This is a genomic window from Actinopolymorpha sp. B11F2, from assembly GCF_040195635.1.
In the GTDB taxonomy this organism is placed as follows: Bacteria; Actinomycetota; Actinomycetes; order Propionibacteriales; family Actinopolymorphaceae; genus Thermasporomyces.
The window spans coordinates 1-57,671 of sequence record NZ_JBEFTX010000019.1 but is presented as its reverse complement, the minus strand read 5'-3'; the positions used below and the strand labels follow the sequence as shown (position 1 = coordinate 57,671).

The 57,671-nt window shown below is 67.4% G+C and carries 49 protein-coding genes and 1 pseudogene; 24 read left to right on the top strand and 26 right to left on the bottom strand.

Features of this window, described 5'->3' with window-relative positions:
* The first annotated feature begins 116 nt into the window (after positions 1–116).
* The 6 genes from ABN034_RS27760 (at position 117) to ABN034_RS27735 (ending at position 5,946) form a co-directional block, all read left to right on the top strand.
* Positions 117–914: a GntR family transcriptional regulator gene (locus ABN034_RS27760; protein WP_349693930.1), complete on the top strand. Its 798-nt coding sequence runs from the start codon at positions 117–119 to the stop codon at positions 912–914.
* Positions 915–1,049: 135 nt separating this feature from the next.
* Complete coding sequence (locus tag ABN034_RS27755) at positions 1,050–2,438, top strand: ABC transporter substrate-binding protein (protein ID WP_349693929.1); 1,389 nt, start codon at positions 1,050–1,052, stop codon at positions 2,436–2,438.
* Positions 2,435–3,562 (top strand): Gfo/Idh/MocA family protein, encoded by a 1,128-nt coding sequence (locus ABN034_RS27750; protein WP_349693928.1) that lies wholly within the window; start codon positions 2,435–2,437, stop codon positions 3,560–3,562. The genes ABN034_RS27755 and ABN034_RS27750 overlap by 4 nt, the downstream gene beginning before the upstream one ends.
* A gap of 5 nt (positions 3,563–3,567) precedes the next feature.
* The gene (locus ABN034_RS27745; protein ID WP_349693927.1) at positions 3,568–4,344 is read left to right on the top strand and encodes an SDR family NAD(P)-dependent oxidoreductase; all 777 of its coding nucleotides are present in this window, start codon (positions 3,568–3,570) and stop codon (positions 4,342–4,344) included.
* 76 nt (positions 4,345–4,420) lie between these two features.
* A complete protein-coding gene (locus tag ABN034_RS27740) occupies positions 4,421–5,200 on the top strand; it encodes a phytanoyl-CoA dioxygenase family protein (RefSeq protein ID WP_349693926.1) in 780 nt (259 codons plus the stop codon).
* Between the two features lie 74 nt (positions 5,201–5,274).
* A complete protein-coding gene (locus ABN034_RS27735; protein ID WP_349693925.1) occupies positions 5,275–5,946 on the top strand; it encodes a nucleotidyltransferase domain-containing protein in 672 nt (223 codons plus the stop codon).
* Between the two features lie 101 nt (positions 5,947–6,047).
* On the opposite strand, the gene ABN034_RS27730 is transcribed toward ABN034_RS27735, so the two are convergent.
* The 4 genes from ABN034_RS27730 to ABN034_RS27715 all read right to left on the bottom strand — a co-directional run bounded on the left by ABN034_RS27730 (position 6,048) and on the right by ABN034_RS27715 (position 12,524).
* Positions 6,048–6,431: an SHOCT domain-containing protein gene (locus ABN034_RS27730; protein ID WP_349693924.1), complete on the bottom strand. Its 384-nt coding sequence runs from the start codon at positions 6,429–6,431 to the stop codon at positions 6,048–6,050.
* Between the two features lie 144 nt (positions 6,432–6,575).
* Entirely contained in the window at positions 6,576–7,751 is a 1,176-nt protein-coding gene (locus ABN034_RS27725; RefSeq protein ID WP_349693923.1) for a hypothetical protein, read from the bottom strand.
* 549 nt (positions 7,752–8,300) lie between these two features.
* Positions 8,301–9,227: a phosphotransferase family protein gene (locus tag ABN034_RS27720; protein WP_349693922.1), complete on the bottom strand. Its 927-nt coding sequence runs from the start codon at positions 9,225–9,227 to the stop codon at positions 8,301–8,303.
* Positions 9,228–9,329: 102 nt separating this feature from the next.
* A complete protein-coding gene (locus ABN034_RS27715; RefSeq protein ID WP_349693921.1) occupies positions 9,330–12,524 on the bottom strand; it encodes a family 78 glycoside hydrolase catalytic domain in 3,195 nt (1,064 codons plus the stop codon).
* Positions 12,525–12,795: 271 nt separating this feature from the next.
* Here ABN034_RS27715 and ABN034_RS27710 point away from each other — a divergent pair, with 271 nt between their 5' ends.
* Entirely contained in the window at positions 12,796–14,424 is a 1,629-nt protein-coding gene (locus tag ABN034_RS27710; RefSeq protein ID WP_349693920.1) for an MFS transporter, read from the top strand.
* Here the strand turns inward: ABN034_RS27710 and ABN034_RS27705 are convergent.
* Positions 14,421–14,663 (bottom strand): LapA family protein, encoded by a 243-nt coding sequence (locus ABN034_RS27705; protein WP_349329389.1) that lies wholly within the window; start codon positions 14,661–14,663, stop codon positions 14,421–14,423. The two genes, ABN034_RS27710 and ABN034_RS27705, sit on opposite strands and share 4 nt — an antisense overlap.
* Before the next feature lie 126 nt (positions 14,664–14,789).
* Here ABN034_RS27705 and ABN034_RS27700 point away from each other — a divergent pair, with 126 nt between their 5' ends.
* Complete coding sequence (locus ABN034_RS27700; protein ID WP_349693919.1) at positions 14,790–16,229, top strand: hypothetical protein; 1,440 nt, start codon at positions 14,790–14,792, stop codon at positions 16,227–16,229.
* A gap of 116 nt (positions 16,230–16,345) precedes the next feature.
* On the opposite strand, the gene ABN034_RS27695 is transcribed toward ABN034_RS27700, so the two are convergent.
* Together ABN034_RS27695 and ABN034_RS27690 are read right to left on the bottom strand one after the other, a co-directional pair.
* Positions 16,346–18,127: an ABC transporter ATP-binding protein gene (locus ABN034_RS27695; RefSeq protein WP_349693918.1), complete on the bottom strand. Its 1,782-nt coding sequence runs from the start codon at positions 18,125–18,127 to the stop codon at positions 16,346–16,348.
* Complete coding sequence (locus tag ABN034_RS27690) at positions 18,124–19,953, bottom strand: ATP-binding cassette domain-containing protein (RefSeq protein ID WP_349693917.1); 1,830 nt, start codon at positions 19,951–19,953, stop codon at positions 18,124–18,126. The genes ABN034_RS27695 and ABN034_RS27690 overlap by 4 nt, the downstream gene beginning before the upstream one ends.
* A gap of 160 nt (positions 19,954–20,113) precedes the next feature.
* On the opposite strand from ABN034_RS27690, the gene ABN034_RS27685 reads away from it, so the two are divergent.
* Positions 20,114–20,587, top strand: coding sequence for a group II truncated hemoglobin (locus ABN034_RS27685; protein WP_349693916.1), 474 nt, complete (start codon positions 20,114–20,116; stop codon positions 20,585–20,587).
* Between the two features lie 12 nt (positions 20,588–20,599).
* Here the strand turns inward: ABN034_RS27685 and ABN034_RS27680 are convergent, their stop codons facing one another.
* Entirely contained in the window at positions 20,600–22,825 is a 2,226-nt protein-coding gene (locus tag ABN034_RS27680) for a HelD family protein (RefSeq protein WP_349693915.1), read from the bottom strand.
* Between the two features lie 336 nt (positions 22,826–23,161).
* Between ABN034_RS27680 and ABN034_RS27675 the strand changes: the two genes are divergently transcribed.
* The gene (locus tag ABN034_RS27675; protein WP_349693914.1) at positions 23,162–23,935 is read left to right on the top strand and encodes a glycerophosphodiester phosphodiesterase; all 774 of its coding nucleotides are present in this window, start codon (positions 23,162–23,164) and stop codon (positions 23,933–23,935) included.
* A 7-nt stretch (positions 23,936–23,942) separates the two neighbouring features.
* Here the strand turns inward: ABN034_RS27675 and ABN034_RS27670 are convergent, their stop codons facing one another.
* Genes ABN034_RS27670 through ABN034_RS27660 form a run of 3 tightly spaced genes read right to left on the bottom strand, consistent with a single transcriptional unit; the run spans position 23,943 to position 27,251 of the window.
* The gene (locus ABN034_RS27670; protein WP_349693913.1) at positions 23,943–25,001 is read right to left on the bottom strand and encodes a Gfo/Idh/MocA family protein; all 1,059 of its coding nucleotides are present in this window, start codon (positions 24,999–25,001) and stop codon (positions 23,943–23,945) included.
* 28 nt (positions 25,002–25,029) lie between these two features.
* Positions 25,030–25,914: a sugar phosphate isomerase/epimerase family protein gene (locus ABN034_RS27665; RefSeq protein WP_349693912.1), complete on the bottom strand. Its 885-nt coding sequence runs from the start codon at positions 25,912–25,914 to the stop codon at positions 25,030–25,032.
* On the bottom strand, positions 25,911–27,251 hold the full coding sequence (locus ABN034_RS27660) for an ROK family transcriptional regulator (RefSeq protein WP_349693911.1): 1,341 nt from the start codon (positions 27,249–27,251) through the stop codon (positions 25,911–25,913). Before ABN034_RS27660 ends, ABN034_RS27665 begins: the two co-directional genes overlap by 4 nt.
* Before the next feature lie 193 nt (positions 27,252–27,444).
* Between ABN034_RS27660 and ABN034_RS27655 the strand changes: the two genes are divergently transcribed.
* Together ABN034_RS27655 and ABN034_RS27650 are read left to right on the top strand one after the other, a co-directional pair.
* The gene (locus ABN034_RS27655; RefSeq protein ID WP_349693910.1) at positions 27,445–28,200 is read left to right on the top strand and encodes an SDR family oxidoreductase; all 756 of its coding nucleotides are present in this window, start codon (positions 27,445–27,447) and stop codon (positions 28,198–28,200) included.
* A 44-nt stretch (positions 28,201–28,244) separates the two neighbouring features.
* Positions 28,245–28,682 carry a cupin domain-containing protein gene (locus ABN034_RS27650; RefSeq protein ID WP_349693909.1) on the top strand — a complete coding sequence of 146 codons (438 nt, stop codon included), beginning with the start codon at positions 28,245–28,247 and terminating at the stop codon, positions 28,680–28,682.
* Positions 28,683–28,773: 91 nt separating this feature from the next.
* Here ABN034_RS27650 and ABN034_RS27645 read toward each other — a convergent pair whose 3' ends face one another.
* Positions 28,774–29,073 (bottom strand): MoaD/ThiS family protein, encoded by a 300-nt coding sequence (locus ABN034_RS27645; RefSeq protein ID WP_349693908.1) that lies wholly within the window; start codon positions 29,071–29,073, stop codon positions 28,774–28,776.
* On the bottom strand, positions 29,070–30,185 hold the full coding sequence (locus tag ABN034_RS27640; RefSeq protein ID WP_349693907.1) for a WD40/YVTN/BNR-like repeat-containing protein: 1,116 nt from the start codon (positions 30,183–30,185) through the stop codon (positions 29,070–29,072). The genes ABN034_RS27645 and ABN034_RS27640 overlap by 4 nt, the downstream gene beginning before the upstream one ends.
* Positions 30,186–30,702: 517 nt before the next feature.
* Here ABN034_RS27640 and ABN034_RS27635 point away from each other — a divergent pair.
* Positions 30,703–31,080 carry a nitroreductase family deazaflavin-dependent oxidoreductase gene (locus ABN034_RS27635; RefSeq protein ID WP_349693906.1) on the top strand — a complete coding sequence of 126 codons (378 nt, stop codon included), beginning with the start codon at positions 30,703–30,705 and terminating at the stop codon, positions 31,078–31,080.
* Positions 31,081–31,267: 187 nt separating this feature from the next.
* Positions 31,268–32,023 carry a phytanoyl-CoA dioxygenase family protein gene (locus ABN034_RS27630; RefSeq protein ID WP_349693905.1) on the top strand — a complete coding sequence of 252 codons (756 nt, stop codon included), beginning with the start codon at positions 31,268–31,270 and terminating at the stop codon, positions 32,021–32,023.
* A gap of 20 nt (positions 32,024–32,043) precedes the next feature.
* Here ABN034_RS27630 and ABN034_RS27625 read toward each other — a convergent pair whose 3' ends face one another.
* The 4 genes from ABN034_RS27625 to ABN034_RS27610 all read right to left on the bottom strand — a co-directional run bounded on the left by ABN034_RS27625 (position 32,044) and on the right by ABN034_RS27610 (position 35,324).
* Positions 32,044–32,856: a thermonuclease family protein gene (locus ABN034_RS27625; RefSeq protein ID WP_349693904.1), complete on the bottom strand. Its 813-nt coding sequence runs from the start codon at positions 32,854–32,856 to the stop codon at positions 32,044–32,046.
* A 94-nt stretch (positions 32,857–32,950) separates the two neighbouring features.
* Positions 32,951–34,153: a glycosyltransferase family 2 protein gene (locus tag ABN034_RS27620; protein WP_349693903.1), complete on the bottom strand. Its 1,203-nt coding sequence runs from the start codon at positions 34,151–34,153 to the stop codon at positions 32,951–32,953.
* A gap of 4 nt (positions 34,154–34,157) precedes the next feature.
* Positions 34,158–34,916 (bottom strand): SDR family NAD(P)-dependent oxidoreductase, encoded by a 759-nt coding sequence (locus tag ABN034_RS27615; protein ID WP_349693902.1) that lies wholly within the window; start codon positions 34,914–34,916, stop codon positions 34,158–34,160.
* A 204-nt stretch (positions 34,917–35,120) separates the two neighbouring features.
* A complete protein-coding gene (locus ABN034_RS27610) occupies positions 35,121–35,324 on the bottom strand; it encodes a hypothetical protein (protein WP_349693901.1) in 204 nt (67 codons plus the stop codon).
* Positions 35,325–35,411: 87 nt separating this feature from the next.
* Between ABN034_RS27610 and ABN034_RS27605 the strand changes: the two genes are divergently transcribed.
* Complete coding sequence (locus ABN034_RS27605; RefSeq protein WP_349693900.1) at positions 35,412–36,362, top strand: GlxA family transcriptional regulator; 951 nt, start codon at positions 35,412–35,414, stop codon at positions 36,360–36,362.
* 43 nt (positions 36,363–36,405) lie between these two features.
* Here the strand turns inward: ABN034_RS27605 and ABN034_RS27600 are convergent, their stop codons facing one another.
* Positions 36,406–37,812: an MFS transporter gene (locus ABN034_RS27600; protein ID WP_349693899.1), complete on the bottom strand. Its 1,407-nt coding sequence runs from the start codon at positions 37,810–37,812 to the stop codon at positions 36,406–36,408.
* 56 nt (positions 37,813–37,868) lie between these two features.
* Here ABN034_RS27600 and ABN034_RS27595 point away from each other — a divergent pair, with 56 nt between their 5' ends.
* The gene (locus ABN034_RS27595; RefSeq protein ID WP_349693898.1) at positions 37,869–38,462 is read left to right on the top strand and encodes a TetR/AcrR family transcriptional regulator; all 594 of its coding nucleotides are present in this window, start codon (positions 37,869–37,871) and stop codon (positions 38,460–38,462) included.
* Between the two features lie 92 nt (positions 38,463–38,554).
* Here the strand turns inward: ABN034_RS27595 and ABN034_RS27590 are convergent, their stop codons facing one another.
* Complete coding sequence (locus ABN034_RS27590; RefSeq protein ID WP_349693897.1) at positions 38,555–38,971, bottom strand: DUF6223 family protein; 417 nt, start codon at positions 38,969–38,971, stop codon at positions 38,555–38,557.
* 216 nt (positions 38,972–39,187) lie between these two features.
* Here ABN034_RS27590 and ABN034_RS27585 point away from each other — a divergent pair, with 216 nt between their 5' ends.
* From ABN034_RS27585 to ABN034_RS27570, 4 genes are all read left to right on the top strand, one after another.
* Complete coding sequence (locus ABN034_RS27585; protein WP_349693896.1) at positions 39,188–40,306, top strand: sensor histidine kinase; 1,119 nt, start codon at positions 39,188–39,190, stop codon at positions 40,304–40,306.
* Positions 40,303–40,965 (top strand): response regulator, encoded by a 663-nt coding sequence (locus ABN034_RS27580; RefSeq protein WP_349693895.1) that lies wholly within the window; start codon positions 40,303–40,305, stop codon positions 40,963–40,965. Before ABN034_RS27585 ends, ABN034_RS27580 begins: the two co-directional genes overlap by 4 nt.
* Before the next feature lie 172 nt (positions 40,966–41,137).
* The gene (locus ABN034_RS27575) at positions 41,138–42,229 is read left to right on the top strand and encodes a phosphotransferase family protein (protein WP_349693894.1); all 1,092 of its coding nucleotides are present in this window, start codon (positions 41,138–41,140) and stop codon (positions 42,227–42,229) included.
* 60 nt (positions 42,230–42,289) lie between these two features.
* On the top strand, positions 42,290–42,862 hold the full coding sequence (locus ABN034_RS27570; RefSeq protein ID WP_349693893.1) for a GNAT family N-acetyltransferase: 573 nt from the start codon (positions 42,290–42,292) through the stop codon (positions 42,860–42,862).
* On the opposite strand, the gene ABN034_RS27565 is transcribed toward ABN034_RS27570, so the two are convergent.
* From ABN034_RS27565 to ABN034_RS27555, 3 genes are all read right to left on the bottom strand, one after another.
* Entirely contained in the window at positions 42,777–44,162 is a 1,386-nt protein-coding gene (locus tag ABN034_RS27565; protein ID WP_349693892.1) for a glycoside hydrolase family 32 protein, read from the bottom strand. The genes ABN034_RS27570 and ABN034_RS27565 overlap by 86 nt on opposite strands.
* Before the next feature lie 89 nt (positions 44,163–44,251).
* A complete protein-coding gene (locus tag ABN034_RS27560; protein ID WP_349693891.1) occupies positions 44,252–46,279 on the bottom strand; it encodes a transglycosylase domain-containing protein in 2,028 nt (675 codons plus the stop codon).
* Positions 46,280–46,619: 340 nt separating this feature from the next.
* Entirely contained in the window at positions 46,620–47,120 is a 501-nt protein-coding gene (locus tag ABN034_RS27555) for an iron chelate uptake ABC transporter family permease subunit (RefSeq protein ID WP_349694013.1), read from the bottom strand.
* Between the two features lie 122 nt (positions 47,121–47,242).
* On the opposite strand from ABN034_RS27555, the gene ABN034_RS27550 reads away from it, so the two are divergent.
* Both ABN034_RS27550 and ABN034_RS27545 read left to right on the top strand, forming a co-directional pair.
* Complete coding sequence (locus tag ABN034_RS27550) at positions 47,243–48,421, top strand: alpha/beta fold hydrolase (RefSeq protein WP_349693890.1); 1,179 nt, start codon at positions 47,243–47,245, stop codon at positions 48,419–48,421.
* A gap of 217 nt (positions 48,422–48,638) precedes the next feature.
* Complete coding sequence (locus ABN034_RS27545; RefSeq protein ID WP_349693889.1) at positions 48,639–50,381, top strand: inositol monophosphatase family protein; 1,743 nt, start codon at positions 48,639–48,641, stop codon at positions 50,379–50,381.
* A 123-nt stretch (positions 50,382–50,504) separates the two neighbouring features.
* Here the strand turns inward: ABN034_RS27545 and ABN034_RS27540 are convergent, their stop codons facing one another.
* From ABN034_RS27540 to ABN034_RS27525, 4 genes and pseudogenes are all read right to left on the bottom strand, one after another.
* Positions 50,505–52,307, bottom strand: coding sequence for an ABC transporter ATP-binding protein (locus ABN034_RS27540; protein ID WP_349693888.1), 1,803 nt, complete (start codon positions 52,305–52,307; stop codon positions 50,505–50,507).
* Entirely contained in the window at positions 52,304–54,124 is a 1,821-nt protein-coding gene (locus ABN034_RS27535; RefSeq protein ID WP_349693887.1) for an ATP-binding cassette domain-containing protein, read from the bottom strand. The genes ABN034_RS27540 and ABN034_RS27535 overlap by 4 nt, the downstream gene beginning before the upstream one ends.
* A gap of 345 nt (positions 54,125–54,469) precedes the next feature.
* Positions 54,470–54,598, bottom strand: a complete 129-nt coding sequence (locus ABN034_RS27530; protein ID WP_349693886.1) for a hypothetical protein — start codon at positions 54,596–54,598, stop codon at positions 54,470–54,472.
* 264 nt (positions 54,599–54,862) lie between these two features.
* A pseudogene (locus ABN034_RS27525) lies at positions 54,863–55,599 on the bottom strand (sigma factor).
* Positions 55,600–55,959: 360 nt separating this feature from the next.
* Here ABN034_RS27525 and ABN034_RS27520 point away from each other — a divergent pair.
* Both ABN034_RS27520 and ABN034_RS27515 read left to right on the top strand, forming a co-directional pair.
* The gene (locus tag ABN034_RS27520) at positions 55,960–56,427 is read left to right on the top strand and encodes a GAF domain-containing protein (protein WP_349693885.1); all 468 of its coding nucleotides are present in this window, start codon (positions 55,960–55,962) and stop codon (positions 56,425–56,427) included.
* 233 nt (positions 56,428–56,660) lie between these two features.
* Complete coding sequence (locus ABN034_RS27515) at positions 56,661–57,200, top strand: GNAT family N-acetyltransferase (protein ID WP_349693884.1); 540 nt, start codon at positions 56,661–56,663, stop codon at positions 57,198–57,200.
* Positions 57,201–57,671 lie beyond the last annotated feature (471 nt).

Genomic DNA, 57,671 nt, shown 5'->3' with positions numbered 1-57,671 from the left:
TCGCTGGCGAGGATTGGCCAACCCTCGGCGGATCTCCTTGGCGAACCACCATTGTCAACTGGACTGGAGTGGTCTACCTTGCCAGACAACTCACTCGATCCCAGGCGAGGTGAGCGATGGTCGGAAGCGTCCGCACGGGGAACGATGAGCCGCCGGCGCTGCAGGTGTACAGGATTGTCGCGGGGGCGATCGCTCGTGGGGCGTTCGGTGCTGGCAGCCGCCTGCCACCGGAGCGTGAGCTGAGCTCGCGCGTCGGGGTCAGCCGCGCCACGCTGCGGGTCGCGCTACGCGCGCTGGCCGACGACGGCCTCGTCGAAGCCAGACAAGGCCGTGGGTGGCACGTCACGGCCATGGTGGAGGAGGGCGAGGAGATGCCCTTGAGTTTCACCGAGATCGCCGCCGCCCGCGACCTGCGTGCCTCAGCAGAGGTCCTCGAGCAGGACACCCGGACGGCGACGATCGACGAGGCCGAGCAACTCGGGGTCGCACCCGGTTCCGAGGTCTTCTGCCTTGACCGGTTGCGAAAGCTCGACGACGTACCCATCGCTCTCGCGAGCGCCCGGCTACCGGTCAACCTGGCGGCCGCGGCCACCTCGCTCGACTACACGAATGCGTCGCTCTACGCCGCACTTCGCGAGCGGTGCGATGTCCACCCGGTTCGTGCTTCGTACGTACTCCAGGCGAAGGGTGTCACGGGTCGAGAAGCCGAACTGCTCGGCCTGGACGAAGGCGAATCCGTCCTGGTGGGCGACTACCGGTGTTTCGACCAACTCGACCGAACATTCGAGATCGGCCGGATCACCTACCGAGGCGACCGGTATCGATTCCGGGCGAACCTACGAGATCGCCGGGCTTCACTTCCGCGCGCCGTTCGTACGCGCGAAACGCTTTCCGGAACGAAACGTGTGGGGTGATGACACGGCCGTCTCGTCGACGTTAGTTCTCTCGAGATGGCGCCTTCTTATCTGCCGGCTCGACCACCGCAGCTTCGGTGTGAACGCTGGAGCGCCGAGTGACCGGCACTGATCATTGACGTAGAGGAGCGACAGATGGCTACCATCGGTAGACCCACACACGGGGTTCGGAGGCGCGACTTTCTCCGCGCGGTCGGCGTCGGAGGCGGAGCTCTCGCCCTGTTCGGCTGCGACGACGACTCGGGACCGCGAGCTGACGGCGACGCCGAGGTGTTGTTCTGGCTCCCAGGCGGAAGTGACATCTTCTTCACGACACACAAGGAAATTGCCAGCGCGTTTTCGAAGAGCAACCAAGGTGTCAAGGTGAGGATTCACCGGCACACCGGCCAGCAGGCGTTCATGGAGGTCCTGCTCGCCCGTATCGCTGCGGGTAACCCGCCTCAGGCCATGGTCCTGTGGGAAACGCCGATGTCGCTGGCGGTTCGCGGCTCTCTCACTGCCCTGGACGAGTTCATGGCAGCGTCTGAGAACTCTCAGGAGAACAACTGGCCCGAGGCGCTCTTGGCGAGCTGCCAGTTCAAGGGCCAGACGTACGGACTTCCCTTCCAAGCCGACTCCTACGCCCTGTGGTACAACCAGGACTGGTTCGAGGAGAAAGGAATTCCTGCCGACCGCGACAGTTTCCCAAAGACGTGGGATGAGCTACGCAGCCTGTCCAAGGAGTTCACCCGGTGGAAAGGGGACAAACTCGAGGCAGCGGGATTCATCCCGGGCTTCCTGGTCGGCGACCCCGCCGAAGAGCTTCCGATGTGGGCGGCATCGAACGGCGGCCAGATCTTCGACGCCGAGAACCAGCGGTACATGATCGACTCCGAGTCGAACGTCGAGATGCTGGAGTTCTTCTTGTCCTGGCTGGACGAGGAGTACCAGGGGAACATCCGGAAGGTCGCGGAGTCCGGTGCGTGGGGTGCCTATCCAGGAGAGCAGGGGCAGCCGCCGGCCTTCCAGAACCAGCGACTGGCGATGATGCTGACCGGCGCATGGGTGATGGGCGACCTCTACGAGGTCGAGCCGAAGTTCGAACACTGGAACATCGCCTCCATCCCCGTCGGACCCAGCGGGAGCGAGCCAACCTCGGGATACTGGCCGAACTGGCTCGCCATCCCCGCCGGCGTCGACAACGCCGAGGGGGCCTTCGCCTACCTGGATCACCTGAGTGTGGACGGTGCGCTGGCTCTGTACGCGACCGCGACCGGTGTGCCGACCAACGCCAACGTCGCCGGTGGCATCGCCCCTTCGCGGGTGGTGGAGAAGCGCGGCGAGGACTTCGCGACGGAGGCGACCGACTTCTTCCGTCGACAGCTGGACATCGCGACGCCCATGTGGGACTCGCCCGTGCAGAGCTTTGCCACCGATCAGCTGCGGCGCGCCTTGGAGCAGGTCGCCAACAAGGCCGCTCGCCCTCGGGCGGCACTGGCTGAGGCGCAACGCGTCTGCCAGGCGGAGCTGGAGAGCGTGCTGTGACCGCCCACCCGGGCCGGTTGAGGATGGCGCTGCTGGGGTGCGGCGACGTCGCCCAGCGCGACTACCTCCCCGAGCTCACGCGGCTGCGGGACCGGGTGAACCTCGTCGCCGTGTGTGGGCGAACCGAGGAGCGCACGCGTTCGGTGGCGGCGCAGTACGACGTTCCTTCGTGGTACACCGACTACGAGCGGATGCTTGCAGAGATCGACTGCGACGTTGTCGTCAATCTGACGCCGATACAGCTGCACTACCGGACGACAATGGCCGCGCTGAAGCACGGCATGCACGTCTATACCGAGAAGCCCATCGCGGCGTCGTCGGCCGAGGCACTGACTCTCCTCACTCACGCGCAGCAAGCCGGTCTGGTCCTCGTCTCCGCACCTTCGGTCCTGCTGTTTCCGCAGGTACGCATCGCCCACCAGCTGCTGGCAGAGGGTGCCATCGGCCCGGTCTACTCCGTTCGCGGATCCGGGTTCGGCGGCGTACCGCCCTGGCACGGGTTTCCTTCCGATCCGAGTCAGTACTTCATCCGCGGGGGCGGCCCGGCCATGGACATGGGCGTCTACCCGCTGCACGCCATCACCGGACTGCTGGGTCCGGTACGGCGGGTTGTCGCGATGACCGCCCGAGCACAAGACGGGTTCGTCGTTCCGGACGGACCGGCGCGAGGCACGGAGGTGCCGATCGAGGTTGACGACAACTGGCACCTTCTCCTCGACCTCGGCACGTCACGGCTCGCCTCGGTGTCCACGAACAACGTGGTGCAGGGGAGCCACGCGCCCCAACTGGAACTGTGCGGCCTGCAGGGAACCATCGAGCTGAACCTGCTCGATGTGGCCGCACCGGTCGAGGTCCTGTGGCCGCATGGCGAATGGGAAACGATCACGCCGCCCGGGACAGGTCGGGCGTCGGGCCCTGATCACCTCCTCGGTGTCGAGCACCTGATCGACTGCATCACCACCGGCAGTGAACCACTGCCCAGCGCGGAGCACGCCCTGCACGTGGTAGAGGTCATCGAGGCCGCCGCCCGGTCGTCGACGACCGGGCACGCGGTGGATGTCAGGAGCAGCTTTGTCGCCCGATGGGACGGCGAAAAAGTCAACGGACGCGTCGATGTGGAGTGACGATCGTGGATGACCACAGCAAACGACTCGCCGGCAGGACCGTCCTGGTCACCGGTGGTGCCCAGGGAAACGGTCTGGGCATAGCCCTCGCGATGGCCCGGGAGGGAGCCCACCTCGTACTCGTGGATCTCTCCGTCGAGCGGATGGAACGCGCGCGAGGCGAGATCGAGGCCCTCGGCAACCCGTGCCACCTCATCGAGGCCGATGTGTCCGATGAGGTAGCGGTGCAGAACATGATCGCGACGGCGGTGGAGCAGTCGGGCGGGCTGGACGTGCTGGTCAACAACGCCGGCGTCTTTCCGTTCAAGTCCGTGGCCGACTTCACCCGCGCGGAGTTCGAGCACGTGCTCGCCGTCAACCTCGTCGGACCCTGGCTCTGCGCCAAGTACGCCTTTCCAGAGCTGAAGAAACGAGGCGGTGGCGCCATCGTCAACATCACCTCCTGCTCCGGGCACTACGGTGGCGCTTCGGTGGGCGGAAGCGCCTATGACGCCAGCAAGGGCGGCCTGCAGCAACTGACCTACTCGCTCGCCTCGGAGTTCGGACCACACAACATCCGCGTCAACGCGATCGCCCCGGGGGTGATCGTGACCGAAGGTACCGGCGGGCAGAAGGCGTTCGAGCAGGGCAACTTCGACCAGGAGGCAGCGCAGACTCCGCTGGGACGAGTCGGCTTTCCCGACGACATCGGGCGTGTTGCCGTGTTCCTGGCATCTGAGGACTCGGCGTTCGTCAACGGCACGACCGTCATCGTGGACGGCGGCGCCATGGCCGTCTGGTGATGTGGTGACCTTCGACAGGTAGGTCGTCGAGGAGATTCCGTCTGCGGGGTCGGTAGCGTACGAAGGGAAAGCGAACATGGATGACAACGAGCGCCGCCACTTCTGGAAGGAGAACGGATATCTCGTTCTCGAAGAGGTGTTTTCGCCTGCTGAGGTGGAGTCCTTGCGCGGCAGTGCCGACCGACTCTCTGCCCGGGCCGAAGGACTGACCCAGAGCACAGACCGGTTCATCCTCCACACGTTCGGCGACGGCGGTGGAGCACCCATCGTCCAGCAGATCGCCGAGCCACACGAGCTGGGCGGCGAATGGATGGCGCTGGCACGTGATCCGCGGATCCTCGACACGGTGGAGATGTTGATCGGCCCCAACATCCAGCTCTACTACTCCATGATGATGATGAAGCCAGCGCGGCAAGGGAGCCGGGCTCCGTGGCACCAGGACTTCGCATTCTTCGTACACGACCGCGCCAGCCTGGTCGCATGCCAGGTCTATCTCGACGACTCGACCTTGGAGAACGGCTGTGTTCGAGTCGTCCCCGGGAGCCACCGAGATGGCCTCCTCAACCACTTCCATGGCGACGAGTTCACGGAGATGGTTCAGGGTGACACCGCCGAGTTCGACGCGCGGGAGGTCGCTCTGCCGGTCAAGGCTGGTGGAGTGGCGTTCTGGCACTGCATGACGCTGCACAGCTCCCACCCCAACACGTCCGCGCTTCCACGGCGTGCGATTGTCTTCGAGTACAAGGACGCGAATGCGCGTCTGCTGAAGGGATCCTTCTCCGCAAGCGAGGTGCGGGCCGCGGGCATGATGCTCCGGGGAAAGGACCCGCGGGCAGAACTGCTCTCGGCCCTGTAGCAGCGAAGGACCCGGTGATACGCGTGCCATAATCACGTGACAGCATCGACATGTCGCAGACGAGAGGGCCACCCATGTCCGCCTTGTACGGCGCCATGCTGGACGATCTGGTCGATGAAGCGAAGCAAGAGGAAGACGTCGTCGGCGTGCTCCTGACGGGCTCGCTCGCCCGAGGCGACGCCTTGCCTGGAACGGACATCGACCTGCGGCTCATCCTTGCAGACGGCCTGCACAGACCGGCTCAGAAAGAGCTGCGGGACGGCATCCTCGTCGAGCGCGGATACGCCGACGAGGCAACTGCCCGAGCAACCCTCGAAGCGAACCCGATGCACGACTACGCCTACCTGGACGGACGAATCCTTCACGACCCGCTAGGTGTCCTCCCCCGCCTGAGACAGCAAGCGCAACATCGGTTCGACACCTACCAGGTCACCGAGCAGGAGAGGTCCGACCTTGCCGCCCGCCTTCGCTATCCCCAGGACAAGATCCGGGTCGCCATGAGCGGTGGCGATCTGGTGAAGGCGGCCTTCGTCACCGGGACCAGCTCCTGGGGAATCATGGAGGGTCTGTGGGCGGCCAACAACCGGCCACTCCCCCCGAACAGCTCGGTACAACCCCACCTCCAAGACCTGGCAGGACCTCCCGACGTGGAAACGCTGTACCGGCAGCTCTTTGTCTCCGGGACACGGGAGCGTATAAGAGTCGCTCTCGAACTCTTCGACTGGATACTGAGCGAGCTGACGTAGCCGCCTCGCGGTTGGCGCTTTCGTCCTACGGGCCTACCGGCATGCGACCTGAACACCTGCCGGTCGCCAAGGCTGGCCCGTCGTCCGAATCGGGCTTCTCCTCAGGTGAGCAGCTTCGCCTTTGCTTTCTGGTACTCCGCGTCGGAGATGTCTCCGTGGTCGCGGAGCTGGGCGAGTTTGCTGAGCTCGTCGGCCTGGGTGGGCACTCGCGCGGTGCTACGCACGTAATCCTGGAACACCTGTTCCTGTTCCTTGACCTTTGCCATCTCCCGCTCACTCATGGAGCGCCCACGCGCGATGAGATAGACGAACACGCCGAGGAACGGCAGGACGATCACGAACAACAGCCATCCTGCTTTGCCCCAGCCGCCGAGGTCGTGACTGCGAAAGATGTCAACGATGATCTTGACCAGAAGGAAGATCCACAAGATCCACAAGAAAAAGAACGCCATCGTGAGAAAGGCGCTGAGCAGTGGGTAATCCATGTCATCCCCCAACAGACTGGACCAGGCGTCTTCAGCCTGCCACGCAGTAAGGATAGGCCAGTCGAAGCGACTACTGCCGGGCAATTTTCAAGGCCGTCTTGGAAGGCTCGGCCAATTGATGTGCAACCCGCTGAAACCACAACGCTAATGCGTGGCGCCACGATCAGCTGGTCCACGCCGGGCGAGGAACGCGATAAGTGCGAGTGCGACGACAACGATGCCGGCGAGCGAGATGACGACCAGGACGCTGGGTTGGTGCCACGCCACAAGGATCAGTCCGGCGACCGCGATGACCGTCACCCGCAGCCACCGCGCATTGTCGTACACCCAGGGGCCGGCGGTCCCGACGTGCAAACCGTGCAACTCCGTCCACGCCTGTAGTCGTTGGATCATCGCGGCCACGAACGAACGGGTGCGTGACGCGATGGTCGATGGACCCGTCATGAACGCTCCGCACGCCACCACCAGTCCGAGCACACCGAGCGTCCACAGCTGGTCCTGGAGATAGCGGACCAGCGTGTCGTAGATCGCGGCGGCAGCGGCGGAGGACTCAACGGAACGGACGAGGATCGCGCGTCCGATCGCCAGTACGACACCGAGCAGGACCATGCCACCGGCAACCCCGAGCCCTGCGGCAACGAGCATCCGGCGGCGCCGGCGCGCCACCACGACGCCCACCGCGAGGCAGCCAACGGAGAGCACGGGCAGGGTGGTGCTGAGCCGGTTGAGCAAGGTGTATGCGGACTGCGCCTTGGTCAGAGCCTCGGTCCGGAAGAGTTCGATACTGGGATTCACCGGGGGAAGGCTCTCGGCGAGGGTGAAGCCCGCATCGGCGAGATCCTGTTTCGCGACCTCGACGAACGGGCCGAGCTGCAGGCTGACCACATCGCCTTCGACGGTGACGGCGCTCTCCTGTCCCGACAGCACGTTCACCATCTCCTGGTGGGCGACCCGGTTAGCCTGCACCCATGCGTGAGCGAACTGGTCGCTGCGTACGAGATTGCCAACCCGGGTCTCGACGAAGCTGTGGATCCCGTCCGACATCGCACCCGTTACACCACGAAGTCGGTCCGCGAGGACTGGCGGCAGGTCGGTTCTTGCGATGATCGCGTTGACCGCCTGCCGTAGCACGCGGTCGACGTCCAGGCGGGTGATGATCGCGTCGGTCGTGCGACCGGCGACCGCTGCCTGTACGGCCGGATCTGTAGCAAGGGGTGCCACGGTCTCGACGTAGCGCTCCGTGTCGGACAGCTCCGTATGGACCCAGACCGCCGCAGTGGCAAGAGGCGCGAAGAGGGAACCAAGAACGACAAGTAGCACGGCGATCGGTGTACGCCAACGCCCTTTCCCACGTGACCGTGGTGCGGCTGTTGGCATCTCGCCAGTCCGCTGAGCACGTAACTTGGCCGCCTCCGCCCGAGCCTCGTCGGCATCTGCCTGCGCACGTGCCGCGACCGAACGCAGCCGCTCCAGCTCGGCCCGCTCATCCTCGTCCGACGGGCCGTCACCACTATCCGAACCCGAATTCGACACCGCTATCCACCGGCTTCCGCCAGGTGATCCGGAGTGGGCACGGAGCCAGATACGACGGGCACGCTCAGCTGGATGGACCCCGTGTCCGGATCATGTGCCACTACGGACCTATTGCCACCAATGCGTACAACCCCCACCCGCCGGCTACCACCACCCTTTCGCGAGGCACCCCGGCTGGCCAGAGCCAAAGGTCAGCTCCACTCCGCTCCACGCCGCCTCGAGGACTTTCGCGCGTTCGCTAGCCCCCACAGAATGGTTCGCCATGGGACGTTTCGACGGTTGGCCCGAGCAGGCGCGAGCGTCTCGTACGGCAGCCGATGCCCGTCGGGCACCGATCTAGATCAGGTGCAGTACGTCGTGGACCTTGGTGAGGGAGTCGTCGTACTCCTCAGGGTCGTTGTTGTCGAGAGACCAGGTGATGCCGCCGATGTTGCGGGCGATCCGGAACAGCCGGATGCGGTGCGGCAACGCGGGGTCGGGCCCGGCCTGCTGCTGATAGGAGTCCAGCAGCCGTGCCCCGAGGTTCTCGTCGATGTCCCACACGGGCGCGAGGTCGACCGCCGGATCGGCCAGTGCGGCGGCTTCCCAGTCCAACACCCCAGCGAGCTGGTCGCCGCGGGTCATGACGTTGTCGTGCCAGAAATCGCCATGCGCCAAGCCGGCTCGTTCGTCGGGCATGCCGTCGAGGTGGCGTACGAACGCTTCCCGCCACGCAACGAGCCGCCGGTGCATAGCCGCTGGCAGCTCACCGGCGAGGTGGTCAACCGCCCTGCTTGCCGTCGCGATCGCGCCGTGCTTCCAGCCGGCCAGAGAAGCCACCGCCGAGGTCAGCGAGTCCTCGCGCGTCCGGTGGAGTCGTAGGAGGAACTCCGCGAGCTGGACGACCAGCTCCCTCGAGTGGTCGCCGTCGCGCGGCAGCGCAGCTCCCTCGATCCGGCGGTAGGCCATCGCGCCGAACCGCGACCGCGGGCCCGGCTCCAGCCGCCAGACAGGCACCGGCACAGCCACCGACACCACGGACGCCACGACCGGGAGCAGCCGAGTCTCCCGGCGATGGCCGACCTCCGCCTCAGGGGTACGCGCAACGCGGACGACGAAGCCCGACCCGGTAGTCAACACATGGCTGGAGAAACCCGTGTACACCAGCCGTACCGGAGCCACGGCGATGTCCGGCCGCTCCCGCTCCAGCGCAGACAACGCCGCCCCCACAAGTTCGTCGACGCTCACGTCCACCGCTCGCGCCGCCACGCCTTTGTCCCCCACGCCGCCAGGCTGTCGCGGGCGCCAGAACTGTGCAATCCGTTTTCACCCCACGTACGCCGTCACCTGCCCGGAAGCAGGACGCGGCCACCGCCAGGCATCGCGTCACTGGTCGTTGGCGGATCTCACGACCTGCGAGCGTCCCGGTCCGACCTCGACCACCGTGTCGTCGCCGCCCGGCCCTGGCAGCCGGACGGTCGCGACGACGTTCGCGGGGACGTCGACGCGGACCCGGAACTCCTCGCCGCTCCGCTCCCAGTCCACCGACACCATGCCGCGTGCGGTGGGCACCGCACCGCGGGCGTAGGTCAGCGCGCACCTCGGCGGTCGGACCTCGACCCTCTCCGCACCGGGCGAGGCGACCCGAATGCCCAGCAGGAACTCGAGAACATCAACCGCGGCTTGCGCACCCCACCCGTGCGACTGGCTGTGGTTCGTGCCCTCGTCGAGCGTCCATGCCTCCCAGGTGAAGGTGCCACCGTCGGCGAGGATCTTCGCCCAGCCGAGGTCCTCGGCGTTGGTCAGCAGGCGGAGCACCGCATCGGTCCGGCCCACCCTGCCGAGTGCCCGCAGGAGACGGTGGACGGTCAGCGGACCCTGCCGCATGCCCAGGCTTTCGAGGTGGTCGGCGGCCGGCTCCCACACGTCGGGCGGCGCGACGTCGAACGCGATCGCGAACGACGTCGCGTGCTGCCCCGCGTGCGGGCTCTGCGTGCCGTCGGGGAGGAGCCCGTCGGTGTAGCGCCCGTCCGGACGGAGCAGCAGACGGTTGATCGCTTCGACAAGCCGGTCGGCCTGCTTGTCGTAGAACGCCACCTCGGCCTCGGGACGGCCCAGGACGCGGCCGAGGTACGCGACATCGCGGAGCACTCCGACGCCCTGCGCGTTGACGGTCGTCCGGGCTGCTGTGTCCATGTCGTAGCCGAACCGGCCGACCGCGGGCCAGTCGACGATGCCGTGGAGATAGGGGCCACCGCCGCCGGCGAGCTCGGTCACGAGTCCCGCGCACGGCCCGTCGGGGGCGATGTGGCGCAGGACGTATCCCGCGGTGTCGAACAGCGCGGGATACGCCTCGTGGACGAGCGGGACGTCGCCGGACTCCAGGTGGTAGCGGCGTACCCACGACGGCATCATCAGCGAGAAGTCGGGGATGTCGCGCTTGCCGTCGCCGTTGGGGTAGACGGCGTTGTAGCGGCCGCGCTCGTCGTCGGCATGCCAGTACCGCTCGGCCGAGGCCAGGAACTCACGGATGGCCTGCCGGGTGGACGTGCGCTCACCCCAGGCCGCCATCGTCGCGTAGGAGATGTTGACCGCGTCGGCGAGGAACTGCCCCTTCTCCCGGGTGGGCGTGTCGACGAACTGCTCCTGGATGCCGTAGAGCGCCGACGTTCGGAGTAGGTCGAACACCGCGTCGAGCATGGAATCGGAGGACTCGAAGCGGGCGGCGGAGAGGAACGACGGCGGTTCGGCGTGGACGACGACCGCGCTCACGTCGTCCACGCTCAGGTCCTCGCCGGCGTCGGGGATCTCGAGGTAGCGAAAACCCAGATGCGTGAACGCCGAGTACGTCTGCGGGCCATCGGTCTGCGTGCAGGGAAAGGACATGTCGGTGCCCTGCGTGAGCAGGTTGGACGTCGCCACCCGGCCGGTGTCGGTGAGGTTGTAGCCGGCGCGGATCCGGACGAGACGACCAGAACCGCCCGCGGCGAACCGCACCACCGGCCGCGCGGGAATGACCCGGCCGAAGTCGGCGACCGGGGTCCCGTCCTTCGCGGTGAGCAGGGCGACGGGCCGCACCGGCACCTCGGCCAACTGCGCCTCCTGGGGTCGCAGCCGCGTGAACGGAGGGACCGGGTGACGGCCGACGACCTCGGCGTGGTGCCAGTCGTCGTCGGCGTAGCCCGGCTGGTCCCAGCCCTCCGGGATCCTCCGCAGGTCGAGGTGCTCGATGGGGTCACCCTCGTCGTTCCGGTAGCCGACCTGGAGGTAGGGACCCTCGCACACCGTCCACGAACGGTCGCTGACGATCTCCTGGCGCGCGCCGTCGGCGTAGTCGAGCACCATGCGGACGAGCAGACCGGGCTCGGCGGCAGGGCGACCCTGCCCGTTGCCGTACCAGTGCAGGAGGACGCCGACGGCCGCCCGGCGCGAGCCGGCGAGCGGCTCGGTGACGTCGACGACCTGGTAGTAACCCTCACCGGGGTAGGCGAAGGAGGCTCGACCGCCCACCCGTACGCCGTTGACCCGCAGGTCGGCGTGGTGGTGGGAGGCGATGTAGGCACGGGCGCGGATCAGCTCGCCATCCCGCAGGTCGAACTCGCGGCGGGCCAGCGTCCACTCGTCGATCTGGCGGACCCTGCAGGTGTTGTCCCACGCCGTCAGCTGGCTGCTCTCTGGCGGGCCGAGGAGCGGCTCGCCGTCAGCCGCCCGCAGGGTGAGGCAGGAGAACTCGGCCTGCTCGCCGTCGCGCTGGAAGAGGCCGAACCGTCCGGTCGCAAAGGTGTCGTCGCGGCGGCGGTCGACCACCACTCCGTCGACCGAGGTCTCGAACGATCCGCCCCTGGCGACCACGACCACCCGATGGTCCTGGTCACGTCCGACGTCGAGGGGAACGATCTCCGCCGGGCCGAGCACACCGTCGCGGAGTACGTGGAACGCAAGTCCCTGGCGTGGAACCAACCGCCACACGTAGCCGCCCGTGCCGTCCACGCTCCGTAGCACCCAGCCGGCCGACCGGATCTGCACGCGTACCCGGAACTCGACGACGGAGTCGGCAGGAATCGACGGAGGCTCGCGGAGCAGGGTCGCGGCGCCGCCCGCCGCCCGGATCGCGCCGTCGACCTGCGAGAGCGGGCCGGAGCCGCCGGGTGCGCGCCTGATCCAGTCCGCGTGCCAGTCCTCGTCTCGCAGTCCGTACTCGAATGACTCGGCCGGTGCCCACTCCGACGGTGCGTCGTCGCCGTCGCCTGCCCAGACGCGCACGGTCCAGGTGTAGGCGGCGGCGGGCTCGAGTGGCGCCCCGGCGTAGGGCACCTGGCCCTGCCGCGCTGAGTGGACCTTGCCGGAATCCCAGACGATATCGCCCGATCCGTCGGTGACGACGATCTGGTACGCGGCCTGCCCTTCGTCCGGTGCTTCGTCTCGACGGTCGCCAGAGCCCACCTCGCAGCGGCGGCGATCATGGCCCACCTCGCGCTCGCCGTCGACGGTGAGAAGCCAGCCGAACCGCGGGACCTGCTGGGTGGCCAGCGGCCTCGTCCGATCGTCCACTGTCAGCGCTGCCGGGTATATCGCGGTCATCTCGTCCCTGTGGTCGTCGGCGTCGTTCGGCCTGCGTCGCGGCGGGCGGCCGAGCATGCTCGCCGGCCATGGTCGCGAGCTCAGCTACCGCAGTCTCGCACGAGTGGGAGAGCGCTTACCCGGATCCGTCCGCGCACGGCCGCCGATCGAACGCAGAGCGGACAGAGGTACGACGACGGCCGCCTGGCTGGATGCTGGTGGGTGTCGGTGTGTCCGTTCTCGGGAATGCTCGTCCAGTCGACGTGACGGGACTCAGATGGCAGGGGACGCTGTGACTGGCCGAGCCGAACGCACCGCCGAAGCGTCACAGCTGGTATTGCTGACCTTGGCGTCGGCACAGTTCCTCATGACGCTCGACAGTTCGGTGATGAACGTGTCGATCGCGTCGGTGGCAAGAGATGTGGGGACGACGGTCACCGGTGTCCAGGTGGCAATCACCATGTACACACTGGTGATGGCGTCGCTGATGATCACTGGCGGCAAGATTGGCCAGATCATCGGTCGTAGGCGTGCCTTCGCCATCGGATGCGTCATCTACGGCTTGGGATCGTTCACGACGGCGCTCGCACCAAACCTGGTGGTCCTCCTGATCGGCTGGTCGTTGCTCGAGGGCGTCGGCGCCGCGCTCATCATGCCGGCCGTCGTCGCGCTTGTCGCGTCGAACTTCGGCCGGAGTGACCGGCCCCGTGCCTACGGCCTCGTTGCCGCGGCGGGTGCGATCGCGGTGGCCGTGGGGCCGCTCATCGGCGGGCTGCTCACGTCGTACGCCTCGTGGCGTTGGGTGTTCGCAGGAGAAGTGATCGTTGTCCTTGGCATCCTCGTCCTGGTCAGGCGGATGTCGGATACTCCGCCTGAGTCCGGGATTCGGCTCGACTATGTGGGCACCGTATTGTCGGCGCTCGGCCTTGGCCTCATCGTGTATGGGATCCTCCGCTCTGGCACCTGGGGCTTCATCAGACCGCAGCCCAGCGCTCCGGCATGGTTAGGTCTGTCCCCGGTGATCTGGCTGATCCTCGCCGGGGGCGTTGTCCTGCTCGGGTTTCTTGCCTGGGAGCAGCGCTGTCGCGACCGCGGTAACCCGGTACTCCTCGACCCGGCGATACTGGCCTACACACAGCTTCGCGGCGGGCTTACGGCATTCTTCTTCCAGTACCTGCTGCAGGCCGGACTGTTCTTCTCGGTACCGCTTTTCCTGTCGATCGCGCTCGGGTTGACGGCCGTCGAGACAGGTGCACGGCTCCTTCCTCTCTCGATCACGCTTCTGGCGGCCGCGGTCGGTGTGCCGAAGCTCCTTCCGGATGCCTCCCCACGTCGCGTGGTGCGGCTCGGCTTCCTGGCACTGTTCCTGGGGATCGTGGCGCTGGTCGCAGCCCTCGACTTCGGTGCGGGTCCCGAGATCGTCACATGGCCGCTTCTCCTCGCAGGCTTGGGCGTGGGTGCCTTGGCATCGCAGCTCGGAAGTGTCACGGTGTCGGCGGTTCCGGACGCCCAGAGCGCAGAGGTAGGCGGCTTGCAGAACACCGTCACCAACCTGGGTGCCTCCATCGGGACGGCACTCGCCGGCGCCGTCCTGATCTCGGCGCTCACCACCTCCTTCTTCTCCGGAATCCAGGCCAATCCGGCGGTCCCCGAGGACCTGTCGTCGAGGGCGCAGGTGGAGCTGGCCGGTGGCATCCCATTTATCCCCGATGCCGAACTGGAGCCCGCTCTTGAAGCTGCGGGGGTGCCTGCACCGACGGCCGAGGCGATCGTCGAAGAGAACGCGCGGGCCAGACTCGACGGCTTGCGAGCAGCGCTGTCTGTCTTGGCACTGATCGCGCTCGCGGCACTGGCCATTTCCCGTGGCCTCCCCACGCGGCAACCCGCACGTGAGGAGTCTGGCCGTGGCGACCTTTGCTAGCGACGTCGATGCAGCGTGAACATGCTGGCGAGGAGGCCGAGGACCCACGCAATCAGGAGCGCAGCCCACAAAGGCATCGTGACCTCCGGAACGAGCAACCGGACCGTTGTGGGTGCGGTGTTCTGAAAGATGAATACCAGGCTGATCACCGCAAGCACGGCGAACCCGGCGATACGGCGGACTTCAGGACGGGCGAGGAACGAGCGCGGTTCCTGCTCCTGGTGGGTGCGAGCCATCATCCCCCCAATGACATCGATCACGCCTCCGCATCCAGCGTGCGCCATCGACCGACGACCCGCAAGTTGAGCGCAGAGCTCAACGGTTCACAGCCGATGAGTTTTCGCGGCCGGGATGGTCACCAACGCATGAGGAGAACACAGAAGACACGCATGCTGCTGAGGGCGATGTTCGTCGCGCTGCTGGCCGGCCTGGTCGCGGCCGGTCCGGTGACCGGGGCGACCGCGTCGCTCCCGGAACGCATGAGTGGTTCGGGCGAAAGGCGTTCCTACGCCGGCTCGATCGACGGCGCGGAGTACCGCGTGGAGGTTCCGCAGAACTGGAACGGCACGCTGGTGCTCTTCAGCCATGGCTACTACATCGAGGGCGTCTTCGATCCCGACCAGGTAGCCCTGTCGGTCCGGCCGGAAACCGAGTCGTGGTTGCTCGACCACGGGTATGCGCTGGCCGCATCGGACTACAAGAACCCGTTCGGGTACGCCGTCGCGGACGCGCAGCGGGACCAGATCGCCCTGCTGGACTGGTTCGACGAGAACGTCGGTCGGTCGACCCGGACCGTGACGTCAGGCATGTCGCAGGGCGGCGTGATCTCGACCGTCCTTGCCGAACGGAACCCCCATCGGTTCGACGGTGTGGCCACGACCTGCGCGGAGTACGACACACCAGGGAGCTGGAACACGGCGCTGGACGTCGGCTTCGTGGTCAAGACGTTGCTCGCACCGGGCGAGGACATCGAGCTGGTCAGGGCGGACGACCCGCAGGGCAGTACGGAGCGGCTGCTCGCGGCGGCGCAGCGGGCGCGGCAGTCGGCGGAGGGCCGGGCGCGGCTCGCCCTCGCCGGTGCGGTGGGGAACCTCCCCACCTGGTTCTCCGCGCACGACCCGGAGCCGACGGAGCTGGCCAGGCAGCTCGAGCAGCAGGCGGCCTGGGTGGAAGGGCAACTCGGTGGGCTGGGTCCGATCGGCCGGGTGGACCTGGAGGCGCGGACCGGCGGGAATCCGTCGTGGAACGTCGGCGTCGACTACCGCCGACTGCTCGCGAAGTCGGCCTACCGAGAGACGGTCGAGGCCGCCTACCGGGAGGCCGGGCTCGATGGCTCTGATCTGGAGCAGGACCTGCGCCAGCTCGACCGGGCACCGAAGATCGCCCCGGACGCGCACGCGGTGGCGTTCATGTTCCGGCACGGACTCTCTCGCGGGCACACACCCGTACCGGTGATCACCATGCACAACACCGGTGACGGCGGTGCGATTGTCGACCAGGAACGCTGGTACGCCGAACAGGTCCAGCGGTACGGCGATCCGGGCAAGCTCCGCCAGCTGTACGTCGACCGCGGCATGCACTGCGCGTTCAGCGCCGGCGACGAGATCGTCCAGCTCCGCACCTTGCTCGACCGGGTAAGGACCGGCCGCTGGCCGGACACCAGCCCGCGGGCGCTGAACGCGGCCGTCGCCGAGCTCGGACCCGACTACCAACTCGTGCTCGACATCGTCACCGGCCAGGACCGAGCGGCACCGCCCGCGTTCACCCGCTTCACCCCACCACGATTCCTACGCCCGTCGCGGTAGCCCCATCCGGACCGCAGCAGAGGACTGACAAGGCACGGCTCGGTGTCGACACCGCCAGGGGACCACCGGGGAGGACCGCAACCTCCCCGGTGCCCTCACGGTGCCGTGGCGGGTCGTCATGCGTAACCGCGCGCCTGGAGCCGGTAGAGCTCTGCGTAGTGACCGTCGGCCTCGAGCAGCTCGGCATGGCTGCCGAGCTCGACAACCCTGCCGTGATCGAGGACAACGATGAGGTCTGCCGCCGATACCGTCGAGAACCGGTGTGTGACCAGCACCGTGACCGTCCCAGATGCACGGCCTGCTTTCGCAGCCGCGGCGTACCGTTCGAACAGGGCGTGCTCGGTGGTGGCGTCGAGCGCGGCGGTGGGTTCGTCCAGGACGAGCAGCAGGGGATGATCGCGCATCATCCCCCGGGCGAGCGCGAGTCGCTGCCACTGACCGCCGGAGAGTCCGACTCCGCCGGGCCACGCCGAGCCGAGCTGGGTGTCCAGACCGCCCGGCAGCTGGGCGATGACGGCGTCGGCGGCGCCGTCCTCCACGGCCGTACGCAGCCGGCCCCGGTTGCTCAGGTGGTCGAGATCGCCGATTCCGACCACCTCGGCCGCGATGAACTCCGGCCTCAGGTAGTCCTGGAACGCCCCCGACAGTCGGCGACGCCAGGCCGTGACGTCGAACCGGTTCAGGTCGACGCCGTCGACGAGAATGCGCCCCGCGGTGGGTTGGTACATGCCCGCGAGAAGCTTGACCAACGTGGTCTTCCCGGCGCCGTTCTCACCGACCAGGGCGACGATGGAGCCGGCGGGAAGCCGCAGGGACACCTGGTCGAGTGCGGGCCGATCACGCGGTGCGTAGCGGTAGGTGACGCCGTCCAGCTCGATTCCTCGCGAGAGTGTGGGCCCGGGCTCGAGCGTGCCGGTGTGGACGCGTTCCACCTCCTTCGCGTAGTCGAGCAGCCAGAGCAGCCGCATCGTGGTCCGGATCATGTCGACGGCCGTGCGGGCGGCCTCCTGAAGGTCGCGGCTGCCTGACTGGAGCCGGTTGACCAGCAGCATGGCGAGGACGAACGAGTCGAGTCGGACCGTTCCGGCGAGCACGTCCCCGACCATCCACAGCAGCACGGCTCCAGCCACGCCGAAGAAGACCGCGTTGCACAACGTCTCGACCAGCGCCATCCGGCGGGCGAGGACGACGAACGGCTGGCGCCACGCCGCCACCGCGAGCAGGAGCCGTTCACGCAGGAATCCGCCGAGGCCGAAGACCCGTACCTCCGCGCCCGCCGCCGCGTCCCGCCCGAGGCCGAGCAGATGGAACGTCAACCGCCCCGGCTGCGCGGACTCCGCCTCGGCCGTGGCCTGCCAGGCGACGAACCACCGGGTCGCGAGCAGCACCGGAAGCCCGGCCGCGGCGACCAGCAGCATTCGCCAGTCCGCCGTAGCGGCAAGTGCCAGCGTCCCGCCGACCCGGACCACGTCGTTGAACGTGTTGAGCAGGGTGTTCAGCGCGACACCGAGGCTGCCGCTGCGTTCCCGCAGCATCTGTGCCTGGTCGAGATAACGCGGCGACTCGAGATGGTCGAGCGTCGGTATCCGGGCCGTGATCTCGGCGACGCGGGCTCCGAACACGTGACTGACCCGTTCCAGCTGCCGGATCCGCGCGTTGACGCCGATCATGCAGAGTGCTTTGTCGGCCGCGACCGAGCCGAGGAATGCACCCGCGGCCCACGTCATCTGCCGCAGGTCACGATCGACCGCTCCGCTCACCAGCCAGGCGAGGAACAACGGCTGGAGCACGTCCATCAGAACGCCCGTCGACTCCGTCAGACACAGCACGGACCGCCACGGGTCGACCCGGACAGAGGTGGACACGACGAGCCACAGAGCACGCGCGACCCTGATCACCGGGACACCTCCTGCCCCGCGAACCTCGAAGCCTGCAAGGTGAAAAGCTCCGCGTACAAGCCGTTCGCGCGGAGCAGTTCGGCGTGGTCGCCGTCCTCCACGATGCGAGCGCCGGCTCCGGTGTCCGCGAGCACGACGATCCGTTCCGCACGCCGGACACTGGACAGTCGGTGGCTCACCAGGATCGTGGTGGCACCGCGCGCCACTGCGAGGAACCGGTCGAACAATGCGGCCTCGGCCCGGACGTCGAGCGCCGCGGTCGGCTCGTCCAGGACCAGCGCCCCGGCGCCAGTACCGAGTGCCGCGAGCGCCCGGGCCAGGGCGATCCGCTGCCACTGCCCGCCGGACAGGTCCGTTCCGCCGTCGTACTCCGCCGACAGCACGGTCTCGATGCCGTCCTCGAGTCGCCCCACGATCTCGTCGCCACCGGCGTCACGCAGCGCGCGCTCCACAACCTGCTGATCCAGGTCGACGCCGACGTTGTCCCGCAACGGCAGGTGGTAGCGAACGAAGTCCTGGAAGATCACCGCGAGCCGTCTGCGGGCTGCCTCGTCCGTGCCGGGGTCGCCACCGTCGACGCGGATCGAGCCGCCGTCCGGGCGGTAGAGCCCACAGAGGAGCTTGATCAGTGTCGACTTGCCGGCGCCGTTGACACCGACCAGCGCGAGCGACTGGCCGGCCGGAACCTCCAGGTCCAGCCCGTTCAGCGTCGGCCGCTCCGCCGACGGATAGGTGAACGCGACGTCGACGAGCCTGATGGCCGCCGGAACCGGCTCCTCCGGCTGCTCTCTCGGCGCGGTGGTGATCGGCCGGCGGGCCGGCTGGGGTAGGTGCGGCAGGCCCTGCTCGCTCCGGATCCGATCGAGCACGCTGATCCGCGACATGGTGTGGGCCAGCGCGGTCTGTGGATCGGTGTGCGGGCCGAACGCCGCCATCGCCGACACGGCCTGCAGCAGGGTGACCAACAGACCGGCACCGACAACGCCACGTTCGACGTCGACTATCAGAGCGACCAGGATCGTCGCGCCCGCGGCCATGGGTGCGACGAGGACCAGCAGCGTGCCCTTGACCGAACTGTTCCGGTTGGCCCAAACGAGGTGTTGGGCGTTGTTCCACGCTGTGACGTGACGGGTGAGCAGAAGGCCGGTCAGTCCGAACAGCCTGACCTCCTTCGCCGCACTCGTACCGATCAGCAGATCTCGTAGGTACGACGCACGCCTGCGGTCGTTGCCGGTGAGTTCGAGCAGGCCGTCGAAGATCGTGCTGCTCCATCGGCTGAACGCGCGCGAGTAGAGCAGCCACGTGCCCGCCAACAGGACCGGTGCCCACCACGACCAGGTCGCCAGGACGACGAACGCTCCGATCCCACCGAGCCGGATGGCGAGCAGGGTCCAGGCGGCGTCGATGCCCGCCTGGAACAGCCAGTCCCGCGGAGCCTCGCCGACCGTCTCGAGCTCACCGGTCGTGCGCGGGCCTTCGAGATGCGCGATGCCGTACGGATGGAGGCCCACTTCCATGGTGGCGTCGCACAGCGTCACCGTGAAGCGGGTGGAGAGCAGCCGGCTCGTGAACGCCAGGATCGACGACGCGATCGGGACCAGGAGTAGTGACACAGCGGTGGCGATCGTCCACGCGACAGCGCTCGACTCGCGCCCCGACAACGCGGAGATCAACTGGCCGGTGGTGACGAGCGACACCGCACTCGCTCCGGCAGAGACCAACGTGAGGAGTACGCACAGCAGGCAAAGCCCCGGACCGCAGGCCCACAGGTACCTCGCGTGCAGTGCGTAACGACGAATGAGCGGGAAGGCCGCGACTCGTGGCATGCCATACCTCTCTCAGTGAGGGTGTATGGCCGCCAAGAACGAGGGGCGGCGATCGCGTCCGGGTGACGCGATCGGATACGGCCGGCACGCTAGCACAGCCACCAAGATCAGCAACCGACTTTCCACGCTCCTGTCCATTCGGCGTGCCATAGTGTGGGCCATGCAGACGGTGTACGAAGCCGCGGGCGGTGCCGACGGTCTGCTCCGCCTGGCCAGCGCATGGCATGCCAGGGTGATGGCCGACGACGTGGTCAGCCATGCGTTCAGCCACGGGTTCCACCCCGACCACAGCCAGCGGCTCGCCGCCTACTGGGCCGAGGCACTCGGCGGCCCGACGACCTACTCCGACTCCTACGGCGACGAGACCTCGGTGGTGCGGACCCACAGCGGCAACGGTCCGCACGAGGAGATGGACCGCCGCGCGATCGCCTGCTTCGATCAGGCACTCTCCGATGTCGGTCTCGCCAGCGACGACCGGCTCCGACAGGTGCTGCACGACTACTTCGCGTGGGCGACGACCACCACGATGTCCCGCTTCCACCGTTCCGCCGATGACGTCCCGGACGGGCTGCGCATCCCGCAATGGTCGTGGAACGGCCTTGTCAGTGGGACCGGTCCTGACGAGGCCGCATAGAGCGCCACCCGCCTACCCGACGAGTTCGGCCGGCAACGGCCGGGCGTGCAGTACGACGAGCGCGGACACCGCGCGGGTGAGCACGACGTACAGCCGGTTCAGCCCGCGTGGTTCGGCGTCGACGATGCGGGCTGGTTCGACCGCGACGACGCCGTCGAACTCCAGGCCCTTCGCCAGCGAGGCCGGCACGCACACCAGCCGGAAGTGCTCCAACGCGTTCTCGGTGCGGCCGAGCATTCCGGGTGCCAACCCGACCCTGTCCAAGCGAGATCGGGCGGAACCGACAGCGAGCTGGTCGAAGACCTGCTCGATCTCCGCATCGGCGGCGATGATGCCGATCGAGCCCGCGCGCCCACCCTGTTCGTCGATCCGCAAGCAGGCTTGGACAATGTCCTCGGCAACCACCTCGGGCCCGTCGACCGCGGTGACCTCCAGTGCACCCGTCGCACGCCGGAGGCTCACCGGCTCGGCCAGGTCTGGCTGCAGTGCGGGCAGCAGGTTGGCGGCGTAGGAGATGATCGCGGCCGGGACCCGAAAGCCGCGGGTCAGCTCCACCAGCTCGGCGGACTCGCCCGCCCCCAGGTGGTCCAGCACGCTCCGCCAGGAGGTCGAGGCGTACGGGGTGGTGGCCTGGGCGAGGTCGCCCAGGACGGTCGCCGTACGACAGCGCCGGCCCAGCGCGCGGAGCTGCATCGAAGAGAGGTCCTGCGCCTCGTCGACCACCAGGTGGCCGCGGCGGGGACCACTCTCGAGCAGCTCCCCCAGTTCGTCCAGGAGTACGAGGTCTGCTTCGGACCAGCGGGCGGACTTCACCGACCGGTAGGGCTTCGGCCAGAGCAGGGCTTTCTGTTCCTCGGCCGTGAGCTCGTCGCCGGCCATGTCGGCGAGGAACTCGGCGTCGGACAGGAGCCGGTGCAGCACCTGTTCCGGCGTACGCTGCGGCCACACCTGACTGAGGATCCGTTTGACGGGAGCCGACCTGGCCACCGCGTTCTGGGTCCGATCGTCGGGCGTCCCACCGCGCTGCTCCATGCGCACCAGCACCACGTGAGCAAGGCGCTGCGCGAGGGTGGTGCGGCCGGCGGCGTAGCGGGTGGCGGTCTCGAGGACGCCCGCGACGATCTCGCGCACCTCGTAGTCAGGTACCCGGAAGCGACTCGCTCCCTTGCTGTAGACCAGCGCCTCCACCTCGTCGCCGACCCGGGCACCGGACCACAGCGCGCGCCGCAGGACCGCTGCCATCCGGGCGTCGCCTTTCACCGTGACCGTCACGGCCGACTCCTCCTCAGCCGCCATCGCGTGGTCGGGGAAGTAGCGTCGGATCAGATCCGAGAACGTGAGCTGTTGGACGAAGACCTCGCCGAGCGCGGGTAGGACATGCCGGATGTAGGCCAGGAACGAGCGGTTCGGACCGACGATGGCGACTCCGCCGTCCCGGGCCAGCCGGCTTCGTTCGGCGTACAGCAGATAGGCGACCCGGTGCAGACCGACCGCGGTCTTGCCGGTCCCGGGTGCTCCCTGCACGCAGATCGTGGTGTCCAGGGGGGCGCGGACCAGCACGTCCTGGTCGGCCTGGATCGTCGCCACGATGTCGCGCATCGGACCCGACCGTGGCCGCTCGATCTCCGCCGTCACCAGGTGCGAGAAGCCTTCCGCGGCAGCCATCGAGGCGCCGCTCACCAGCTCGTCCTCGTACGCCGTCAACTCGACGTATCCGCTCGGGCCGGGTTCGTGGGAGAAGCCGTGGCGGCGGCGCTCCAGGACGCGTTGGGGATCGGCTGGCCCGGCCCGGTAGAAGGGTACGGCGACCGGCGCCCGCCAGTCGATCACCAGCGGCGTACCGTCCGGCTCTCGGATGTGCCGCCGGCCGATGTAGATCCGGTCGACGTCGCCACCGGCTCCTGGCCCGGATGCGGTCCCACGCTCCACGCGGTCGAACACCGCGCCGGGCTCACAGTCCAGTCGCCCGAAGAACAGCGGGATCCGCGGCTGGTCCAACAAGACCTCGGCGCGGTGTTCTCGCGTCCACTGATAGAACTTGTTGTCCCAGTAGCTGTCCGTGCCGGCATTCACGATCATCGGCGTTTCGGTCTCACCGACCTCAGCGTGCATGCGTTCCAGTGCGGCGCGAGCAGCCGCGAGGTGCCCACGCTCCGCGGTGAGTTCTGGATCGTCCCCGGCATCGATCGCGGACTCGCCGGGCGAATGGGCGGCGGGACTGGGGTGGGTAGAGGGCATGACGGAGGCCTCCACGGTGTTGTCAGGCAGCTCGTCAGCAGTTGGCGCGGGCCCTCGCTCCAGGGCCGCCTTCGAAGACGGCGGCGCAACCGGCTCGGTTCGGTCCCTACTCTCCGACACTACTGTCGTACGACGAGCCACGAGACATTACCAGTGCCGGCAATGGAGCGAAACCACATTTCTTCCTGCGTACGCCGAGACGCCGGGGCCGGGGCTGCGCACGCGTGCATGCGCGCGCGTCGCGCAGGCGGGGCCTGGCGCTCGGAGACAACAGGCAGGCGTGGGGGCGGCCGATAGGCTCTCGGCCTGCCGCCCCCGGTCCTCGAGGAGTCACCAATGACAGCCACGGCATCCAGTGCGTCCCTTGCCCGCACCGAAGGCGTCGTCGCAGCGCATCGCGGTGCGAGCCGGTTGGCGCCGGAGAACACCGTGAATGCCTTCCAGACCGCCCTGTCAAAAGGAGCGGCCGCGCTCGAGCTGGACGTGCACCTGACCAGCGACGATCAGCTGGTCGTCATTCACGACTCGCACCTCGATCGGACGACGAGTGGCACCGGCGCGGTCCGGTCGTTGAGCGCTGAAGAGGTCCAGGCACTGGACGCCGGCTCGTGGTACGGCGCCGATTTCGCCGGCGAACGGGTGCCGACCCTCGACGAGGTGCTCGAGCTGACCCAGGGCCGGGCCCGGCTGAACATCGAGCTGAAGGCGAGCTGGGCCGATCGGGTCGCCGAGCGCGTGATCGAGACGGTGTGCCGCCATGCAGCGGCGGATCGGGTCGTGGTGATGAGCTTCAGCCTGGACTCGGTGCTGGCGGCCAGGCGGCATCGGACCTCGGCGCGCTGGCACGACGAGGCTGCGCCGATCGTGGTGCTGCCCATCGTCACCCAACCCCTGGCCGATCCGCTCGCGTTCGTGCGGGCGACCGGCATGGACCGTCTGAACTACCCGCCGCGGCTGTGGGACGCCGAACTCATTCGGCGCTTCCGCGACAGTGATCTGACCGTCCACGGCGGCCTCATCAACGACCCGCAGACGATGCGGGAGTTCTTCGACTGCGGTGGTCACATGGCAGACACCGACGAGCCCGATCTGTTCAGCTCCTCGCGCTGACCGTGCCCTAGACCTGGACTTCCTTGCCCTGGGCGGCGGAGGTGTAGACGCCGTCCAGGATCTTCATCATTTCCGCACCCTGCCAGACCGGTGCGATGCTCTCGGCCTCGCCCAGGCAGGCTGCCACGAAGTTCTCGATCTCGTGGGAGAAGCCGTCGTCGAGGTCGAAGGAGTCGAACCCGATCTGCGGCGTCACCTTCAGGATCGTCTCGTGCTTCTCGGACGCGATCTGCAGCTTCGGCTCGAGGTCGGCCCCGCCCTTGTCCCCATACACCGAAACCACGAGCGAGTCGTCCGGCGCGTGCAGCGAGTACGACGTGTCCATGATCAACGATGCGCCGTTGTCGAACCTGATCAGAGCATTGGCCATGTCCTCGACGTCGTTCTTGGTCGGGTCGTAGTCGGCCACCTGCCACCGCGGCAGGGTGGTGATGTTGGACCGGTTGCCCAGCTTCTCGTACGTGTTGGCGCTGACCGAGGTTGCCCGTGGCGACCCCATCAGGTACCAGCACAGGTCGATCACGTGCACGCCGATGTCGATCAACGGACCACCGCCGGAGATGGCCTTGTTGGCGAACCAGCCACCCGGATTTCCTGTCCGCCGGATGCAGCTGGCCTTGGCGTAGTAGATCTCACCCAGGTCGCCGGCGTCGATGAACGACTTCAGTACTCGGCAGTTCGCGGAGTGCCGCCGGACGAAACCGACCTGGAGGATGCGGTCGTGGGCGTTCACCACGTCCTCCAGCTTCTGCGCCTCGGCGTAGGTGCGGCTCATCGGCTTCTCCACCAGGACGTGCTTGCCGGCCTCGACCGCGGCGGCTGCCAGTTCGGCGTGGGTGTTGTTCCAGGTGCAGATGCTCACCGCGTCGACGTCGGGGTCGGCGAACAGATCCGCCGGGTCGCTGTAGGAACGACCGGCGCCCCACTGTTTGGCCACCGCGGTGGCTCGGTCGGCGTTGATGTCGCAGACCGCGAGCAACTCCGCGCGCGGGTTGCCCTGGTAGGCCTTGAGATGACAACCGGCGATGCCACCGGTGCCCACAACGCCGATCTTGACCTGCTGCATGAGTCTCCTCGAGTGATGTGTTCTGGTATCAGGCTTCGTCGTAGATGCGCTTGGCGTTGGCGATGCCGCGGCTGCAGCCGATCAGGCAGTCCTCGTGACCCTCGAACTCGATCGAGGCGTAACCGTCGTAGCCGGACTCCTTGATCGATCTCGCGACGCTCCAGGTATCGAGGTCGCCATTGCCGACGATCGCGCCGCGGAGGTACTTGCCGCCCCGGCTGCGGAACCAGCCCTCGCCTGGGTTACGGTCGGCGGGCCGGACGTAGAAGTCCTTGAAGTGGACGATCATGGCGTACGGCAGGTTGGCCGGGACTGCGACGGTCGGATCCTCGTCGACGCAGAGGAAGTTCCCGATGTCCAGCGTGGTCTTGAAGTTCGGCTCGTCGACGGCATGCACGATCCGGCGCACCCGGTCGCTGCTCTGGACGAAGAAGCCGTGGTTCTCCAGGCTGGTCGTGACGCCCTTGGTCGCCGCGTACTGCGCGATTTCCTTGCTGGCCTTGACGATATTCGGCAGTGCGGCCTCGAACACCGGCGTGTCGTCGCCCTCGATCCCGCCATGGCGGACCACGTCGTGTCGCATCATCGCGATGCCCAGCCGTTCGACCAGATCGACGTGGGCCTTGACCCGTTCCACCTCGGCCGCGTTCTCGGCGTCGTCACCGAGGAAACTCGCGCCGATCGCCATGTTGGACAGCGTGACCCCACGGTGGCCCGCGTGTTCGACTACTTTGTCGACGAAGGCGGGATCTGAGTCGGTATTGGGCACCGGGCTGTCCGCGCCCGAATAGATCGAGGCGAGTTCGAGGTGCTCGCCTTCGCTGTCAGCCACCCAGTCGATCACATCGAACAGGGTCATCGCCCCCGTGCTGAGCCGCTGATGGAAGCTGTAGGAGCTGAATCCGAACTTCATCTGGCCATCCCCTTCTTTGGACGGTGAGGAACAGTCGTCGATCGGGTGGGTACGGGCGGTGCGTCGGATGTGGAGGCGCCGGATGTGAGGGCGCCGGATGTGGGGGCGCCGGATGTGGAGGCGCCGGAAACGAGTACGTCGGAGACAGGTGCGTCGAAGGTGCCGGGCCAGCGATGCCAGCGAGGCGGCACACGGGCAACGCCGAGAATCTGGGGCGAGTGAGTCTCGAAGCTGGAGCCGAGGGCGCCGCAGAGGGTGCCGTTGGACTTCAGCAGCGAGGTGGTGATCACTGGCTTGCCGTCGGTCATCAACATGTGGTGAACGGCCTCGGTCAACGGGACGATCAGGTCGTCGCCGGCCCGGGACAGCCCGCCGCCGATGACGATCAACGCCGGGTCGACGGTCAACGCGATGATGGCGATCTTCGGTGCGATCTCGGCACAGAACTCGGTGATCTCCGCCGTGGCACGCCGATCACCCTCCCGGGCCCGGGCAAACACCTGCTGCCCGGTGCGTGCGGTGCGCCAGCGCAGCCGGCCGCGAAGCGAGGACTCGGTCCACCGCATGCCGCGGAGGCTGCCCAGCTCGCCGGCCAACCGGTGCCGGCCCTGCAGGATCGCGCCGTTCATGACCAACGCCGCCGAAATCCGGTGGCCGATCTGGAGGAAGACCAGGTCGTTGTCCGTTGCGGCGCCGGATGCAGGTCTGGCGGCGCCGGCCGGCTCGGCCCGGAGCCGCTGCTCGGCCAGGGCGGCCAGCTTGATGTCGTTCTCGACCAGCACCGGGCAGCCCCAGGACGCCGAGAGTCGGTCGGCCGGGTCGACACCGACCCAGTCGGGCACCGCCAGGCTCTGGGTGATCCGGCCGTCGTGATCAAGGATCCCTGGTACGCCGAGCCCAGCGGCGCGCAGGTCGGCCGGGTCTGCCCCCGAGGCGCGGATCGCCTGACGGACAGTGTCGCGAACGACCCGGAGCCGACCGGAGCCGTCGACTCCGGCGGGCACGATCGCCTCCGCCCGCCCGACGATCTCGCCGGCCAGGTCGGCGATCCGGACCCGGACACTGCCGCTACCGATGTCGATCCCGGCGACCCGCCCGGCTCCGGCGGTGAAGGTGTACGCCCGCGCAGGACGGCCGGCTCCTGGACTGCGCCGCGGACGAGCCGGCCGAACCGGACCCGTCTCGAGCAGGTCACCGATCACCGCTTCGACGGTCGGTCGCGCGAGCCCGGTCGCGACCGCGAGTTCGGCAATGGTGAGCGGGCCGTCGTGGTCCCGCAGCACTGCCAGGCAGGCCGCCGCGTTGGCCTGTCGCACGGCCGCGCCGGCCGGATCCACTGCGGACAGGAGAACTCCATACCAATTATGAAACCCTGTTATCTAATTTAGATAGTAGGACATCTCATCCGGGTCGGGTCAACCCGTCTACGCAGATTCCGGGCGATCCGGACGGCAGGGAGCCCCCGGTAACGTGGGCAGTGTCATTCCGTTGCTTGCACCGTGCCCCCCTTTTCGAGAGGGGAGGCGTGTGATGAAGATCGTCGTTATCGGCGGCACTGGACTCATCGGGTCGAAGCTTGTCACCAGGCTTGGCGCGTCCGGCCACGAGGTGGTTGCGGCAGCGCCGAGCACCGGCGTCGACACCCTGACCGGCGAAGGGCTGGCGGAAGCCCTGGCCGGCGCGGCCGTGGTGATCGACGTGGCGAACTCCCCGTCCTTCGAAGCCACCGCGGTTCTGGAGTTCTTCGAGACCTCCACCCGCAACCTGCTCGCGGCGGAGGCAGCGACCGACGTACGCCACCATGTCGCGCTGTCCGTGGTGGGGACGGGGCAGCTACCCGACAGCGGCTACTTCCGGGCGAAGCTCGCTCAGGAGACCCTGATCGCGGACTCGTCGATCCCGTACTCGATTGTGCGCGCGACGCAGTTCTTCGAGTTCGTTCGCCGCATGGCCGACACCGCCACGGAGGACGGGACCGTCCGAATGCCGCCCGTACTCTTCCAGCCCATCGCAGGCGACGATGTAGCCCAGGCGGTGGCCATGGTCGCGATGGGAACGCCGTTGAACGGCAGGGTCGAGATTGCCGGGCCCGAGCAGAGCCGGATGGACGATTTCTTCCGGGACGCCCTGGCCGGCTGGGGAGATCCGCGTCAGGTGGTCACGGACCCGGACGCGCGCTACTTCGGTGCCAAGGCGGGCGAACACACCCTGGTGCCGGGCGACGACGCTGTGCTCGGAGAGACCACGTATGCCGACTGGCCGGGCCGGATCGCGGCCGGCAGATAGCGCGCCGACTCCACCCACACCCATCCGATCAAGGAGGTACTCCCATGCCACGCACCGATCCTGCTACCGCCGAGGCGAAGCCCAGATCAACCGCATGGCAGACGGCATTCACCACCGTGCAGGAGGCCGAGCCGCCCTTCATCCCGACGGGAGCACATGCGATGACGGTGGTCGTAGAGTTCCCGGCCGGCGACCCTGGTACGCCGCCGCACCGGCACTCTGGCCCCGCGTTCGGCTACGTGCTGGAAGGCGAGATGCTCCTGGAGGTCGAAGGGCATCCGGAGCGCGTCGTACCCGCCGGTGAGGCGTTCTGGGAGCCGGGAGGCGACGTCATCCACTACCAGGACGGCAACAACCGCGACGACATCCCGCTCCGTTTCACCGTCACGATGCTGTGCGAACCCGGCAAGCCGATGCTCACCCTGGTCGACGATGAAGAGCTCGCCCAGCGAAAGGACCGGCGCGCCCCCCGCCCGTCCTGATGGACCCTTCGTGGTCGGCGAAGACCGCGTCCCTACGGGATGTCGCCTGAGGGCATCGCCGAGTCGGCCCGCCGACGGACCGAACAGCCGGCTATCCGCCCGCCATGGCGCCGATGACCAGGAATGGCTCGGCTCCCTGGATCACTGCGTCGGGCAGAGGGGTGTCGGGATGCTCGTGCGAGAGGTCCTGCTTGCAGGCGAAGAAGCGTACGAACGCACGGCGTTTGCCGGTCGCCGGGTCCCGGATCGTCCCACGCAACGTCGGATAGCGTGCCTCGAGCGCGTCGAGAACCATGCGCTGGGTGGTGGCCTGACCGTCGAGCGGCAGCTCCACCTCGCGTCCCACCTTCGCGAGAGTGCGAAGGTGGGCAGGGAGTACGACGCGGATCATGGCAGTGTCTGGACCTCGACCGACAAGACGGCCGGCAGGTCCCGGACAATGGGCGTCCAGCTGTCTCCGGCATCGGCCGAGCCGTAGACCTGTCCGCCTGTGGTCCCGAAGTACACACCGCAGGAGTCGAGCGTGTCGATGGCCATCGCGTCCCGAAGAACGTTGACATAGCAGTTGCTCTGGGGCAGGCCCTGCGTCAGTGGTTCCCAGTCGTTCCCGCCGTAACGGCTGCGGTAGACACGAAGCTTCCCCTCGGGCGGGTAGTGCTCGGAGTCGCTCTTGATCGGGACGACGTAGATCGTGTCGGGTTCGTGTGCGTGCACGCCGATCGGGAACCCGAAGTCGGTCGGCAGGTTGCCGCTGATCTCGTGCCAGGTGGCGCCGGCGTCGTCGCTGCGCATGACATCCCAGTGCTTCTGCATGAAGAGCACGTCGGGGCGGGAGGGGTGCATCGCGAGTCGGTGGACGCAGTGGCCGACCTCGGCTTCGGGGTCGGGGATTCCTTCGGACTTCAGGCCGCGGTTGATCGGCAGCCATGTCTTGCCGGCGTCATCGGTGCGGAACGCACCGGCCGCGGAGATCGCGACGAAGATGCGTTCGGGATCACTCGGATGGAGAAGGATCGTGTGCAGGCACATCCCGCCGGCTCCCGGCTGCCAGGAGGGCCCGGAGCCGTGTTCGCGCAGACCGGGGAGCTCGTGCCAGGTCTGGCCGCCGTCGGTCGTACGGAACAGAGCGGCGTCCTCGACACCGGCGTAGACGGAGTCGGGATCTGACAGCGAGGGTTCGAAGTGCCAGACGCGCGCGAACTCCCACGGGTGAGGAGTGCCGTCGTACCACTGGTGGGTGCCGGGTACGCCGTCGTAGGTGAAGTCGTTCCCGACCGGCGTCCACGTGGCGCCTCCGTCGTCGGAACGCTGGATCACCTGACCGAACCACCCGCCGCTCTGTGCGGCGTACAACCGGTCGGGGTCTGCGGGTGAGCCCTTGACGTGATAGACCTCCCACCCGCCGAAGTGCGGCCCGGCGACCTGCCAGTCCTGCCGCTTGCCGTCCGAGGTCAGGACAAATGCACCCTTACGTGTGCCAACCAGGAGCCGTACACCGGTCATTCGTCTCCCCTTTCTCGCCCGCCAGACATCGACGCGGGCCGCGAGTGTCCGCCAGTCTGACGTATATGACCTGGCTCGGCGGCAATTCTCATCGCTCTGCGACGAAAAGCCTCGCCCGAGCGCCGTCGCCCCGTTCACCTCGCCACCTGGCCTGACCTGAACCCGTTGCCATGGCTATCGATTCACAGCAAATTTCCATCGCACGTCGGGAGGCAGAGGGGCGGCTGCGTCGGGATCACGCCCGCCGACCTGGCGGTGCCCGAGAACGGCCGTGCCAGGGCGGCGCTCCCTTCGAGAGCCTCTCGAGCTGATGCGCGGCGAGGCAGGCGACCAGACCGATCAGGAATCGAGAAGCGCCGGCCACCGAGCCGCACCTAGCGTGACTGTGTCGCCAGACGGATGGACTTACTGGAGGTAGTAAATGACACAGAAACAGCAGGCAGGCAGTCGTGCACGGCGCGGGCCTGGTACGCCCGGAACGTTTTCACGGTGGATGCAGCGGAAAATGAACGCTCGCATGAGCCGGGGGATCCGACGTGGCCGCGGCACGTTCATGGGCATGGACGTACTGATCCTGCACACGGTTGGTCGCCGACACGGGCAGCCGCGGGAAACGCCCCTGGCGTGGTTCGCTGACGGCGATGACGCCCGACTGATCGTCGCATCGGGCGGTGGGAGCCAGCACCCGGACTGGTACGTCAACTTGATGGCGAACTCCGACCGAGCGTCGATCGAGCTGCCCGGTCGCGATGCCGTCCCGGTGATACCGCACCGGCTCGAGGACGCCGACCGTGAGCAGGCATGGCAGCGTATCGCCGCCGCCCAGCCCCGCATCGCGAAGTACCAAGCAAAGTCCGACCGGGAGTACCCGGTGATCCGACTCACCCCGCGGTGACTGGACACCGGGTGGACACGTCGCGGTCGGGCGAAGACGCCGACCATTGCCAGGATCGGCCAGTCTGGCCACGGGCATGGGCCGCGCACCCGGTGTGCCTGCCCCGATCGCTTGACCCCGTGCGTGAGCGTCGCGGAGAGTGGACGGCGTTGCCGTCGGACCTCGCCGAAGGAGCTGGGTTTTGCCGATGAGTGTCTCGGAGATGGACCGTTATCTGTTCGACTGCCAGGGCTACCTCGTGCTGCCCCAGGTCCTGGACCCGGCCACTGTGGCCGAGCTGCGACGGCTGCTGGAGCAGACCGGATGGTGGGACACCTCGGTGCCAGGACAGACCTCGCACCAGGGCGACATCCTCTCGCTCGGACGCGCCTTCTGGGACCTGATCGACCACCCACGCATCGAGCCGTACCTGTCCGAATGGCTCGGCCCACACTTCCGCCTGGACCACGTGTATCCGATCTTCAAGTCGACCGGTGGCGAAGCGCAGCGGTTGCATCACGGCGGAGAGCCGTTCACCCCACACGGCTACTACCACGTGCAGAACGGCCGGATCTCCTGCGGCCTCACCGTCGTGACCTTTGCGCTCACCGACTGCGGACCCGGTGACGGCGGCTTCGCCTGTGTGCCGGGCAGTCACAAGTCCGCGTTCCCCTCGCCGAGCCAGATCGTCGACTGGACAGACAGCTCGCACACGGTGACCGTGCCCATGCGGGCCGGCGACGCCCTCATCTTCACCGAGGCCATGTGTCACGGCTCCGCACCGTGGACCGGGTCACATCCGAGGATCTCCCTGCTGTACAAGTTCTCCCCCGGCAACTCGACATGGGGCGCCTTCGAGGACGGCTGGCCAGACGACATGGTGAAGAACTGCACACCACGCCAGCGCGAGATCCTGGAACCGCCGTACGTCCGCAGCTCGAACGGCAACCGGCGCGGATTCTGACCGCCAAGAGCCTCGCCTGGTCAGGTCTCGCAGACGATGCCGTCGCTGTCGGCGTCGCGGTACCAGTCGTACTCGGGGTCCTGACCTCGCACGTAGGGCCCGAGGCCCGCGTCGTTCGCTTCGGCACAGGTGTCGTAGCGCTTGTCGACCGACTGTGCGGGCACTGGCTTCGGAGGTGCCGGTTCCGGAGCTGCCGGTTTCGGAGCAGGCGGCTTGGGGCTGGCCTGGCACGCCTTCCACAGTCCTGTCATCGACTTTCGTGCGGCACGTTCGGCGGCCTGAAGTCTTGACTGGTAGCGGTATGGCTTGTCGTAGGTGTATTCGCGACCGTATCCGTCGGAGATCATGGTTTCGTTGATCAGTCGCCCGTCGCGCAGCCACAGGTATGCAAGTGTGCGTCCGTACCTGTCCAGCCGCCCTTGGGTGGCATCTGTCTCGAGCCTGACCTGTTCGCCCTCGAGAAGATCACGCGCGTGGGTGGTGGCCTCCGGTCCAAAGCATTGGACCGGCTTGTCGGGATGCCTTGTCTCGGGCGTGTCGAGGCCGATCAGCCGGACGGTCTCGATCGCCCCGCCTGCGCTGACCTTGATCGTGTCTCCGTCAACGATGTCGACCACCTGCGACCAGCCGGACCGCTCCCCCTGCCCGGCTCTTGCTGCCGCACGTGATGTCGAGCTCGGCGTCGGGGTCGTTGTCGGTTCGGCTTTGGCGGTCGGCTTCTGCGATGCGGCGGACGACGCGGTGTGCGGCTCGACCGGTGGACTCGACCCGGTGGGGTCAAGTCCGCAGCCGGCAAGCGCGAGAGCGGAAAGCATGAGGACGATCCGTCGCATGTGACAACTCCTGATGAGATCGGAGCGAGACCCGGCTTTACGGCGGGGAGTACGAAGGATGCCTCCGCCGGTACGTGGTTGGGCCGGCGTCGCCCTAGATGTAGTGCCGTACCCACGCGTGCGCGGGTTCAGGCCGTGGAGACGGAATCTCGGACTGACGCCGCACCCGGCCTGGATGGATGACTCCGGCGTTCCGGTCCTTCCATGCCATCCAGCAGTACCAAGCGATGCCGAGCGGCGTCATGATCATGCTGGTGGCAAGCATGTAGAGCGGCATCACCATCAGGCTCCAACTGCGGTTCCGCCAGTGAAGGCGCAGGACGAGCGCGACATACAAGGCCAGCGTCGCGACCAGGCCGGTGCAGTAGAGCACTTTCTCCCCCGGGCCCGCGAACGCGAGCCACCGCATCGGGAACAGGGCGATGGTGACCAGCCCGCCATAGACCCAGAGGAAGGGGTGGCGTACGACGTAGCGGAAGTTGACCACGAACAGCCTGAACTCCCCACCGGCCCACGCCAACCGTTGTCGGACCCAGGCCTTGAACGAAGCCGGCACGACGGTCGGCACCTCGAAGGGGATGTGGCCGACACGGTAGCCGCGCAGTCGTGCGATCAAGCCGATCTCGACGTCGTTGCCCTGGAAGAACAGGGAGTGACGGTTCATGACATCGGTGAGTACGTCTGTGCGCGCAACATGGCAGGCACCGGAGACCAACCAGGTGGCCAGGAACCGGAACTGCATCGCCAACCGGTACTCGTATCCCTGCAGCCGCGCGAGCAAGGTGTCGGTGTTCTGCGGCACCAGCCGAACGGAGGCGAGGTCGTATCCCTTCCGTTCCAGCTCACCGACGAGCGCGTCCAGCGGCGCTGTCGTGGTGGTGTCGGCGTCGACCGGAACGACGTAGGTCGCCTGAACGAGCGGGAGCGCATCCCGGATCAGCCGGTCCCTGATGGTGCCAGAAGTCGAACGCTTGTGGACGTTGTCCGTGCGGCCGAAGGTCGCGACGAACAGCCGGAAGTTGTTCTGGAAGCAGATGCGGTAGAGCTCGTCGTAGAATTGCTGTGTCTCACCGGCAGTCGTGCAGAGCACCACCTTTCCGCCGTACTGGGACAGGTAGTCGATGTTCTCGAGATAGGTGACGCTGCCGTAGATCGGGACCAGGACCTCGAAGTCCGAGCTCCGCAGGTCGCCAAATTCGTACTCCTTGTTGCGAGATCTGAGTCCAGCGATCGCGTCGACCGCGACCGCCAGCAGCGGCAGAAGGACCACCGCCGCCAGGATGATCAGCCAGCCCATCGGGTCAACTCCTGAGGCAGGTCTCGCCCTTACTGGCGAGGACCGACGCCTCCATCACCAGGCCGGCCGCCTCGGGAATCGTCATGAAGTACCGCGACACGTCGGGGTGGGTCACCTTCACTGTCCGGCCCGAGGCGATCTGCCACGCCAGCGTGGGAAAGAACGAGCCTCGACTTCCGAGCACGTTGCCGAACCGAACCGACGCAACCCGCGTTCCCAGGCCGGCCACGGACGAGGTGACGAGTTCGGCGAGCCGCTTCGTCATCCCGAGCACCGAGCTCGGATGTGCCGCCTTGTCAGTGGAGATGTTGATGAACCGCTGTACGCCGTTCTCGATGCAGGCGCGTGCGATCGTCCGAGTTCCGAGCACGTTGGTCTGGACCGCGGCGACCGGCGACCTCTCGAGCAGCGGCAGGTGCTTGTGCGCGGCCGCGTGGTACACGATCGACGGCTTCGCCTCGGCGAAGATCCGGTCGACGCTGTGCCGGTCACGGATGTCACACAGGACGAACCTCTCATCATCGAGCAACCCGACGCCGTACAGGTCGAGCTGGAGGCTGTGCAACGCGTACTCGTCCTGATCGAGGAAGTAGACGCATCCGGCACCGAGCTGCAGGGCCTGCCGAGCGATCTCGCTCCCAATGGAGCCACCGGCACCGGTCACCAGAACGGTCTGGTCCTGGAGCAGCTGCCTCGCCTCCGGGCCGTAGACCGGCTGGATGTCACGATCCAGCAACCTGGCAGCCTGGGCAGACGTGATCATTGACCGTCCTCTCTGGAGCACGTGGGGTGGTGCGAACGTGGGCCAGGAGGCGCGAATGATCCGACGTCCTCGTCGCGGGCGATCGTCCTGGATTAGTGCGTGCGCGGCACTAGTATTGCGTACTCGCAACAGCTAGGCAACGGCGCGTGGCGTGTGACATGCACCACTGGACTCTCCGCGGGCGGACTGCGCATTGCGCGTACGCTACAAAGGTGGGCCGGCGGAGCTGCGGGCGTCGCCTCGGCCCGGTTGGCGGGCGCGGAGGTCGGCGACCACGCGAGCGGCGTCTCGGTCGATGATGTCGGTACTGCCGGCAAGGCGAGAGCGCGGACCCGTCTGGGCCGCGCCGCGGCGGGCAAGCCAGACGATGATCAATCCGATGGCGGCGAGGGCGAGGAGTACGTCCATGGCATGAAGCTTGCGCCCAGCTAAATCCCGCCACCAGTGGCAGCTCTGACGTTGTGCCGCAATATCCTGCCAGCTAGTCTCGCGGGCATGCTCAACACCGTTGCCGTCGTCCTGATCGAGGAATTCGCACCGTTCGAGTTCGGTGTCGTGTGTGAGGTCTTCGGAATCGACCGGACTGACGAGGGCGTGCCGCCGATGGAGTTTCGGGTATGTGGAGAGCGGCCGGGTGAGCCGTTGCGAAGCAGCATCGGTGTCCAGGTCATCCCCGAGGCGGGGCTGGACGCGATCAGCGGTGCCGATGTCGTTGCCGTTCCGGCGGCCAAGGTCCGCGACGAGTACCCCTCGGCAGTCCTCGACGCGCTACGGTCCGCCGCAGATGCCGGATCCATCCTGCTGTCGGTCTGCAGCGGTGCGTTCGTACTCGGCGCCAGCGGGCTGCTCGATGGCCGGCGGTGTGCGACCCACTGGTACTACGCCGACGCGTTCGCCGCCCGCTTCCCCAACGCCCGACTCGACCCGGACGTCCTGTTCGTCGAGGACGGCAACATCATCACCAGCGCAGGGACCGCAGCAGGGATCGACGCCTGCCTGCACCTGGTCCGCCGCGAACTCGGTTCAGGTCCCGCCACGACCATCGCCCGCCGGATGGTGGTGCCGCCCCAACGCGACGGAGGACAACGCCAGTACATCGAGCTACCCATCCCGCAGTGTGCAGCGGACAGCCTCGGGCCACTTCTCACCTTCATGCGCGAGAACATCGCCGCCGAGCACACCGTCGCGACGCTGGCCCGCCGGGCCAAGATGTCCGAACGCACCTTCGCCCGCAGGTTCCTCGCCGAGACCGGGACAACACCGAACCGCTGGCTGTCCACCCAACGAGTGCTTCACGCCCGACATCTCCTCGAAGAGTCCGAACTCACCATCGAGGAGGTCGCCACACAGTGCGGATTCGGCTCGGCGGCCCTGCTGCGCCATCACTTTCACCGCACCGTCGGGGTCGCACCCAACGACTACCGCCGTACGTTCGGCAGCTGGTGAGGATGGTGGGGGCGCCGGTCCGACCGTTTCACCCTCGCCGAGATCACGCAGTTCGGCCCGTGCCGGGAACCTGTCGGATGAGCAGAAGGCTGACGACCAAAGCACCTGCGGCGGTGAGGAGTCCGGTGCGGTAACCCGCAGCGAGTGAGTTGACGGTGGTGTCGATGGTCGATGCAGCAGCCAGAGCGCCAAGGACCGCGACACCAACTGCTGTGCCGAGTTCTTGTGCGGAGTTGAGTAGTCCGGATGCCAGGCCCTGGTCGTGGTCCGGAACGCCCGCCGTGCCTGCAGCAAACGTGGGGGCATATGACAGACCACTGCCAATGGCGAGAAGAAACAGCGGCGGTAGTACGTCTCGAAGGTAGCTGCCGTTCGTCGGGACTCGGGCGAGTAGGAGCATTCCACCAGCGAGCAGGCAGAACCCGATCAGCACGAGTAGGCGGGCGCCATATCGGGTGATGAGAGCGCCGGCCCGTGGCGAAATGATGAGAATAAGTAGCGTGATGGGGGCAAACGCGAACCCCACCTCCATAGGTGAGTAACCGAGAACCAGCTGCAAATAGAGCGTCGTAAAGAACAGAGTGCCTCCGAGCGTCCCTGCATTCACGGCAAGAAGCGCGTTTGCAGCCACCACGTTGCCCCTGCGGATGAGTCGTGGATCGAAGATCGGCGTGTTGTGACGACGCTCCACCATGATAAACGCCACCAAGGCGGTGGCAGCCGCCACCAGCAGAAATGTTCCCTCATCTTTGTGCCCGCCCTCGGCGAACCGGGTGATCGCGAGCATTCCGCACGCCACCGAAATGACGAGCAGGACCGCGCCGCGTAGGTTGAGGGAGGGCCGACGGTCGTCGCGGCTCTCGGCGAAAACGAAGCAGCCGGCGATGACGGTGACGACGCCGACTGGAACGTTGATGAGAAAGATCCATCGCCAGCCGAGAGTGTCGGTCATCAGTCCACCGAGTAATTGCCCGCCGATTGCACCCGCTGAACTCACCGCCGCCCAGTAGCCGAGTGCACGGTTTCGCCTGGCTCCCTGTTCGAAGGCAGTAGTCAACAGCGCCAGGGCCGTCGGTGCGACCATCGCCGCGCCGACACCCTGCCCGGCTCGGGCGATGATCAGTTGCCATTCGTTCTGGGCTAGACCAGTGAACAGCGAGGCGAGAGTGAACAGCGAGAGGCCGAGGAGGAACAACCGGCGGCGACCGAGCAGATCACCGGCCCGGCCGAACGCGATCAGTAGGCTGCCGAAGGTCAGCGTGTAAGCGACGGAGATGAGCTGGAGGTGATCATCGGGGATGGCGAGACCGTTCCGGATCGACGGCAACGCGACGTTGACGACAACGACGTCCACGATGAGCATGGCCTGAGCCGCACAGATCAGGACGATGACGAAGCGGCGCCTTCCGGTGTGGTTGGAGGCATATGTCGCGTCGGGCTGTATGGCCATGCCGACAGACAATAATTTACGGTCGTTCGTAAAGTAAAGGTTCTGAGGTGGTCGGCATGACCGGACGTCCACGTTCCGTCAGCGACGAAGCAATTTTCGATGCTGTTGCCGATGTGGTCACTGCGGTAGGCCCATCGGGGCTAACTCTCGCGGCGGTAGCGCGCCGAGCCGGTCTGTCCGCGCCGGGCCTGACCCAGAGGTTCGGCTCCAAGCGCGCCCTCCTGGTCGCCTTTGCCTCCCGGGAAGCGGCCGGCGTCGCCAGCATCTTCGAGGACGCGCGAGCAGCTACGCCCGGACCGTTGGAGGCGATCCGCAAAGCGCTCGTCTCGCTGCCTGGTCCGATCACGACTCGAGAGGGCGTGGCCAACAACCTCGCGTTCCTGCAACTGGACCTCACCGACCCGGATCTGCACAGACACGCGGCGGACCTCAGCCGGTCCCTACGGGCGGAACTCACCACCCTGCTGGAAGAGGCCGCGAAGAATGGCGACGTCGTGGTCGACCGGTGCGAAGTGCTCGCTGACAGCCTGTACGCGATCTACTGTGGCGCCCTGCTGACGTGGGCTATCGACGGGACCGGCGAGCTACACAGCTGGCTCGCCGAACGCATAGATCGCACCCTGGCTCCACACCGCCGAGCCACGACTTGAGGAGCTGCTCGTTGGGCGGCGACGCTTGGTCTTCGGGCAAGCCGGGGCGCGCTCGAGTTCACAGCCGGTCAGCCGGTCAGCCGGTCAGCGGCTCAGCCGGCGCGGCGGGAGCGCGCTAGAGCCAGCCCGCCGAGGACCATGGCGATCAGTCCCACCACCAGGGCGACGAAGCCTCCGACTATTCCGTAGCCGGTGCCGGGACCCCCGTCGGCGGCGGCCACAACCAGCCCGCCGATGACGGCACCGGCCAGCCCCGCCGCCAGGGCCAGGATGGCGCCCCTCCCCCCGGCGCCGATACGACCGGCGGACCGGGCCAGAGCCAGCCCGCCGATGACCACGCCGGCCAGTCCCAGTAGCGCGGCCACCAAGGACCAGAAACGCCCGGCGGTCATCGTGTAAGCAGTGGCGGCGGCCGGCTGGACCAAGACGTTCGCGGCTGCTGGTGTGGCAAGCCCCAATACTCCGAGCAGGGCGGCAGCGCCGGCGGCAGGCAGGTGTCGTACGGACATGAGGTACTCCTTCTCTCCTACGACTGGACGTCGCTGATCATGTCCGTTGGACCCACCATCGGTCGTTGTGCGGACGCAGACAATTCGCGCTGCCGCCAAGGCCGTAGCCGGCTGCCGCAGACGCCGCAGGGGGCGCGAAGCTACCGCGTGTGCGGTAGGAGGCTGATCATCTGCACGCAGGAGTTGCCCGCCCAAACCTCTGGCTAGGGTGCACGTGTGAGCAGGGGACGGATCGGCGCCAGCGACTGGGTGATCGCCGTTGGCGTGGCGACGACCCTGATGGTCGCGGGGCTGTCCAGGCAACACCCCTCCACGGATCTCGACCTGCTGGGTTACGCGTTGTTGATAACCGGCGGTCTGGCGCTGGCCGCGCGCCGCTGGGCTCCGGTTCCCGTTCTGGCTGTGACCGGGTTGTGCGCCTTGGGCTACCAGGCGGTCGGTTTCGACGTACCTGCCGTCGCGTATCTGTTCGCGGTGTATGCCGCCGTACGGGCGGGACACCGCATCGTCACGGTGGCGGGTTCGGTGATCATGCTGGCTACTCTTCCGCTCGCGATCCTCGCGTCTCCCTACGACTGGCCCGTGGGCGAGGCGTTCACGCAGTCCCGTGGCGCCCTGGAGCTGGCCTGGCTGATCGCCGCCGGTGCGGCGGGTGAAGCGTTGCGGCAGGCCGAGCGCCGGGCGGATGCGGCCGAGCACACCCGTGAGGAGACCGCGCGGCGCCGCGCCAACGAGGAGCGGCTGCACATCGCGCGGGAGCTGCACGATTCGCTCACCCACCAGATCTCCGTCATCAAGGTGCAGGCCGAAGTCGCCGTCCACCTGGCCCGCAAGCGGGGGGAACAGGTGCCTGAGGCCCTGCTGGCGATCCGGGAGGCCGGTCGTGAGGCGGCCCGGGAACTGCGCGCGACCCTGGAGGCGCTGCGCGACGACGACAAGAACCCGCCGCATGGGCTCGACCACGTTCCGGAGCTGGTGCGACGGGCCCGGACGACCGGCCTGGACGCGAAGCTGACGATCGAGGGACGCCGTAACGACGTGCCGGCCGCAGTGGACCGGACCGCCTACCGGATCGTTCAGGAGTCTCTGACCAACATCGCCCGTCACGCCGCCGCCGCTACCGCGTCGGTCCGAATCGACTACCGTCCCGACGCCCTGGTCATCCGGGTCGATGACGACGGCAAGGCCACGTCGGACACCGCGCCGGTGCACGGCGTCGGGCTGCTCGGGATGCGCGAACGAGTCACCGCCCTCGGAGGTCACCTGCGGGCGGCACCGCGCAGCGAGGGCGGCTTCACCGTCCAGGCCGAACTACCTGTGGATCAAACACCATGATCCGTGTCCTGCTGGTCGACGACCAGCCGCTCATTCGCAGCGGATTCCGCGCGCTCCTTGACGTCGAGGACGACATCGAGGTGGTGGCCGAGGCCGCCGACGGCAGCGAGACCCTGGCGCTGGCCAGGCAACACCTGCCCGACATCGCACTCATCGACATTCAGATGCCGGTCATCGACGGCATCGAAGCGACCCGGCGCATCGCCGCGGACCCGTCCCTGGCGCGGGTGCACGTCGTCATCCTGACCAACTACGGATTGGACGAGTACGTCTTCAACGCGCTCCGCGCCGGCGCGGCCGGATTCCTCGTCAAGGACATCCAGCCGGAAGACTTCCTGCACGCCGTACGCGTCGCCGCCCGCGGTGACGCCCTGCTCGCACCGTCGATCACCCGCAAGCTGATCAACCGGTACGTCACCCAACCGCTCAACAGCGGCACCGACACGGCGCTGAAAGACCTGACAAACCGCGAACGCGAGGCCGTCGCCCTGGTCGCGCAGGGCCTGTCGAACGACCAGATCGCCGCCCGCATGGTGATCAGCCCACTGACCGCGAAAACCCACATCAACCGGGCCATGGTCAAGCTCCACGCCCGCGACCGCGCCCAGCTCGTCGTCCTCGCCTACGAATCCGGCCTGGTGGCACCGCGCACCTCCTGACATCCACGGTCCGGGCGCAGTTACGCGCGAACGTCTCTCGCAGCGGTGACCGATGCGCCGTTAGGTTTCGGTGATGCGACCACGCCTTGTCCCCGTCGGAGTCTGCGGCGGGAAGCAGTTGTAGGAGTGTGATGGCAGAAGTCACCTACCGCCTGGAGGGGCCTGAAGACCCATGACGTCGCCGATCGACCTGAACGTGCCGATCCGGAAGGCGGCCCTCGTCCGGTGGCTCCGGCGCACTCACCCCGATCTCGCCGTCATTGAGGTTGGACAGCGGCATCCCCTGACGGGTGGCGTTGGCTCCCTCCTGGTCGAGCGGGTCGAGGTCACCGCCGTATGGTCGAGTGGCCGGAGGGAGCAGTTCGACGTCGTCGCGAAGCGTGCATCCTCCGCCGAGGTGATCGCCCTGCGGGAGATCGCGTCTGTGCCTGCTGCCGACACCTTCCCGGAGCTGATTGACGCAGGCACGGATCAGTCCGGACCGTGGATCGTGACACCGTTCTATCCGGGCGCGACCATGCCGTGGGATGCGGAAGTTCCGGGGACGGTGTTCGCCAGCTTGGCGCGGTTGCACCATCGACATCTCGGGACAGCGAGCACGCTGCCTGCAGACCTTCGACGAGTCGATGAGGCGTTCTGTCGCGAGGCTCTGATGGACTTCGCCTCGCCGTGGATTCGCGATGCCCAGCGCAAAGCGCCCCATCCGCTTCACGACCGTGCCCTGGATCTACTGCATCGATGGTCCTACGACGAGCGGATCTACGCCGGTCCGGACGTACTACCCGCCACCCTTCTGCACGGCGATGTGTACGGCCTCAACGTTGTCGTTGCAGAAGACGCGGATGGACCGCCTCGACTCATCGATTGGGGAAACGCGCGGGTGGGCCCGATCATGCTTGACGTTGCCCTATCCGCCACCAGGTCCTCGGCTGGGTTCTCCGCCTACCTTCGGGCGTGGGAGGACATCGCTGGCTGTCCACTGGATCCGTGGCAGGCAGATGCGGGTCACGCTTGGGCGAGAGCCCTCAGTAACGCGATGTTCGTTGGCGCAGTCGCCGAACGGTTCGGACCCACCTACGCCGAAGAGATGCTCGACCAGGGCGAGGCCGCGCTGGAACGATTTGGGCAGCTCCTTGCAGGACGCTCACCCCGCCGCCCGCAGCTCGATCCCAGCCGTACGACCCTCGGATGCGGTACCCATGCCCACCTGCCGACGTCGAGCACCGATCACCAAGGCCGAAGTCACTGCAAAATAAGGGACTGAGCCGGGAAGGTAGCCTCAGACCTCGTGCACGAATCGATCGAGCAAGCCCTGGGGTGTGTGATGTTTGTTGGAGAGAAGGTCACCTTACGTGGTGTGACGCGCGAGGACCTGCCCGTACTCCTCTCGTACTACAACGACCCCGAGGTCGACCTTGCCGCAGGGGACTTGCCGTCCCCGACGTCGATGGAGCGGCTCGAGAAATGGTACGAACGGTTGATCGAGCAACAGCCGATGCGCCGCTTCGCCATCGAGGCCGACGGGAGGTTCATCGGTACATGCCTTCTGCAGGACATCGACGAAACGGCCGGGCATGCGGAGCTCGGAATCACCATTGGTGACAAGGACTCCTGGGGACGTGGTTACGGCAGAGACGCAATCCGGGTCCTGCTCGACTACGCGTTCCGACTGGCGAACCTCCGCCGGGTATGGCTACGGACGCACGCCGAGAATGGCCGTGCGATTCGTGCCTATCAGGCTGTCGGCTTCGTGGAGGAGGGCCGCCTGAGGGAACATCAGTGGCTCGCCGGTCGGTACGTCGACACAGTCCTCATGGGCATCCTTCGGAGCGAGTTCTGCGACCGGCGTGACCGGAATCCCACAGGCGCCACACGTGCACCTCGTCAGTCGCGGTGAGCCCGGACAGCGAAAGCGTCCACGGTGGGGGTTCGGTGGGATAGAACCGAACAGTTGCGCTGCGGCCGGACCCGGTGAACAGCTCCCCGACCGAACCGTCGACGAACCAGCGCAGCGACATGGTGCCGGTGGACAGGATTTCCGGCTCGTCGAAGGTGTAACTTCCTCCTTCGGCGCGCGGGTCGCGGCTGGCTTGGTCCCGGTCGATACGCACCTGGCCGGTTGCCCAGTCGACCACAACGTCGAGCCGTTCGCCGGCGGAGGTGCCGAGTGACATTCTCGTCCGCTCACCGCGATGCCCACTGAGCTCGAGCTCGACCTCGAACTGCGCAGGCACGGATCGTCCGATCTCTTCTTCCCGGAGGGTCGTGAGCGCTTCGACGGGTGCGCTGGCGAGGCGACCGTCCGGCGTCAGGCTGACGGTGCGCGGCAGTGAGATCATCCCCGACCAGTCGGCCTCATGGGTCCAGTCCGCCGCCCGGCTCTCGGTGACCCAGCCCCACATGATCGGACCGTCGCCGCCCTCGCGCAGCACCGAGGCGGCGTAGAAGTCCGGTCCGGCATCAACCTTGCCAACCCACTCGGGGATCAGCTCATGCCCCGACCGATGTCCGGTGACGGCAAGGACGCGGTTCGCAGCGCTCCTGTCGAACTCGTACGCGGAAACCAGCAGCGCCTCGCGGTCGCCGAACGACACCAGCTGTGGGCATTCCCACATGTCACCGAGCCCCACTCGCTCGTTCGGTGTGGCGAACGAGCCGTGGTAGGCCCACTTCTCCAAATCGTCGGAGGTGTACAGGCGCGCGGACGGGCCACCAAGCACCGCACCGGCGCCGACCAGCATGGACCAGCGACCGTCCTCCCGCCACACGAAGGGGTCGCGGAACTGCTCTACCTGCTCGGATGGCTCTGGGTCCGCGACGACTTGGTGGGGCGGCCCGAACGACTCCCCGCCGTCGGTCGACAGAGCCGAGAGCACCGACTGGTAGCGGTGTCCTTGCCGCATTCCGGAGTAGAACGCCACCACTCCGTCGTCGGTCACCACGGTGTTGCCCGACCAGCAACCATTGCGGTCGGCACCGTAGGGCTGCGGCGACATGGCCGGGCGGTGATAGCGCCAGCTCACCAGATCCGCACTGCTCGCGTGACCCCACACCACCGAGCCAGTGTGGGCGGTGTCGTGGGTGTACTGGAAGTACAGGTGCCAGCGACCGTCGATGCGCACCGGCCCGTTCGGGTCGTTGACATATCCGGTGGGTGGCCGCAGGTGGTAGCGGGGGAAGTGATGGTCTGCCGACAAGACTGCTCCTCTGCTCTACCGGAACGATCCGGCGGTGATGCCCTCGACGACGATAGCGCTGGGCGACCACGGTCACAGCTGGGCCTCTCTCAGTCGGCTGTCCGAGCGGGCTCGGCGAAGTTGGGGCTCTTCTTGCCCTCGAGAGCTCCGCGCATGGCCGTCAGCCACATCGGGCCGGCGAGCGTGCCACCCCAGACCTGATCGCCGCCAACGACCCGACCGTTGATCGTGGTGCCGATGAGGGAACGCAGTACCGGGTGGGCATCGGCCACCGCAGCGGCGGCGACCAGGTTGCTGGTGTAGCCCATGAACCAGACGGCCTTGCGGCTCTCGGACGTACCCGTCTTTCCGGCGACCTGGCGACCTTCGGACATCATGCTCATCTTCTGCCCGGTCCGGCCGGAGTCGGTGCCGTCGACGACCTGACGTAGCACGTAGTTGACCTTGTCCGCAACGTCCTTGGGAATAGCCTGCTTGCAGTCCGGCCCGCGCACCGGGAGCGGGTTGCCGTGGCGGTCGAGCACCTGGGTGAACGGCACTGCTCGACAGTGCACGCCGCGAGCGGCGAAGGCGGCGTAGGCCTCGGCCATCGACAGGGGTGCGATCTCGTTGACCCCGATCGTGAACGGTTTGATCTGCAGCAGCGGCTGACCGTCGGCGCGGACTGCCCCGAGCTTGGTGGCGATCTTCGCCGGTTCGCAGATTCCGGTTTCTGCCTCCAGGTTGGCGTAGTACGTGTTGACGGAGCGACCCGTACCACTGATCATGTCGCTGGTCGCCCCGGCGCTTGTGGAGTTGCCGATGGACCAGAAGTCGCTGTTGTAGCCCGGCCTACCGTTCGGGCAGTTCTTCACCGGCCGACTGATTGCCGTACGTCCTGGCGACGGCAGTCTTTCGGTGAGCGGCATACCTTGGCGAATGGCAGCGGCGAGTACGAACGGCTTGTACGTCGACCCAGGCGAGAACCCGACACCTCCGCCATGCCTCTGCGGCACGTTGACGTTCACGTAGGTCTTACCCTCGCCCTCGCCGTACCCCTTTGACTGCGCCATCGCCTTGATCGATCCGGTGCGCGGTTCGACCATCGACAGCGCGCCATGTATCAGGTCTGTCGGAGCGACAGTTTCCGAAACCGCCTTCTGCGCTGCTTCCTGGGCCCGGATGTCGAGGGTGGACTTGATTGTCAGGCCACCGCGGTAGAGGGCTCGCTGTCGCTCCTCCTGGGTCTTGCCCAACGCCGGGTCGGAGAGCAGAACCGCGGCCACGTAGTCACAGAAGAACGGGTACTTCGAGTAGTAGCAGCCCTGCGTGAACGGGGTCATCCGCAGCCCGAGCGGGGTCTTCGCGGCCGCTGCTGCCTGCTTCGGCGGGATCAACCCCTCGTGCACCATCCGGGAGAGGACGAGGTTTCGGCGGGCCAGAACGGCCTGCGGCTTCCGCCTCACATCGAGGCCATTGGGGTCGCGGACAAGACCGGCCAGCATCGCCGCCTGGCTGAGAGTCAGCTTGGACGCCGTGGTGCTGAAATAGTATTTCGCGGCGGATTGGATTCCGTAGGCACCGTCACCGAAGTAGACAATGTTGAAGTACTTTTCCAGAATCTTGTCCTTCGTCATCGTCTTCTCGAGCTCGACGGCGTAGCGCAGCTCCTGGAGTTTTCGGGCGTAGGAAGCCTCGGTGACCTTGGCTTGCTCGGCTGGAGTCTTGGCATTCTCAAAGAGCACCAGCTTGACGTACTGCTGGGTGATGCTCGACCCACCTTGCGAGACCCCACCGCCTTGCTGGTTACGGACGAACGCCCGCAGCGTGCCCTGCATGTCGAGCGGACCGTGGTCGTAGAACCGCGCGTCCTCGATCGCCAGGAGGGCTCGCTGCATCACCGGTGCCACCTGGTCCAGTTTCACCTCGACCCGGTTCTGGTCATAGAAGGTCGCGAGAACCTTGCCGTCCGAGGCGAGCAGCTGGCTGCGTGCAGGCAGCGCCGGCACTTGGAGGTTACGGCTCATGCCCTGGAACGAGTCGGTCACGGACTTGGCAGTCAGGCCCACGGCGCCGACGAACGGGATCGCCAAACCGGCCACCAAGGCCCCGGCAAGCACCGATACCGCGATGAACATGAGGAGGTGTGCGAAAAAGCGAGGCTTTCGTCTGGCCCGAGACATCATGCGGCTTTCCTTTCCCGGCGCGGCGAAACGGAAGAGTTCTGCTATCGGGAGACTGAGCTGCACGAGTGAGGTCGGGACCTGCCGTTCACTTCCCGAGGAGTTGTTGACCAGGTTGTCGCATCAGATTCGCGACTCTTGGACGCCATGACTGCTCCCGTTCTGGGCTTCCCCCGTAGCCCACCTGGACGCAGCTGAACTCAGCGAATGTCCTCAGCCAGGAGGTTATCTGCGCTGCGCCGAGCCCGACTTGAGTTCGACAGAACTTGGCGTTGCCCTATCGACAGAAGGGAGGTCAAATAGACCGCATAACGGCACAGCGGACATGAGGCACAACGGGCCGTCTCGTCGGGACAAGAACCCCTCGTCGAGGAGCCGGTGTGCGAACGACTTCCTCGGCGAGTTCACCACCTGTGAGGCTGGCGAGGAATGGACGGTCGTCGAGCGAGATCAGCAGGAGGAACGGGAGGGCGGCGCCGGCATAGGCGAACGCGATGGTGTAGACGGTGGAGGCGATGTGGTCGTGTCCAATACGCATCGCTCCGGTGAAGAGTCGCCGGGTCGGCATCGTGGGTGACAGTTCGGACAGCTCCCACACGGCCGATACCTGAATGATGGTGACGTCGTTGAGGACGCCGCCCAGAAACGCAGCCGCGGACAACGCGTGGATCCCCAACGCCGCGAACAAGCCGAAACCCACGACCGCGCTCGCGCCGACCGAAGCATCCGACGACACACCGAGAATGAAGGGGTCCGCAAGCGCGTTGCGGACCATCTCCTGAACGACCGCGGCCAGCAGTCACGACAACCCTTTACGATAACGATTTCCATTGGCAAGTCAATGCGATCATATCGGTGCCGCGGCATTAGCCTGATGCCCGCAGGAGGAACATCCATGGACGGGAGGGGTGATGTCCCATGCGCTGGGTAGTGGTCGCCGTCGTTGCGATGCTCGTCGCGGCCGCCCTGGTCGCCTTGTCGGGGGTCTCTTGGCGGCATCTCACCTCAACAGACCGGGGCCTGCTGCGAGCCAACCGGATCGCCCGCGTTGGTCGGTCGTTTCGGGCGGGTTGTGCGCGCCTGCTGGCAGCGCTGGCGGCCTGGGCTCATGTCGTCGAAATTGCCGCTGGGCTGTCCCGTGCGAGTGTGCCGGCCACTCCTTCCTCGGTGGTGTGGCGGTCCGGTCCGGCAGTGCTCCGGCGCTACATGAGCGGACATCGTGCACCCGGCCCACCTGTCCTCGTCGTGCATTCGCTGGTCACCCGCTCCTGGGTGCTCGACCTGGCGCCGGGCCACAGCCTGATCGCCGCGCTCCGGGGCGCGGGCCATGACGTGTACCTGCTCGACTGGGGAGTCCCAGGACCCGCCGAGGAAGGCTGCGGGTTCGACGCCTACGTCGCCAGGCTGATGCTGGCCGAGCAGGCAGTCCGCGAGCACAGCGGCCAGCCGGAGGTGCATCTGGTCGGCTACTGCCTGGGCGGCACGCTGGCTCTGGCTGCGCACGCGGCGCTCGGCGATGCCGGGCTGGCGTCCCTCACTGCGATTGCCCCATTCATCGACACGGCAGCCGCGGGCCGCATGGGCGGGTTCCTCCGCTCACCACGGCTGGCGCCCGCTCTCGCCCTCGATGGGAATGGCCTCCTGCCCGCCCCGCTCATCCGGGAGAGCTTCCACTGGCTCCGCCCCATCGCACTGCGCGCGGCCCGCCAGACCTGGCGCCGGCGACGGGATCTGACCTGGCGAGCGACGGCCGGGCCACTGTCCCGGTGGGTCTGGGAGCAGACGCCTATTCCCGGCGCGTTGCTGTTCGACCTCGTCGACTACGCCCGCAGCAACGCCCTCCTCGACGGCCGCTGGGCCGTGGACGGCCGACCAGCACGTCTGGAAAGCCTCAACGTGCCCATCATGCTCGCCGTCGCCGGGGCCGACCACATCGTGCCGCCACCTGCCAGCCTCGCGCTCATCGACCGGCTGCGTCGACCACCACAGGTAGCCGAATGCCCCGGCGGGCACGTCGCGATGCTCACCGGCACCCGCTCGATCCTCTACCGCGACCTCTTGGACTTCCTGACCACCACCAGGGCCGAACAGAGGTAGCTGGAGCCTAGGGAGAGACACGGGTTGCTGCTGGCCAGCAGCCCGGGCGCTCCGGACGAGCGGGCGGACGGCGGCGGGCGGCCGGCGTTGGCCTTCTACGGTGCGGACATCGGCGTCCTGACCGGCGCCGCGGCGCTAGGTTCGATCGTGGCTCCCGCTCGGGTGGGCGGGTCCGTCGAGGAGGTGGCTCGCGATCTCAGCATCGATCGCCGCCGACGTGGTGTCCGCGCTCGGGCTGGACGGCCCGGACGCCGAGCCGATCGTCGGCGGCCGGGTGAGCAAGGTCTGGCGGGCCTACCGGGATGGCGAGCCGGTCGCGCTGCGCCAGTCGCCGCCCTTCCGGCTCCTGCCCGAGGTCGCCTACGAGTGCGACCTCCTGGTGACCCTCGCCGAGGTGGGCGCGCCGGTCGCGGCTGTCCTCGCGGGGCCGACGCTGGTGGACGGCTCGGTCTGGGTGGCGTTCAGCTGGGTCGACGGCGCACACCCGGCCGTCCCGGTCGAGGACCCGGCCAGCTACGGCCGGCTGCTCGCCGAGCTCCACGAGCGCACCGCGAAGCCGGCGGATCGGCTCGGGCAACGACCGGGCTGGGGCCGGCTCGACGAGTTCCTCACGGTGCCGCGCCCCGGTGGTGGCCGGACGATGGCGGAGGTTCTGCCGGACTTCGAGCGGGCGTTCGGTGCGGCGGGGGCATGGCTGCGGCGGATGGCTGAGGACGTGCACGGACGCCTGAGCGCGGCGTCGATCAATTCGTTCCCGCGGGTCGTTGCCCACGGCGACTTCGCTCCGGGCCAGGTGCTGATGCGCGACGGCGGTGTCGGCGCGGTCGTCGACTGGGACTTCGCGCACCTGGACCTGCGGTTGGCCGACATCGCGATCGCCGCGTCGCTGGCGCGGCCGACGGTGGCCCGGGCGGCCACCTTCGTACGCGGCTACCTCGACGTCGCAGGCACCGATGTCGGCGACCTCGACCTGCTCGCGGATCTGCGCAGTGCGTTCCACCTGAGCAACCTCGGCAACCATCTCTGCGCGCGCTGGGCCAACGGCGCCGACATCGCGCCGCAGGTGACGATGCTCACCGAACGCCTCGAGCGCGAGCAGTGGTTTGGGCCGACGCTGGTGGCCGCGGCTCGCGAGGCCACGAACACCCGGTCCACGCGTGCCAACCACCCGCCCGCCACGGCACCGGTCACCAGCGCATCGTCCGACCTCGAGCTGGCCCACGCGCTTGCCGACCGCGCGGCGGTGGTCGCGCGGCACTACTTCGAGCGAGGCGTCACCACGCAGACCAAGGCGGACGCGAGCCCGGTCACCGAGGCGGACCGGGCGGTGGAGCGGCTCCTCCGGGACGCGCTCGCCGAACTGCGACCCGACGACGGAGTGCTGGGCGAGGAGTTCGGCGGCGATGGAACCGGCGACCGGACCTGGATCCTCGACCCGATCGACGGAACAGGCGCGTTCGCCCGCGGTGACTCGCACTGGCGGATCCAGATCGCCCTCGACAGCGGCGGCGAGATCATCGTGGCCATTGTCGACGCGCCGGCGTTGGACGTCCGCTGGTGGGCGGAGACCGGCACCGGGGCGTACGAACGCGCGACCGGCGGGCCCGACAGGCGGCTGCGGGTCTCGAAGACGGCAGCGATCGAAGACGCGCTCGTCGCTGCTCACCCGTTGCCACTCGCCCACCGGCTACCGGCCCGAACCCGGCAACCGGCCCAGACGCCACTACCCCTTGTCGAACTCATCCGCGGCGAGCTCGACGCATATTTCGTGGAGTGCTGCCACCCCTGGGACCACGCACCCTGGATCCTGCTCGTCCACGAGGCCGGCGGTTCGTTCACCGACCACCGCGGCGGGATCACACCGGACCAGCGCGGTGGGCTGTATTCCAACGGCCGGATCCACCACGACCTGCTCGCCGCGCTGTCACCACCCATCACGCCCAAGCAGACCGCTGAGTGACGTCGCTCTACCTCCACTACCGCACCGGCGGAGGCCGCCACCGGCCGGAATGACGTCAACCTGCCCCTCGGTTGGGAGGAGTTGATCGGCGCCGGCCAAGGTCAAGGAACGCCAGGCGGGTCTTCAGCGGTACCCGCGGGCTTGCAGCTCGTAGAGCTCGCTGTAGTGGCCGCCGCGAGCGATGAGTTCGGTGTGGGTTCCTTGCTCGATGACGCGTCCGCGATCGAGGACGACGACGTGATCGGCGGCGGCGACGGTGGAGAAGCGGTGGGTCACGAGGATGGTGATGGTGCCAGTGTCCCGCCCTGCTTTTGCGGCTTGGGTGTAGCGGTCGAACAACTCGTGTTCGGTGGCGGCGTCCAGTGCGGCGGTGGGTTCGTCGAGGATGCGGATGAGCGGCGTGCCGCGCATCATGCCGCGGGCGATGGCGAGTCGCTGCCACTGGCCACCTGACAGGTCGACCCCGCCGGGCCAGGTGACGCCGAGTTGGGTATCGAGGCCGCGTGGGATCGAGGTCAGAACGGCTTCGGCCGCACCCGCCTGGATCGCGCGACGTACAACGGATTCGTCGTCGCGTGCGGGTAGGTCGCCGATTCCGACGGTCTCGCGGAGGTGGAACTCGAACCGTACGTGGTCTTGGAACGCCCCGGCGAGCCGTGACCGCCACCCAGCCGGGTCGAGGCTGGCCAGGTCCACGCCGTCGAGCCGGATGGATCCGCTCGTTGGCGTGAGCATGCCGGTGATCAGATTGACCAGCGTGGTCTTGCCGGCGCCGTTCTCGCCTACCAATGCGATGACACGGCCCGCGGGCAGGGTGAGCGAGACATCCTCGAGCGCCGGCCGCTCGTGCCTGGGATACCGGTAAGTGACCCGATCCAGTACGAGTTCATCCCTGAGCGTCGCTGGGGGTGTGTCCCGGCCGGCGTGCGCCGCCCGGATCCGCGCGGTTTCGTCGACGAGCCAAAGGAAACGACCGGCGGTACGGGTCATCGCGGCTACGTCGTGGATGATGCCGCGCAGGCTGCCGCTCACGCCCTGCAGCCGGCCGACCAGCAGCAGGGCCAGCGTGAGTTCGGCCACGCTGACCGGACCGGCGATGGCGTCGCGAACCAGAAGCGCCAGGACCGCACCTGCGGCACCGTAGAAGACCACCTGCACCGCGATGTTGACCACAGACTCTCTCACCGCGAGTCCCACCTTCGGCGCCCACCAGGCACGGGTGGCGGCGGCGAGCCGGCTACGCAGTGGGTCGGCCAGCCCGAAGACCCGAATCTCACCGGCACCGGCGGGCGAACTACCCACCTGCATCAGATGCGCGGCCAGCCGACCCGGTTCAGCCCCGGCCGCCTCGGACCGGCCCTGCCAACGAGCCAGCAGTGGACCCACGAGGACGCCAGGAATACCGGCCACGGCGACCAGCAGCATTCGCCAGTCAGCGGTCGCGGCGAGCGCGATGACGCCGACGACGCCGGCCATTCCGCTGAGGCTGTTCAGCAGTGTGTTGACCGCAAGCCCGAGGGATCCCCGCTCCTCCCGCATGATCTGCAGCTGGTCGAGATAGTGCGGGTCGTCGAGGTGTTCGATCGTGGGAACCGATGCGGTGATCTCGGCGATACGCGCATCGAAGGCGCAGCTCACCCGCTCCAGCTGGCCGGCACGGGCGTTCATCCCCAACCAGATCAGCGCCCGACCGACGGCGATCTGCGCCACGAACGCACCGGCGGCAAGCGCCATCAGCGACGTGTCGTGCGCGACCGCGCCGGCAACGAACCAGGCCAGGCACAGCGGCTGCAGCAGTTGAAGGAGCACGCCACTGGTCTCGGCCAGGCAGAGCACCGCCTGCCACGGCGCGACACGAATCGACGAGGTGACCAGCAAGCGCATGGCGCGCCAGAAGCTCCGAACCGCATCCACCACACGGCTCATGCGACACCGCTGGCAGCGGCGAACCGGGACGCCTGCAGCTCGAAGAGCCGGGCGTAGTCTCCTCGAGCAGCAACAAGGTCATCATGGGTACCGTCCTCGACCACCCGAGCGCCGCCGGAGCCTGAAGGTCCGACCACGACAATCCGTTCGGCATGCCGAACACTGGACAGCCGGTGACTGACCAGGATCGTCGTCAGCCCCGACCGCAGCCGTAGCAACGACTCGAACAGCGCGACCTCCGCACGTACGTCGAGCGCCGCGGTCGGCTCGTCCAGCACAAGGATTCCCGCACCTGCCCGTACAGCGGCCAGTGCCCGGGCAAGTGCGATCCGCTGCCACTGGCCCCCGGACAGGTCGGTACCTCCGGTGAACTCCGCCGAGAGCACCGTGTCCCACCCGTCGTCCAGGCCCGCGACCACGGGATCGGCGCCGGCATCGACCGCGAGCCGATCGAGATCGTCCACCCGGCTCCAGCCCGCGCCTGCCTCGACATTCGCCCGGGCCGAGAGGCCGAAGCGTACGAACTCCTGGAAGATCACCGAGATCCTGCGCCGCGCCTGTGGGTCGACACTCGGGTCCAACCCATCGATGCGGACCTCCCCGCCCTGCGGACTCCACAGACCGCACAGGAGCTTGACGATCGTCGACTTCCCCACGCCGTTGACCCCGACCACAGCGACCGACTGCCCGGCCGGAATCGTGAGATCGAGGTGCGCGAGTACCGGCCCGTCTGCACCGGGGTAGCCGAACGTGACATCTCGCAACTCGACGACGCCCGCCGAGCCCACGTTCGCCGAGTCCACACCCGCCGCCGCCCCACGGGACTCCTCCCGCACCGGAGCCGGCAGGAACGTCAGGCCAAGTTGCGCCCGAAAAGCCGCGACCGCAGCCACCGACGATGCGGTGCGTCCCAGCCCGGTTTCCGCATCCCCCTGCGACCCGAACGCAGCCAAACCCAAGATCCCTTGCACTGCCGCGACAAGCACACCGGTGGAGATCTGGCCTGCGGCGGCGTCGGCGGCCAGGACCGCGAACGCTCCCGCGTTCACCACCAACAGCACCACCAGGGGCGGCAGCGTGCCGCCGACCCCGCGAAGGCGCCGCGACGACACGATGGCCATCGTCTCGCGACAGATGGCCACAAAACCGTCGAGCAGCCACCCGCCCAGCCCGAACAGCCGGATCTCCTTCGCCGCGGCACGACCACCCAGGACACCTTGCAGGTACGACGCGCGCCGCCGCCCTAGACCGGTCTCGCCGATCATGTCGTCGAAGACCGCACTGCGCCAACGCGCCACCGCACGTGACAGCAGGAGCCAGCACCCCACCAGGACCGGGCCGACCCACCACTGCCACATGGACACGACAATCAGCGCGCCGACGCCGTTCAACCTGTTCGACAGTGCACCCCACGTGCCGCCGATCCCGCTCAGGAACAACCAGTCCCGCGACGCATCGACCGCCGACTCCATCTGCTGCGCACCCGTTGGGTCCTCCAGATGCGCCACCGAATGCGGACGCACGCCCGTGTCGGCAACAAGGTCGTAGTACGCGGCCAGATATCGCGCCGAAGTGACTTCCTCGACGCCACGAGACAGCGCCCCCGCAACTGGCGCCGCCACCCACACCACCACCGTGACCATCAGCCACATCCACGACTCGCCCGCCGCGGCTGAACCCACCCCCGCCCGAACGGCTGCGCTGACCGACTCGACCAACTGGCCCGACGCGACCATTGCCACCGTGATCGCAGTCGCCTGCATCACGGCGAGCGCCACACAGGCGGCCGCCATGCCGGGCGCTGCGTGCCACAGCAAGCGAACATGCAGCAGATACCGGTTCGGGACACGGCGTCGACGACCAGGACCAAACACAGGCACGGAAAGGACAACCCCCTAAGGACAGCTCCGAGAGCTTCGTGAACAGCGATAGAGCGCGCGACAGCGGACGCCTGATGTCAGCACACCCGGCAACGTACTTGTCGAGCTGAGCGATCGATGCGCCGATCGCGTACGCGGTTCCTGCCGCGTCGGCCCCGGTCTGAACTCCACGCCTCGAGAGCGGACCGCGCCGCAGCAATGTCATCTATCTCGTGGAGGCTACGCAGCTAGAGACCGGCTTCGCACGACGCCTCATCTGACAAGTTTTTGGTCACTACTGGATCACGGCGCAGGCCAGGCGCGCCCGCGCACGATGACGAGATCACCCGACACCACGGGCCACTCGGTACGACGCGGCCCATCGGTGACGCGAAACGTGGTGCCGCCCTCCAGCGTGAACACCGCGATCACCCCGCCAACCCCGGAAGGATCACGATGGGCGGTGGGATTCGATCTTTCGCTCGTTGTTCCTCTCAGAGGAGACACGGCGCGCCGGAGGTCTGGTGGATCGTTCGGCGGAAAGCGCGTCGGCGTAGCTCTCACCGGTTCGCGCGGCTCCACCGTGCGGGGCAAGGCCTTCGTGACTGCTCGGCGGCCGGACCAACGTGACGTGAGGGGTCAACTCTGGGCGCGGAAGGCGTCGCGGCGGCAACGGTCGGCGACCGAGCCCTGAGCTCAACGGCTCAAAGCGGTCTCCCGCTCCACGCGCGACAGCTTCTCGGGGTTCCGCACGATGTAGAGCCCGGTGACGAAGCCGTCTTCGACCCGCGCCGCCACGACGCCGTCGATCTCCCCGTTGAGCCGCATGATCAGAGCCGGGCAGCCATTGAGCTGTACCGGCTCGACCGACGTCTCGGCGCCGACGATTTCCCAGCGGGCGGCCAGCAAGCGAGCCACCCTGTCAGCCCCCACGATGGGCGCCAGCACGGCCTGCTTGACTCCGCCACCGTCACTCAAGGCGACGACATCCGGGGCCAGGATGTCGAGCAGGCTCTGCATGTCACCCGTTTCGACCGCCCGTTGGAAGGCCTCGAGCGCGTCGCGGGTCTCGGCCGGAGAAGCGACCCCGCGCGGTCGGCGCGCGGCGACGTGTGCCCGCGCCCGGTGACGTCTTCGGCCACGTCGGGTGCGGTCAGCAGCGGCTCGGGCAGCCACGGCCCGACGTAGGACTCCTTGCGCCGGCCGAGCACCCGCAGCCGGGTGAGTGCCTGGCGGGTGGTGATCCGGACCAGGTACGCACGCTGGTCCCGCACCGTGTCGAGGTCGACCTTCGCCCATCGCAGCCAGGTCTCCTGGAGGACGTCCTCCACGTCGGCCGCCGAGCCGAGCATCTCGTAGGCGACGGTGAAGAGCAGGTTGCGGTGCGCCACGAACGCCGTGGTGGCCGGGTCCAGGCGGCCGTCGTCGCTCATGGGTGGCTCCTGTCTCGTTGGTTTGCCTGTGCCAACCACAAGGCGCCCGACGCCACCGACTTGTGACAGTGCGGTCGATCGCCCTTTGCCTGTTGGTGAGGAAATGCTCGGCGTTGGCGCCCGCGCGCTACTCAGGCGGTACGACCAGACCCACCGCAGCGGGCTTCGAGACTCCGACCTGCCTGACCTGCGAGATGTACTAGACCGGCGCGACCGTCAACCTAGACACGCTGCGGACAGTCGCAGTAGGGTCGCATTGGCGTGCCGGGAAGTCTGGTCGGCGACATTGAAGTCGATCACAAAGAGGCTTTCCGATATGTTCACCTTGCGGTCCTGGGGCTAGAAATGCCTAGTCCACCAATGGCCACCCTTCTACGCCAACTGGACGAATGTCCAGCTAACTCGCTCGGCGTGGTGTCGCCAGAGGACTGCGCCCGAATCCTCGACGTCGACGGCATCTGTGCCAGTCGCATCGACATCGAGGATGGGTTACTCATGTGGCATATGTTGTGGTGCTGCGACAGCATCAGCGAAGCGCTCAACGAGTTGAGATCACAGCGCGCCGAGGGCCCTGGTGTGCATGCCGTACTTCGGAACACACCGGTCCTCGTGCCTGATCTCGCTGCGCCACAAGTCCAAGCTCGTTGGCCCGGCTATGCAAAGGCGGCGCTCGCCCTTGGCGTCCACGCGGTGTTTGCGTTCCCGCTCCGTTGGCGCAATGCGCCATTCGGGGCGATTGTCGCATACCGGCGAAGGCAGGGCTTTCTCAGATCAGTCGACGATGCGAGGGCACTCACCGACGCAGCAGCACAGATCCTCGCTGCGTAAGCGTGGTCAGCCGACCTGTCCCCCGGCCGGCAAACGTGTTGAGTGCGCTGTGCGCTGTCGCTAACGTCCAGCGACATGGGTGAGGACGATCGTGCGACGCCGGGCACCGTGGAGGACTCGATACCGGCCGACGATGGTGGGTCCCGGTTCACGAGGCGCCTGCGGCTTGAACCGGTGGGCACCGCCAATACCGAGGACCTGTGGCTTGTCCATAGCGACGACGAGGTGCGCCCTTGGTACGGCAACGGAAGCCGAGCCTTGCGGAGATGGATCACCAGGCGAAGGCCATGGGCGAGTCGTGGCGCTTCCAAGGCGTCCACAAGTGGATGGCGTACGACCGGGTGAGCGGCGAGGTTGTCGGTCGGGGCGGACTGTCGCGCACGCCGGTTGACGAGGACTGGGGTCGGATCTACGCATACCTTCCGGCAGAGCCGTGGGTGCGCGTCGCACATGAGAGTCGGCGCCCATTCCTGGCGCACGCGAACTGGCTCGAGATCGGGTGGGCGCTCCGGCACGAGTTCTGGGGGCGCGGGTACGCCTCTGAGATCGGCCGCGCCGGGCTGGCGTTTGCGTTCGGCGACCTAGGGGTGCAGGCCGTCGTGTCGTGCACCGTCCGCCACAACGAACGTTCGCGTGCGGTGATGGAGCGCATCGGCATGCGGTACGCGGGCGAACTCTGGAGCGAAAAGTTTGAAGGACCGCACGGTGCTCCGTTGGCGGTGTGCGTGTTGCTGCGAAGAGACTGGAACCAGTCCTGCGCCGGCGGCCGCTAATAGCCCAACTGGCAAAGGTCTATCGCGGCTACCGCCCGCGCGCGGTCCAGGCCCGCGAGTGGCGAAAGCGTCCGTCCTCGCCACCTGATTGGCGGGAGCGAACCATCAACGGTATGCCTTCGCCTGTAGGTTGAACAGTTCATGGTACTGGCCCGTGCGGGCCATGAGATCGTCATGACTACCCACCTCGACTATGTGTCCACCAGAGACGACCACAATCATGTCGGCCATCCTGACCGTCGAGAAGCGATGCGATACCAACAGCGTAATGCCCCCGCTGGACCCGGTCGTGCCTCGAGACGCGGCAACGACTCTTGTGAAGAGCGCGTACTCTGACTCCGGATCTAGTGCCTCATCAAGGAACGTTGGCGTTGTAATGGCAGGCTGTGCCTGGAGGTGAGTGATGGCACGTCGGCCTGAGGTGTTCGTTCGGGAGTTGGAGCCGCAGGAGGCTGAGCGGCTGGTACAGAT

Coding starts and splice junctions, on each gene's coding strand:
- ABN034_RS27645 (WP_349693908.1), bottom strand. CDS start 29,073: ATGATCCGCGTCGTACTCCCTGCCCACCTTCGCACTCTCGCGAAGGTG.
- ABN034_RS27705 (WP_349329389.1), bottom strand. CDS start 14,663: ATGATGGCTCGCACCCACCAGGAGCAGGAACCGCGCTCGTTCCTCGCC.
- ABN034_RS27575 (WP_349693894.1), top strand. CDS start 41,138: ATGACGTCGCCGATCGACCTGAACGTGCCGATCCGGAAGGCGGCCCTC.
- ABN034_RS27625 (WP_349693904.1), bottom strand. CDS start 32,856: ATGCGACGGATCGTCCTCATGCTTTCCGCTCTCGCGCTTGCCGGCTGC.
- ABN034_RS27520 (WP_349693885.1), top strand. CDS start 55,960: ATGGCCACCCTTCTACGCCAACTGGACGAATGTCCAGCTAACTCGCTC.
- ABN034_RS27740 (WP_349693926.1), top strand. CDS start 4,421: ATGGATGACAACGAGCGCCGCCACTTCTGGAAGGAGAACGGATATCTC.
- ABN034_RS27540 (WP_349693888.1), bottom strand. CDS start 52,307: ATGAGCCGTGTGGTGGATGCGGTTCGGAGCTTCTGGCGCGCCATGCGC.
- ABN034_RS27615 (WP_349693902.1), bottom strand. CDS start 34,916: ATGATCACGTCTGCCCAGGCTGCCAGGTTGCTGGATCGTGACATCCAG.
- ABN034_RS27605 (WP_349693900.1), top strand. CDS start 35,412: ATGCTCAACACCGTTGCCGTCGTCCTGATCGAGGAATTCGCACCGTTC.
- ABN034_RS27610 (WP_349693901.1), bottom strand. CDS start 35,324: ATGGACGTACTCCTCGCCCTCGCCGCCATCGGATTGATCATCGTCTGG.
- ABN034_RS27620 (WP_349693903.1), bottom strand. CDS start 34,153: ATGGGCTGGCTGATCATCCTGGCGGCGGTGGTCCTTCTGCCGCTGCTG.
- ABN034_RS27580 (WP_349693895.1), top strand. CDS start 40,303: ATGATCCGTGTCCTGCTGGTCGACGACCAGCCGCTCATTCGCAGCGGA.
- ABN034_RS27670 (WP_349693913.1), bottom strand. CDS start 25,001: ATGCAGCAGGTCAAGATCGGCGTTGTGGGCACCGGTGGCATCGCCGGT.
- ABN034_RS27715 (WP_349693921.1), bottom strand. CDS start 12,524: ATGACCGCGATATACCCGGCAGCGCTGACAGTGGACGATCGGACGAGG.
- ABN034_RS27675 (WP_349693914.1), top strand. CDS start 23,162: ATGACAGCCACGGCATCCAGTGCGTCCCTTGCCCGCACCGAAGGCGTC.
- ABN034_RS27665 (WP_349693912.1), bottom strand. CDS start 25,914: ATGAAGTTCGGATTCAGCTCCTACAGCTTCCATCAGCGGCTCAGCACG.
- ABN034_RS27700 (WP_349693919.1), top strand. CDS start 14,790: ATGAGGAGAACACAGAAGACACGCATGCTGCTGAGGGCGATGTTCGTC.
- ABN034_RS27640 (WP_349693907.1), bottom strand. CDS start 30,185: ATGACCGGTGTACGGCTCCTGGTTGGCACACGTAAGGGTGCATTTGTC.
- ABN034_RS27595 (WP_349693898.1), top strand. CDS start 37,869: ATGACCGGACGTCCACGTTCCGTCAGCGACGAAGCAATTTTCGATGCT.
- ABN034_RS27600 (WP_349693899.1), bottom strand. CDS start 37,812: ATGGCCATACAGCCCGACGCGACATATGCCTCCAACCACACCGGAAGG.
- ABN034_RS27755 (WP_349693929.1), top strand. CDS start 1,050: ATGGCTACCATCGGTAGACCCACACACGGGGTTCGGAGGCGCGACTTT.
- ABN034_RS27560 (WP_349693891.1), bottom strand. CDS start 46,279: ATGTTCATCGCGGTATCGGTGCTTGCCGGGGCCTTGGTGGCCGGTTTG.
- ABN034_RS27735 (WP_349693925.1), top strand. CDS start 5,275: ATGTCCGCCTTGTACGGCGCCATGCTGGACGATCTGGTCGATGAAGCG.
- ABN034_RS27590 (WP_349693897.1), bottom strand. CDS start 38,971: ATGTCCGTACGACACCTGCCTGCCGCCGGCGCTGCCGCCCTGCTCGGA.
- ABN034_RS27655 (WP_349693910.1), top strand. CDS start 27,445: ATGAAGATCGTCGTTATCGGCGGCACTGGACTCATCGGGTCGAAGCTT.
- ABN034_RS27650 (WP_349693909.1), top strand. CDS start 28,245: ATGCCACGCACCGATCCTGCTACCGCCGAGGCGAAGCCCAGATCAACC.
- ABN034_RS27550 (WP_349693890.1), top strand. CDS start 47,243: ATGCGCTGGGTAGTGGTCGCCGTCGTTGCGATGCTCGTCGCGGCCGCC.
- ABN034_RS27635 (WP_349693906.1), top strand. CDS start 30,703: ATGAGCCGGGGGATCCGACGTGGCCGCGGCACGTTCATGGGCATGGAC.
- ABN034_RS27630 (WP_349693905.1), top strand. CDS start 31,268: ATGAGTGTCTCGGAGATGGACCGTTATCTGTTCGACTGCCAGGGCTAC.
- ABN034_RS27690 (WP_349693917.1), bottom strand. CDS start 19,953: ATGCCACGAGTCGCGGCCTTCCCGCTCATTCGTCGTTACGCACTGCAC.
- ABN034_RS27685 (WP_349693916.1), top strand. CDS start 20,114: ATGCAGACGGTGTACGAAGCCGCGGGCGGTGCCGACGGTCTGCTCCGC.
- ABN034_RS27570 (WP_349693893.1), top strand. CDS start 42,290: ATGTTTGTTGGAGAGAAGGTCACCTTACGTGGTGTGACGCGCGAGGAC.
- ABN034_RS27680 (WP_349693915.1), bottom strand. CDS start 22,825: ATGCCCTCTACCCACCCCAGTCCCGCCGCCCATTCGCCCGGCGAGTCC.
- ABN034_RS27730 (WP_349693924.1), bottom strand. CDS start 6,431: ATGGATTACCCACTGCTCAGCGCCTTTCTCACGATGGCGTTCTTTTTC.
- ABN034_RS27760 (WP_349693930.1), top strand. CDS start 117: ATGGTCGGAAGCGTCCGCACGGGGAACGATGAGCCGCCGGCGCTGCAG.